This window comes from Bifidobacterium sp. CP2 (genome assembly GCF_018555635.1).
Taxonomy (GTDB): Bacteria; Actinomycetota; Actinomycetes; order Actinomycetales; family Bifidobacteriaceae; genus Bifidobacterium; species Bifidobacterium saguinibicoloris.
In genome coordinates this window covers 1-57,671 of the sequence record NZ_JAFEJX010000002.1, presented here as the reverse complement: position 1 = coordinate 57,671, position 57,671 = coordinate 1, and the positions used below count along the sequence as shown (strand labels likewise).

39 protein-coding genes and 1 other RNA gene (1 of these 40 running past the window's edge) are annotated in these 57,671 nt (G+C 66.2%); 9 read left to right on the top strand and 31 right to left on the bottom strand.

Features of this window, described 5'->3' with window-relative positions; translation table 11 throughout:
* The 6 genes from JS531_RS01670 to JS531_RS01645 all read right to left on the bottom strand — a co-directional run.
* Positions 1–532, bottom strand: the start of a protein-coding gene (locus JS531_RS01670) for a hypothetical protein (protein ID WP_214311785.1). It extends 2,333 nt beyond the left edge of the window; only the first 532 of its 2,865 coding nucleotides appear in the window; it begins with the start codon at positions 530–532; the stop codon falls past the left edge of the window.
* Positions 533–973: 441 nt separating this feature from the next.
* Positions 974–1,786: a hypothetical protein gene (locus JS531_RS01665; RefSeq protein ID WP_214311783.1), complete on the bottom strand. Its 813-nt coding sequence runs from the start codon at positions 1,784–1,786 to the stop codon at positions 974–976.
* A 113-nt stretch (positions 1,787–1,899) separates the two neighbouring features.
* The gene (locus tag JS531_RS01660) at positions 1,900–2,847 is read right to left on the bottom strand and encodes a carbohydrate ABC transporter permease (RefSeq protein ID WP_214311781.1); all 948 of its coding nucleotides are present in this window, start codon (positions 2,845–2,847) and stop codon (positions 1,900–1,902) included.
* Between the two features lies 1 nt (position 2,848).
* The gene (locus tag JS531_RS01655; protein WP_214311780.1) at positions 2,849–3,826 is read right to left on the bottom strand and encodes a sugar ABC transporter permease; all 978 of its coding nucleotides are present in this window, start codon (positions 3,824–3,826) and stop codon (positions 2,849–2,851) included.
* 9 nt (positions 3,827–3,835) lie between these two features.
* Positions 3,836–5,242, bottom strand: coding sequence for an ABC transporter substrate-binding protein (locus tag JS531_RS01650; RefSeq protein ID WP_214311778.1), 1,407 nt, complete (start codon positions 5,240–5,242; stop codon positions 3,836–3,838).
* A gap of 247 nt (positions 5,243–5,489) precedes the next feature.
* Positions 5,490–7,040, bottom strand: coding sequence for a glycoside hydrolase family 30 beta sandwich domain-containing protein (locus tag JS531_RS01645; RefSeq protein ID WP_214311775.1), 1,551 nt, complete (start codon positions 7,038–7,040; stop codon positions 5,490–5,492).
* Positions 7,041–7,327: 287 nt separating this feature from the next.
* Here JS531_RS01645 and JS531_RS01640 point away from each other — a divergent pair, with 287 nt between their 5' ends.
* Positions 7,328–8,773 carry an MFS transporter gene (locus tag JS531_RS01640; protein ID WP_214311773.1) on the top strand — a complete coding sequence of 482 codons (1,446 nt, stop codon included), beginning with the start codon at positions 7,328–7,330 and terminating at the stop codon, positions 8,771–8,773.
* A gap of 252 nt (positions 8,774–9,025) precedes the next feature.
* On the opposite strand, the gene nagA is transcribed toward JS531_RS01640, so the two are convergent.
* From nagA to JS531_RS01620, 4 genes are all read right to left on the bottom strand, one after another.
* Entirely contained in the window at positions 9,026–10,336 is a 1,311-nt protein-coding gene (nagA, locus tag JS531_RS01635) for an N-acetylglucosamine-6-phosphate deacetylase (RefSeq protein WP_214311771.1), read from the bottom strand.
* A gap of 137 nt (positions 10,337–10,473) precedes the next feature.
* Positions 10,474–11,286 (bottom strand): glucosamine-6-phosphate deaminase, encoded by an 813-nt coding sequence (gene nagB / locus JS531_RS01630; protein ID WP_214311762.1) that lies wholly within the window; start codon positions 11,284–11,286, stop codon positions 10,474–10,476.
* Between the two features lie 560 nt (positions 11,287–11,846).
* A complete protein-coding gene (locus JS531_RS01625) occupies positions 11,847–12,842 on the bottom strand; it encodes an AEC family transporter (RefSeq protein WP_214311760.1) in 996 nt (331 codons plus the stop codon).
* 295 nt (positions 12,843–13,137) lie between these two features.
* Complete coding sequence (locus JS531_RS01620; protein ID WP_214311753.1) at positions 13,138–14,697, bottom strand: glycoside hydrolase family 30 beta sandwich domain-containing protein; 1,560 nt, start codon at positions 14,695–14,697, stop codon at positions 13,138–13,140.
* 281 nt (positions 14,698–14,978) lie between these two features.
* On the opposite strand from JS531_RS01620, the gene JS531_RS01615 reads away from it, so the two are divergent.
* Positions 14,979–16,265, top strand: coding sequence for a substrate-binding domain-containing protein (locus JS531_RS01615; protein ID WP_214311751.1), 1,287 nt, complete (start codon positions 14,979–14,981; stop codon positions 16,263–16,265).
* 4 nt (positions 16,266–16,269) lie between these two features.
* On the opposite strand, the gene JS531_RS01610 is transcribed toward JS531_RS01615, so the two are convergent.
* Both JS531_RS01610 and JS531_RS01605 read right to left on the bottom strand, forming a co-directional pair.
* A complete protein-coding gene (locus JS531_RS01610) occupies positions 16,270–17,262 on the bottom strand; it encodes a hypothetical protein (RefSeq protein WP_214311748.1) in 993 nt (330 codons plus the stop codon).
* A 49-nt stretch (positions 17,263–17,311) separates the two neighbouring features.
* Positions 17,312–17,971, bottom strand: coding sequence for a histidine phosphatase family protein (locus JS531_RS01605; RefSeq protein WP_214311740.1), 660 nt, complete (start codon positions 17,969–17,971; stop codon positions 17,312–17,314).
* A 487-nt stretch (positions 17,972–18,458) separates the two neighbouring features.
* Between JS531_RS01605 and JS531_RS01600 the strand changes: the two genes are divergently transcribed.
* Positions 18,459–19,814, top strand: a complete 1,356-nt coding sequence (locus JS531_RS01600) for an MFS transporter (protein ID WP_217625616.1) — start codon at positions 18,459–18,461, stop codon at positions 19,812–19,814.
* A gap of 90 nt (positions 19,815–19,904) precedes the next feature.
* On the opposite strand, the gene JS531_RS01595 is transcribed toward JS531_RS01600, so the two are convergent.
* Positions 19,905–20,441, bottom strand: a complete 537-nt coding sequence (locus JS531_RS01595) for a GtrA family protein (RefSeq protein ID WP_214311732.1) — start codon at positions 20,439–20,441, stop codon at positions 19,905–19,907.
* A gap of 192 nt (positions 20,442–20,633) precedes the next feature.
* On the opposite strand from JS531_RS01595, the gene JS531_RS01590 reads away from it, so the two are divergent.
* Positions 20,634–22,124 (top strand): aldehyde dehydrogenase family protein, encoded by a 1,491-nt coding sequence (locus JS531_RS01590; protein ID WP_214311730.1) that lies wholly within the window; start codon positions 20,634–20,636, stop codon positions 22,122–22,124.
* 42 nt (positions 22,125–22,166) lie between these two features.
* Complete coding sequence (locus JS531_RS01585; RefSeq protein ID WP_214311728.1) at positions 22,167–22,517, top strand: phenylpyruvate tautomerase MIF-related protein; 351 nt, start codon at positions 22,167–22,169, stop codon at positions 22,515–22,517.
* A gap of 291 nt (positions 22,518–22,808) precedes the next feature.
* On the opposite strand, the gene JS531_RS01580 is transcribed toward JS531_RS01585, so the two are convergent.
* From JS531_RS01580 to ptsP, 10 genes are all read right to left on the bottom strand, one after another.
* Complete coding sequence (locus tag JS531_RS01580) at positions 22,809–24,326, bottom strand: formate--tetrahydrofolate ligase (RefSeq protein WP_214311726.1); 1,518 nt, start codon at positions 24,324–24,326, stop codon at positions 22,809–22,811.
* 155 nt (positions 24,327–24,481) lie between these two features.
* Positions 24,482–26,101, bottom strand: coding sequence for a C69 family dipeptidase (locus tag JS531_RS01575; RefSeq protein WP_214311724.1), 1,620 nt, complete (start codon positions 26,099–26,101; stop codon positions 24,482–24,484).
* Between the two features lie 57 nt (positions 26,102–26,158).
* Positions 26,159–26,713, bottom strand: coding sequence for a YbhB/YbcL family Raf kinase inhibitor-like protein (locus tag JS531_RS01570; RefSeq protein WP_214311711.1), 555 nt, complete (start codon positions 26,711–26,713; stop codon positions 26,159–26,161).
* A gap of 238 nt (positions 26,714–26,951) precedes the next feature.
* Positions 26,952–30,872, bottom strand: a complete 3,921-nt coding sequence (locus JS531_RS01565) for a fibronectin type III domain-containing protein (protein ID WP_214311710.1) — start codon at positions 30,870–30,872, stop codon at positions 26,952–26,954.
* A gap of 250 nt (positions 30,873–31,122) precedes the next feature.
* Positions 31,123–32,562 (bottom strand): 6-phospho-beta-glucosidase, encoded by a 1,440-nt coding sequence (locus tag JS531_RS01560; protein WP_214311709.1) that lies wholly within the window; start codon positions 32,560–32,562, stop codon positions 31,123–31,125.
* An 8-nt stretch (positions 32,563–32,570) separates the two neighbouring features.
* Positions 32,571–32,918, bottom strand: a complete 348-nt coding sequence (locus tag JS531_RS01555; protein WP_214311707.1) for a PTS lactose/cellobiose transporter subunit IIA — start codon at positions 32,916–32,918, stop codon at positions 32,571–32,573.
* 54 nt (positions 32,919–32,972) lie between these two features.
* On the bottom strand, positions 32,973–33,272 hold the full coding sequence (locus tag JS531_RS01550) for a PTS sugar transporter subunit IIB (protein ID WP_214311705.1): 300 nt from the start codon (positions 33,270–33,272) through the stop codon (positions 32,973–32,975).
* A gap of 196 nt (positions 33,273–33,468) precedes the next feature.
* Positions 33,469–34,833, bottom strand: a complete 1,365-nt coding sequence (locus JS531_RS01545) for a PTS sugar transporter subunit IIC (RefSeq protein ID WP_214311703.1) — start codon at positions 34,831–34,833, stop codon at positions 33,469–33,471.
* A 264-nt stretch (positions 34,834–35,097) separates the two neighbouring features.
* On the bottom strand, positions 35,098–35,805 hold the full coding sequence (locus JS531_RS01540; protein ID WP_214311702.1) for a GntR family transcriptional regulator: 708 nt from the start codon (positions 35,803–35,805) through the stop codon (positions 35,098–35,100).
* Positions 35,806–36,215: 410 nt separating this feature from the next.
* Complete coding sequence (gene ptsP, locus JS531_RS01535) at positions 36,216–37,871, bottom strand: phosphoenolpyruvate--protein phosphotransferase (RefSeq protein ID WP_214311700.1); 1,656 nt, start codon at positions 37,869–37,871, stop codon at positions 36,216–36,218.
* 270 nt (positions 37,872–38,141) lie between these two features.
* Between ptsP and JS531_RS01530 the strand changes: the two genes are divergently transcribed.
* Entirely contained in the window at positions 38,142–38,408 is a 267-nt protein-coding gene (locus JS531_RS01530) for an HPr family phosphocarrier protein (RefSeq protein WP_214311698.1), read from the top strand.
* 208 nt (positions 38,409–38,616) lie between these two features.
* Positions 38,617–39,627, top strand: a complete 1,011-nt coding sequence (locus tag JS531_RS01525; RefSeq protein WP_214311696.1) for a LacI family DNA-binding transcriptional regulator — start codon at positions 38,617–38,619, stop codon at positions 39,625–39,627.
* A 62-nt stretch (positions 39,628–39,689) separates the two neighbouring features.
* Here JS531_RS01525 and JS531_RS01520 read toward each other — a convergent pair whose 3' ends face one another.
* From JS531_RS01520 to ffs, 7 genes are all read right to left on the bottom strand, one after another.
* Positions 39,690–41,168: a zinc ribbon domain-containing protein gene (locus JS531_RS01520; protein WP_214311694.1), complete on the bottom strand. Its 1,479-nt coding sequence runs from the start codon at positions 41,166–41,168 to the stop codon at positions 39,690–39,692.
* A gap of 148 nt (positions 41,169–41,316) precedes the next feature.
* Positions 41,317–42,468 carry a DNA polymerase III subunit delta' gene (locus JS531_RS01515; protein ID WP_214311692.1) on the bottom strand — a complete coding sequence of 384 codons (1,152 nt, stop codon included), beginning with the start codon at positions 42,466–42,468 and terminating at the stop codon, positions 41,317–41,319.
* Positions 42,465–43,241: a dTMP kinase gene (gene tmk / locus JS531_RS01510; protein ID WP_214311690.1), complete on the bottom strand. Its 777-nt coding sequence runs from the start codon at positions 43,239–43,241 to the stop codon at positions 42,465–42,467. The genes JS531_RS01515 and tmk overlap by 4 nt, the downstream gene beginning before the upstream one ends.
* A 137-nt stretch (positions 43,242–43,378) precedes the next feature.
* A complete protein-coding gene (locus JS531_RS01505; protein WP_214311688.1) occupies positions 43,379–45,889 on the bottom strand; it encodes a Cna B-type domain-containing protein in 2,511 nt (836 codons plus the stop codon).
* Positions 45,890–46,057: 168 nt separating this feature from the next.
* Entirely contained in the window at positions 46,058–49,096 is a 3,039-nt protein-coding gene (gene topA / locus JS531_RS01500) for a type I DNA topoisomerase (protein ID WP_214311686.1), read from the bottom strand.
* Positions 49,097–49,137: 41 nt separating this feature from the next.
* On the bottom strand, positions 49,138–50,439 hold the full coding sequence (locus JS531_RS01495) for a phosphatase PAP2 family protein (protein ID WP_214311684.1): 1,302 nt from the start codon (positions 50,437–50,439) through the stop codon (positions 49,138–49,140).
* 72 nt (positions 50,440–50,511) lie between these two features.
* An RNA gene (gene ffs / locus JS531_RS01490) (signal recognition particle sRNA small type) lies at positions 50,512–50,608 on the bottom strand.
* A gap of 279 nt (positions 50,609–50,887) precedes the next feature.
* Between ffs and JS531_RS01485 the strand changes: the two genes are divergently transcribed.
* The gene (locus JS531_RS01485; RefSeq protein WP_240541992.1) at positions 50,888–53,134 is read left to right on the top strand and encodes a transglycosylase domain-containing protein; all 2,247 of its coding nucleotides are present in this window, start codon (positions 50,888–50,890) and stop codon (positions 53,132–53,134) included.
* A 260-nt stretch (positions 53,135–53,394) separates the two neighbouring features.
* Here the strand turns inward: JS531_RS01485 and leuA are convergent, their stop codons facing one another.
* Positions 53,395–55,314 (bottom strand): 2-isopropylmalate synthase, encoded by a 1,920-nt coding sequence (gene leuA, locus JS531_RS01480; protein WP_214311675.1) that lies wholly within the window; start codon positions 55,312–55,314, stop codon positions 53,395–53,397.
* 321 nt (positions 55,315–55,635) lie between these two features.
* Here leuA and JS531_RS01475 point away from each other — a divergent pair, with 321 nt between their 5' ends.
* On the top strand, positions 55,636–57,093 hold the full coding sequence (locus tag JS531_RS01475) for a metallophosphoesterase family protein (RefSeq protein ID WP_214311673.1): 1,458 nt from the start codon (positions 55,636–55,638) through the stop codon (positions 57,091–57,093).
* Positions 57,094–57,671: the final 578 nt, after the last annotated feature.

Genomic DNA, 57,671 nt, shown 5'->3' with positions numbered 1-57,671 from the left:
GGTTGACCGAATCGACCATGAAGCCGTATTCGCGGTAGGCGGCGAGGATGGTGTTCTTGTACCACTTGTAGACGTCGTCGTTGGAGTGGACCCAGGTGGGGGCCATCCAGCGCAGGATGCTCACATGCACGGACGGCTGGTAGCGGCGTGCGTCGGCGGCGAGCTGGAAGCCGGGTTCGCGGCGGACCTGCGGGTATTCGTCGCGTTCGCGCATGGTGGCGACGTTAGGGCCGGTGGAGTTGTTGCGATCGTTGCCCATCTCCACCTTGACGGTGTTCATGAGCGGACGGTCGCCGGCGAACAGGGTCTCGACGAGCTTCCAGTAGGCTTCGGGGCTTTCGGCCTTGTAGTCCATGAGGAGGCTGGAGGTGGCGTTGCCGCTCAACAGGCCGAAGCCCTTGTAGGTGAGTCCGTTGCGGTTGGTCGCCGCGGCGGCGACGTCGGCCGCGTCGATGGCGATACGGACGACGTCCGGCCACGCCTCGCCGCCGATGGTGGGTGCAGGCATGGGCTCGGGGGTCGAATCAGCCATGATTGGTTCTCTTTTCTGATTGATTAGTACAGTTTTGCTCAGAAACAATCATAAATGATGATGAGTGGTCACGCGGCCGAATCACCCAAGAAACTCCGCCGCGTCCGTTTCTATAGAATCGGACGCAAAGCGCATCCGCATCCGCCCGAAAACGTCCGTTTCTATAGAAACGGGCGTGACAGCGCCTCCCAAGCCTCTCTGAGCATCCGTTTCTATAGAATCGAGCGCAAACCAAGCGCCCAAGCACCGCGAAACGCCACATCCTACAGAATCGGACGCAACAGCGCCTCCCAAACCTCTCCGAACGCTCGATTCTATAGAATCGGACGCAAAGCGGGCGCCCAGGCACCACGAAACGCCACATCCTACAGAATCGGACGCAAAGCAGACCCGCACCCACCCGAAAACGCTCGATTCTATAGAATCGGACGCGAAAGCGGATCAGTCGTACAGAGCCACGAGCCGACGATCGTGCGCCTCACGGGCCATCGCCAAGGCGAGCGCACGGAACTGCCACCGCACACCGGCCCACAGCACGAACGCGACCACCCCCGTGGCGAGCACTGCCACCAGAATCGGACTGCGCATGGCACCCCACGCGTACACGGCGAGCACACACGCGTTGACGACGAGCATGACGAACCGGCGCACGCCGCACAGGTAGCCGTTGCGTAACAGGGAACGCCACTTCGCCTTCGGAAACTCCACGACGAGACCTAACGCCACCAACGCCGCCTCGACGGAGATGACGGCCACCACGAACAGCAGCGGCACGAACAACTGTCCCCACGCCACCTGCATGAGCAGCTGCGCGTCATACAACGCGAGGAACTCGACCACACCGAACGTCACCCCGACCGCGAGCGCACGAAGGCCGACACGACGGTACGCGGCGAAATACGGCCGGAACACGGCGACGGAGACGTCGGAGGGAACGTAGGGCGCGGCGATCCAGCCGGGCAGGTCACGGCCGGACTCGGCGAGCGCGTTCAGCGCGTCGCGCCGCGAAGCGGTGAGGAACACCGGATGGTCCCGGAACATCGCGAAGGAAGCGGCCACGCCCGGCGCGGACAGGGCCGCGGCGGCCAGAACCAGCGGATAGAACCGCCGCCCGGGCGCGAAGACGAACGCGAGCACGAGCGGCAGACACCCGATCAGTGTCAGCACGGACATGGCGAGCAGCAGATAGACCACGTTCGCCACGGTGAGGAACGCGTTCGCGGAAAAGCGAGGACGGGACCTTCGCGCCTCCATGATGACTCCTTTCGCATTGGACGCGGCACGCCCGCGCAGAGACGCACTTCAGCGGCACCGACCGGAGCGGCGCCACGGACGACCAGCGTCCGCCGGACCGTCCGCGCAACTCGTCAGCCCTTCATGCCCGAAGTGGCGATACCTTCGATGAACTGCTTCTGCCCGATGAGGAAGACCACGAGGATCGGCAGCACGGAGAGCACGGATCCGGTCATGATCATCGAGTAGTCGGCATCGTACTGGGAGATGAAGGTCTTGAGACCCAGCTGGATGGTGTACAGGTCGGGCGAACGCAGGTAGAGCAGCGGGCCCATGTAGTCGTTCCACGTGTTCGTGAACGTGATGATCGCGAGCGCGGCGATCGACGAGCCGGACAACGGCAGGATGATGCGACGGTAGATACCGAATTCGCTCAGGCCGTCGAGGCGCGCGGCCTCGGAGAGCGAGTCGGGGATCGTGTCGTAGAACTGCTTCATCATGAACACGCCGAACGCGCCGAACGCCTGCAGCAGGATGATGGACCAGCGGGTGTCGTTGAGCCCCACGATCGAAAGCATCTTGAACTGCGGGATCATGTACGCCTGCCACGGCACGGCCATCGTCGCCACGTAGACAAGGAAGAGGGTGTTGCGGCCGGGGAAGTTGATCTTCGAAAAGCCGTACGCGGCAAACGAGCCGGTGAACACCTGCAGGAACGTCACCACCACGGCGAAGAACACGGTGTTGCCGAGCCAGCCGAGCATGTCGGCGCGCTGCCAGATCTGCGCGTAGTGTTCGAAATGCCAGGTGTCCGGCAGCCATTTGACCGGGACCATGTAGATCTCGTTGTTGTTCTTCAGCGAGGCGAGCACCATCCACACGAACGGCAGCACCACGAACACGCTGATGACGATCATCACGGCGTAGCCGAGGATCATGGCGGCGATGCGTCCGGCGGAGGGCCGGTTGGTGTTGAAGGGGATGTCCGCGGCCTTGCACGACGAACCCGCGCCTGCGCCCGAAGCGCCCGACGCGCCCGCAGCCGAAGAGACGGAACCGGAGGAAGTCGGAACAGCGCTCATCTCACTTCTCCTTCGCGTTGTTGTACCAGAACTGCACGAGCGTGACGGCCAGGCAGATGAAGAACAGGGCCAGGGACACGGTGGACGCGTAGCCGAAGTCGGCGCGTTCGAACGCCACGCGGTACACGTACTGTGCGAGCACGAGCGTGGAGGTGCCGGGGCCGCCGTTGGTCATGACGAGGGTCAGGTCGAGGATCTTCAGGGATGTGATGGTCAGGGTCACGGTGACGAAGAACAGGGTGGGGCGCATGCACGGCACGGTGACGTGCCAGAAGCGCTGCCAGGCGTTCGCGCCGTCCATCTTCGCGGCCTCGTACAGTTCGGCGGGGATGGTCTGGAGTCCGGCGAGCAGCAGGATCATGAAGTATCCGACCTCACGCCAGGTGCCGACGATGATGACGGCGGGCATGGCCCACGTGGTGCTGGACAGCCATCCGGGCACGTTGTCGGCGCCCATGAAGAGCGCGAGGAACTGGTTGATGAGGCCAGCCTTCGGGTCGAACATCATGCTCCACACCTGCGCCACGGCGACGATCGCGGTGATGTACGGGAAGAACGCGACGGTGCGGAAGAACGCGCGGCCTTTGATCTTCGAGTTGAGCAGCACGGCGAGTCCGAACGCCAGCGCGAGGGTGAGCGGGATGTGCACCACCGCGTAGTAGAGCGTGTTGACGAGCGCGTCGAGGAAGTTCTCGTCGGTGAAGAGTCGGCGCCAGTTCCAGATGCCGTTGAATTGGGGTGTTCCCAGCGCGCTCCATTTGGTGAATGACGTGTAGAACAGGGTCACCACGGGGATGAGGATCAGCAGGAAGAAGCCGATGAAGTTCGGCGCGATGAAGATGAGTCCGTTGCGGATGTTGCGGTTGCGCAGCTTGTTGACGTGGCGCGAGTTGTCGCGTGCCGCGTCGGCCGCGCGCGCGACGTCGTCGACGGTGCGCTCCACGGTGCGCTCGGTTTCGGAGATGCGATGCTCACTCATGATGCTTCCTCACTTCCCCTGGTTCCCTTGGCTCTGGCTCTGGCCCGCGCCGCTGTCGCGCGGCAGCAGACCGGTGTTGGCGACGGCGTTCTCGGCTTTGGCGAGCGCGTCGTCGATGGTCTTCGTTTCGGACAGGATGGACGATTGTGCCATGTTGAGTTCGTCCTGGATGACCTGCGTGGCTTCGCCCACCGGGTTCTCCTGTTTGATGACGGACTTGCGGATCACGTCGCGCGACTGCTTGTCGCGCGGCAGGCCCTTCTTGGCGAAGAACGCATCGAGCGCCTTGTCGGAGGTGTAGGCGGGCACCGAGCCGGTCTTGGCGGTGACTTCGGCGCCTTGTTCACCGGCAGCCCATGCGACGAAGTCCTTGGCGGCCTTCTGCTTCGCGGACGGCGAGTTGGCGGAGACGGCGAAGCCGGTGGGGTCGCCGTAGGTGACCGGGTGCTTGACCGTCTTGGAGGTGAGCTGCGGCAGGGCGGCGACGCCCCAGTCGAACTTGTTCGCCTCGCCGCTCTTCTGCTGGTCGGCGAGCGGTCCCATGAACCAGGTGCCCATGGGCAGCAGGGCGGCCTTTTCGGTGCCGAACTGGGATTGGTATGTGGTCTTCGAGGCGGAGACGGTGTTGTAGGAGAGGGTGAGGTCCTCGTGCTGCATCTTCAGGAACAGCTTGTACATGGGCTTCAGGTACGAGTAGTCGCCGGAGAAGAACAGCGCGTTCTGTCCCGCGACGCCGCTGCCTTTGGACTGTTGCGCGAGCGCGATGGCCTGCGGGATCGCCTGGAACGACGCGTGGTGGTAAGTCGGGTAGGCGTCCTTGTAGCCGGCCGCAGGCAGTCTCTTCTTGAGCGTGCGGCAGACGGCGAGGTAGTCGTCCCACGTCCAGGTGCCGTCCGGCGCGTCGACGCCGGCCTTCTTCAGCATCGTCTTGTTGTAGTAGAGGACGGTGGCGTCGACGCGGTACGGCAGCGCGTAGGTCTTGCCTCCGATGACGTAGTCCTTGGCGACGGCGAGGTTGTCGTCGTTCTTGTAGCGCGCGGCGACGTCAGTGAGGTCCGCCAAGGCTCCCGGCGAGGCGTACGTGTAGTACATCTTGAGGTTCTTCATCGGGAAGACGTCCGGCGCCTTGCCGGCGGACAGGTCGGCGATGAGCTGCTTGTCGTAGTCGTCGGCGCTGTATTCCTTGACGTCGATGTGGACCTTCGGATGCGTCTTCTCGTATGCGCTGGCCAACGCCTGGAATTCCGGCCTGGTGGACAGGGTCCAGCCGGCCATGCTGATGGTGACGCTCCCATCGGGATTACGCCCATCGGCATCGGTCGTGCCGGACCCGCATGCGGCGAGCGACAGCCCCGCCGCGCACGCGGCCGTCACCGCGATGAGGCGTCGCAGCAGCGGCATTCCCTTCCTCGGCATGACGTGTGTGCTCCTTCCGGCGGTATGGCCGCCTTCCGGCAGCGTCGCCGCGCTTTTGTTTCGTTGTTGACTGCGATGTCGGGAATGGAACCGCTCTCCCCGATTCCATTATGCACCGCATGCCGGCGGCCGGGCGATGTCGCCCGGCCGCCGTGCCCCGGTTCCGACCGACGCATTCGGTCACTGGTTGCGACCGTCGGTTGCGTTCGTCGTCGCGCGGTCCGTGCGGACCGCGCCTTGTGACGGATCAGAACAGGGTCTCGTCGTGGTCGTCGGCGGGGTGGGGCGTGTAGGTGATCTTGAATTCGTCGTCGGCCGGCGCGTCGGTCGTGTTGAACGTGGCGGCGTTGGACTTGTGGAAGCTCACGGTGCCGTAGGCGGGAACGGTGACCTTCTGCCAGCGGGCGCCTTCGCCGTTGATTTCGACGGCGGCTTCGATGTCCTTGTCGGTGGGGTTGTAGAGGATGCCGGCGAGGTCGCCGTTGTCGGCGACGAAGGCGACGGAGCCGAGGCCGCCGTGGCGGCCGTCGCGCGTGTAGTTGGAGGAGGCGACGCGGTGGGAGCCGACCTTCACGTCCTGGCCGAAGTTGCGCAGCATGAAGTATTCGAGGTTGCGCTTGACCTTGCCGGTAGAGGAGTCGATGGTGATGACGCCGCGGCGGCCGGAGGTGCCGGCGTAGCTCGGGAAGCCCTGCTCGTCGAGCGCCATGTTCCACAGGTTGATGAGGCCCATGCCGTTGCGCACGAGCCAGGTGCCGATCTCGCCGAACATCACGTGGCTGGCCTCGTCGACGGTGTCGTCGAGCATGCAGCGGCGTTCGGTCATCGCGACCTTCCAGTTCGGGAACTGGCGGGCGCCGTTGTGGACCCATTCGGGCAGGCCGGAGTAGGTGTGGAAGGCGACGCCGGCGAAGGCGTTGGCCTGGGCGGGGGTCATGTATTCGCTGACCGGACGCTGGTAGAAGCGCAGGGAGTCGTCGCCGAAGTAGATCTCGACGTCCGGGAAGGTGCGGTCGAGGGCGGGGCGCAGGTATTCGGAGCCCCACTTGGCGAGCTCCTCCGGGGTCCACACGGTGATGGGCCACGGGCAGCCGTTGCTCGGCTCGTTCTGCATGGTCACGGAGGTGATGTGGATGCCGTACTTGGCGTAGGCGGCGATGAACTTGACGAAGTACTGCGCGTACACGTAGTCGATGGTGTCCTGGTAGCGGTAGCCGTTGCCGACGTATTCGCCGAGGCGCAGGCGGCCGGCGCCGGAGAGCACGCCGGAGGTCTTCATCCATGCCGGGGCGCTCCACGGGGAGGCCATGATCTTGACGGCCGGGTTGATCTTCACGATCTCCTGGAGGACGGGGATCACGTTCTTGAGGTCGCGGGTGGCGTCCGGGGCGCCGGGCTCGCCCTCGCCGATGGAGAAGTACTGCAGGGAGGCGTCGGCCGCGACGCCTTCGGGCAGGTCGTCGTAGGAGTAGTACTTCTGGCTGGAGAAGTCGCAGGAGCCGATGGAGATGCGCACGGAGGAGAAGCCGCCCTGCTCGGGGCTGAACATCTCCTCGAGGATGGCGTGGCGCTGCTCGGGGCTCATCGAGTTCATGAACAGGGAGGCGGAGGAGTCGGTGATGGCGGCGCCGACGCCCTCCCACATCTGGTAGCGGCGGGTCGGGTCGATGATCACCGGAACAGCCTCGCCGTGATCACTTTCGATCACCGGGGTGTCGATTTCGGCGCGACGGTCGGCCAGATCGCCGGTCGTGCGCGTCCAGCGCTCATGCGCGAACGGATTGAGAAAATCGGTCATGTCAACCACTCCTTTGTACCTACTGCCGCAAGCGTTTTCCCGAACCGGAAACCGTTTTCTTCAACGGCCATGCACATTGTTCGTACATGTTCAGTATACACACGACACGCCGCATCGCGCTTTTTCAATCCTTTTTTATCAGTTTTAATCATTCACTGATTATTTGTGATATATTGATGTCGTCAGCTTGGCGGACCAAGGAAGTTCGATCACGCACCGAAGCCGCCAGGCATCATCGCATCGCCCACGCGAATACTGCGAGAACAGAGAAACAAGAAAGGAACATCATGTCGGCTGCAACCGCTGATGCCACGACCGCGAAGATCGTGGAAAATCCGCCGTTCAAGAAGACCGAGCCTATGGCCTACGCCATGGGCGACATCGGCAACGGCTTCTACTTCCAGTTGGTCACCAACTACGCGATGATCTACATGACCGACGCCCTGGGCATCAGCCCCGCCATCGCCGGCATCATCATCTTCATCGGCAAGCTCATCTCCGCCTTCACCGATTTCGGCACCGGCGTGTGGGCCGACAACGCCCCGCTGCGCAAGGACGGCCGCTACCACTGGTTCGTGCGCACCCTGCGCTACCCGCTGATGGCCGTCATCGTGCTGACGTTCCTCCCGTTCGTCTCCAGCTGGTCCCTGGGCCTGCGCATCACGTACATCACCGTGATCTACATCCTCGGCGTGGCCTGCTACTCCGCCACCTCCGCCCCGTACGGCTCCTTCGCCTCCGTCTCCACCCCGGTCGTCAAGCACCGTGACGAGATGGCCGCGGGCCGTGGCTTCGGTTCGACCGCCGGCGGCATCATCGTGACCTTCATCCTGCCGCTCGTCATGTACACCACCGTCAAGGACTCCACCGGCGCCGACAAGAAGGTCCTCAACGGACCGGTCCTGATCTGGGTCGCCATCGTCTTCGCCATCCTGCTGTGGATCTGCTACGAGATCACCCTGCGCGGCACCGTCGAACGCATCCGCGTCGAGAAGGGCGCCAAGGAGCACGTCCCACTGTGGAAGTCCATCGCCTACATGTTCTCCAACCGCGCGATGGTCGCCCTGATGCTCGCCGCCCTGCTGCTCATCTTCGCCCAGATGTTCGCCGGCGCCGTGAACGCCTACCTGTACAAGGACTACTTCGAGAACACCGCCGCCCTCGCCATCCTGGCCGTCCAGAACGTGCCGGTCCTCATCGTGGCCCCGTTCGTCCCGGCCATCTGCGACAAGTTCGGCAAGAAGCTCGTCTGCGGCGTGCTGCTGGTCTTCACCACCGTGGTCTACGTCGTGATGTTCTTCCTGCACATCACCAACCCGTACGTGTTCGTGGTCTTCTCCATCGTCGCCATCTTCGGCAACGGCGTGTTCGGCCTGATGGTCTGGTCCTTCATCACCGACATCATCGACGACATCCAGGTCAAGACCCACACCCGTGAGGACGGCACCGTGTACACCGGCTACATGTTCGCCCGCAAGATCGGCCAGGCCCTCTCCGGCCTGCTCCCGGGCATCGTGCTCGCCGCCACCGGTTACGTGACCGCCGACGCCGGCGAGGCCGTGCGCCAGTCCACCGAGACCCTGAACAACATCTACGGCGTCGCCACGCTGGCCCCGGCCATCGGCAACGGCCTGATCGCCCTCATCCTGCTGTTCTTCTACCCGCTGTCCGGCGAGATTTCCAAGAAGAACGCCGCGATCCTCGACGAGCGCCGCGCCAAGGGTGAGATGTGATGTTCACCGCGTTCGCCACTGATCCGCAACATCTGATCACCATCATCGTCGTGGCGGTCGTGGTGACCGTCGCCAGCTACGCGGTGAATTACTTCGCCAAGCGTCGCTGACCATCCCCGAGGGGCATGGGCCGTACGGTCCATGCCCCTCGGCATATATACACGAAGCCCCTTTCCGCGGTGCATCGCGGAAAGGGGCTTCGTCGTCCCGTCGTCCCGTCGTCCGGTCACGTCGGAACGTCGGCTCCGGTCGTCAGCGCAGGGCGCGTCCGGCGCACCAGACGTGTTCGACGGACCAGTCGGCGGCATCGAGCAGGTTGAGGTCGGCGGCGTATCCGGGGGCGATGAGGCCGATCGGCGCGCCGGTCACCGTGTTGGGCCTGTCGAATCCGAAGGCGCGTGCCGGGGTGAGCGTTGCGGCCTCGACGGCGGCGACCGGACTGAAGCCGAGTTCGTTGACCGCGCGCTGCACCGCGACCTCCAACGTCAACGTAGAGCCGGCGATGGCGCCGTTGGACACGAGTCGCGCGTGGCCGTCGATGACGTTCACGTCGAGTTCGCCGAGCTTGTACGCGCCGTCGGGGCAGTCGGTGGCGGCCATCGCGTCGGTGACGAACGCGATGCGGTGGGGTGCGAGACCGAAGCCGAGCTTGACCATCGGGTTCTGCACGTGGAAGCCGTCGTTGATGAGCTCGATGGTGACGCGCGGGTCCTCGACGGCGGCCGGGATGGGGCCGGGTTCGCGGTGGTGCAGTCCGTTCATCGCGTTGAACATGTGGGTCATGATGCCCGCGCCCGCGTTGAAGCCGGCCTGGGCGGTCTCGTAGTCGGCGTCGCAGTGGCCGACCGCGGGCACCACGCCGGCGGCCGCGAACTGCTTGATGGCGCCGATGCCATGCTCCAGTTCGGGGGCGATGGTGATCTGGCGGATGCAGCCGAGGTGCTGCGCGGCGGGGTCGGCGCCCGAGGCGTCGAGCATCTCGTCCACGAGTTCGGGCACCGGGTCCTTGAGGCAGTTCGGGTCGTGCGCGCCCTTGCGTTTCAGGGCGAGGAACGGGCCTTCGAGGTGGCAGCCGAGGATGTCCGGGCGGGTGGCCATCTTCTCGCGCACGGTGCGGATGTTGCGGCAGATCACGTCCATCGGGTTGGTGATGAGCGAGAGCACCTGCCGGGTGGTGCCGTGGACCGCATGGCCGGCCCGGGCCACGTCGATGCCGTCCGGACCGTCGTCGAAGCTCTTCTCCCAGGCGCCGTGCGAGTGGATGTCCACGTAGCCGGGGACGAGGATGCGGCCGGCCGCGTCGATGACCGCGCCGTCCGAGCCGGCTGGAGCGGCCGGATCGATGCCGACCGTGCGGCAGGCGTGCTCGAACGCCTCCTCGCCGGTGCCGTCCGCGGCCGCCGCGCCCGTGGCCACGATCACGCCGCGCGCGTCCGAGACCACCCAGTAGCCCGATTGTTCGCCGCGGGCGTCCACCTTGCGCGCCCCGCGGATCGCGACCGGCTTGACCTCGCCTTCCAACGCCGCGGTCACGTGCGCGACGATCTCACTTCTGTCCGTCATGGTTCCTCATGCTCCTTTGCCTGAACACCGGTGCGACCGGCGTGGATCCTTCGATGTGCACAACCAGTATTGCCCCGGTGGGTGGCTCCTCCGGGAACCATCCACCGGGGCAACCGGCCGTGCATGGGTTCTTCGTATCAGATGCCCTGCCAGGCCGGCTTGTGGGCGTAGGCATAGCGGTAGTAGTCCTTGTGGCGCAGGCGGCTCGCGGCCTCCTCGTCGATGATGATCGTGGCGTGCGGGTGCAGCTGCAACGCGGAGGCCGGGCAGAACGCGGACACGCCGCCCTCGACGGTCTCCTCGATGGCCTCGGCCTTGCCCGAGCCGAACGCGAGCAGCACGAGATGACGGGCCTTCAAGACCGTGCCGATGCCCTGCGTGATGCAGTGGGTCGGCACCTGGTTGATGTCGTCGTCGAAGAAGCGCGCGTTGTCGATGCGGGTCTGCTCGGCCAGGGTCTTCACGCGCGTGCCGGAGGCGAGCGAGGAGCCGGGCTCGTTGAAGCCGATGTGGCCGTCGGTGCCGATGCCGAGGATCTGCACGTCGATGCCGCCCGCGGCCTCGATCGCCGCGTCATACGCGGGACCGGCGGCGGCGATCTTGTCGCCGTCCTCAAGAGGCGCGCCGTTCAGCACGTCGCCAGGCACGTGGACCTTCTCGGGGTCGAGGCCGAGCGGTTCGACCACGGTGCGGTGGATGGTGGAATGGTAGGACTCCGGGTGGGTCAGCGGCAGGCCCAGGTACTCGTCCAATGCGAAGCCGCGCACCTGGGAGACGTCGATGTGCTCCTCGTGCACAATCTTGGCGAGCGCCTGGTAGGCGGCCAGCGGGCTCGAGCCGGTGGCCAGGCCCAGCACCGCATCCGGCTTGGCCTTGATGAGATCCGCCACGCAGCGGCCGTAGATCTCGCCGGCCTCCGCTTCGTTCTTGACGATGATCACTTCTGCCATGGATGTCCTTCCTTCGTCATTGAAATCGGCGTTCCGCGGACGGACATCGTCGCCCGGCCGCAACCGCATACTGCTTCCCCACTATGGTAAGCCAGCGCCGTCTTTTATGCAAACAGTCTTTACATTAAAGAACGCTTCGTCGCGAAGGATTGAGACACCCCGACGGACCCGACACCCCTCCGTCGTCGTCCTCCCGTCGTCCTCTCATCGCACCACTTCGCCCAGCGGCCGAAAATCGCGACGACACGCCGCACAGCGCGACTATCGGCCGCTGAGCACTCACTGGAGGCCGAATGTCGCGTTAGCGCATCCCCTGCCGCGGCAATCGGCCGCTAGGAATCCGTCAACGGCCGATAGTCGCGGAAGCAGGGTGGCTGCCGCGATTATCGGCCGCTAGCCGTCACCCAAAGGCCGATAGTCGCGGCGGTATACTCTCCGACGCGATTATCGGCCGCCGAAAACCTGTCGGAGGCCGATAGTCGCGGTGACGCGTTTCCCGGCGCGACTATCGGCCTCCCGGAACGACCCGCGGTGGCCCCACCCCTTCCCGGGCCGCGGCGCTACAGCAGCATGTTGGCCACGGCCATGGCCCCAACGCCGGCGAATCCCATCACGGTCAGGCAGAAACCGGACAGGCGGGCGTTGCCGAGGACCTTGTCGGTGAAGATGGCGGAGAAGATGCCGGCCGGGGCGAAGCAGATGAACACGACGGCCTTGCGGGTCATGTCGTCGAACGGCAGCAGATGCCATGCGGCGAACGCGAACAGCAGGCCGAAGCCGAACCGGCAGGCCACGATCATCAGCGCGTCGGCCACATCGCAGCGGGAGCCGGGCATATCCATCATCATGCCGATCATCAGCATCGAGACCACGGTGTTGCCGCCGGAGATCGGCGCGAGGAAATCGGCTACGGCCATCGGGGGCTTGACGCCCGCGATCATGAGAACGGTCATGACCATATAGACGTCGAACGGCACGGAGGTCACGAAGTTGCGCACGATGGTGCGCAGGAAGGCGCGGCGGGCGAGCCGGCGCGCGTCGCGGTCGGTGGGCGGCGCCTCGTGCGGCACGACCGTGACGGACGGATCGGAGCCGACCTGCCCGGCGAGCGGGCGCGACGAATCGATGTGGAGCAGCGCGGCGGTGGTCACATAGTTGCCGGCGGACATCATGATGGAGTTGCCGACGTCGAACATGATGGCCGGCAGGGCCGCGGCCGGCCCGATGAACGTGGTGAGGATCGGCAGCGTGAAGTTGCCGACGTTGAAGCCGGCTCCGTTGAGCATGAGGAACGCGCGGCGGGCCACCGGCATGCGCCTGGAGACGACGAACATCGTGACGAGCGGGATCGTGGCGCATACAAGCCCGAACACGGAGATCCACAGGAGGCCCAGATCATGGTGCCCAGTGGCGAACGAGGAGACGATGGCGGCGGGCAGGGTGATGTCGAGCACCACCTTCTGCAGCACGCGGTACTCCCCCGCGCCGAACAGGCCGATGCGCTTGAGCGCGTATCCGATGAGGATGATGGTCAGTATCTTCGCGACGGCCAGCACGGATCCTCCTTGCGAACGGGAACTTGCGAACGGAAATGAGCGAACGGAACCGGAATATGGCGAAACACGTTGGGGGCGGCCCGAAACGGAACCGCCCCCAACGTGACATAACCAAAGGAGTACAGGGAACAAAGAGACGCGAGGGATTCAGGCGGACAGGCCGGCGAAGAGGGCCGACCAGTCCTGGGACTCGTCGTCACGCTCAAGTTGTTCGGCGTTCATCGGCACCTCCTTCGCCATCCTGCATGGGCCTTCCCCCGGTAATTCCGGCCGGCGGGAACCGGCCGGAAGGGCATCACTCGTCGACGCCCCAGACGCGGACCTTGCCCGGAGCCACATCGCCGAGCAGGTGGGTCGGCGCCGGGTTGAGGTCGAACTTGCCGTCCTCCGGAACGGTGGACTCGTTGAGCGGGCCGTTGCCCTTGTGGACGGTCACGGTGCCCCAGGCCGGGACGGTGACCTTCTGCCAGCGGTTGCCCTCGCCGTTGATGGTGAAGGCGGCCTCGAGCGGCTTGCCGGTCGGGTTGTAGATGTGGGCGGCCACGTCGCCATTCGGGGCGAGGAAGGCCACGGAGCCAAGACCGCCGGACCAGCCGTCGGGGGTGTAGTTGGAGGAGCGGACCACCACGGAGCCGGGCTCGACGTCCTGGCCGAAGGCGCGGAGCATGAAGTATTCGAGGTTGCGGATGACCTCGCCGGTCTCGTGCTGGATGGTCACGACGCCGCGGCGGCCGGTGGCGCCGACCTGGTTCGGCAGGCCGCGCTCGTCGAGGGCGAGGTTCCACAGAGCGATGAAGGATTCGCCGGTGCGGACCAGCCAGTTGCCGATGATGCCGGACATGATGTGGGCGGCGTCCTCCGGGGTCTCCTCGATCATGCAGCGGCGCTCGGTCATGCCGAACAGCCAGTGGCTGTAGGAGCGGTTGGCGTTGAAGACGTTGGTGTACGGGCCTTCGTAGGTGTGGAAGGTCAGACCATCGACGGCGGCGGCCTCGTCCGGGGTGACGATGTCGCGAACCTTCCACTGCAGGTTGTGCATGGAGTCGTCGTTGATGAAGATGCGCATCTCAGGGTAGGTGTCGTTGAACGCCGGACGCAGGAAGTTGGCGGCGAACTCGGCCTGTTGCTTGAGGGTCCACATCATGGCCGGCCACTTCGGGGCGTTGGACGGCTCGTTCTGGACGGTGACGCCCCAGATCGGGATGCCGATCTTCTCCATTTCCTGGACGTACTTGACGAAGTAGCGGGCGTAGGTGCCTTCGAAGGAGTCGTGCATCGGGTCGAAGCCGTTGCCGGTCCACTCGTTGAAGCGCAGGTGACCGCCCTGGCACAGGTGGCCGGTGTTCTTCATCCACGCCGGGGCGGACCACGGGGAGGCGATGATCTTGATGGCCGGGTTGATCTTCAGGATCTCGAGCAGCACCGGGATGATGTGCTTGAAGTCCTTGGTGGCGTCCGGGGCGCCGGGCTCGCCGGTGCCGAGGGAGAACTTGGTGAGCAGGTTGTCATGCTCGCCGAAGGGCAGGTCGTCGTAGGTGTAGTACGGCTGTGCGGCCGGCTCGCAGGAGCCGAGCGGGATGCGGATGACGGAGAAGCCGCCCTTGTCCGGGTTGAAGCAGTCGTCGAGGAACTCGTGGCGCTGCTTGGCGTCCATGGAGTTCCAGATCAGGGAGGCGGCCGCATCGGTGATGGCGGCGCCGGCGCCGAGCCACGGCTGCTTGCGGTCGGCCAGGTCGACGACGATCTTGGCGGCGTCGCCCGGGTCGTTGACGACCTCGGGGGCGGGCAGGGTCTCGCGGCGCTGGGAGAGGTCGCCGGAGGTGACGGTCCAGAATTCGTTGCTGTACTTGCTCATTTCGGTCCTTAGGTGTGGTGCCTATTACATCCTTCCGGTCCCGGCACGTCTCCGTACCGTTCCCGTGAACGATTCACACTATAGCACTTTCAATCATTTTTAATCAAGTCCAATCATGCTTGTTCAGCGTGTCGCCCAGCAAACCCACCACGCCACACCCCCTTACGTCGTTTTCGAGCCCACCACCTACCATTAGTGTCACTAATGATCATGAATGCGCACAGCATCGCATCAACCGGTCATCAGCAGGACAATGCAGTAGTAAGCGACAGAGCAGTACCATGGCAGACACCGCATCGAACACCAACGAAACCAGCATGACGAACGCCACCAGCACGGCCAACGTGACGAACATGACGGACGCGACCGGAACGACGGCCGGAACGACGGCCACGGCCCAACCCGCCGGCAAGCGCGACCTCCTCCCCGCGGAACGGCAGGACGCCATCCTGAGCCTGCTCACCCGCCAAAGCGTGGCCACCGTGCCCGAACTCGCCACGATGCTCAACACCACCGAGATCACCATCCGACGCGACCTCACCGTGCTCAGCAAGGCCGGGCTGCTCAAACGCGTGCGCGGCGGCGCCATGTCCATCGGCAGCTCCGAGGAGCATGCCGCGCCCGCGGCCAACCCCATCCTCTCCGGTGCGCTGACCGAACGCACCCTCACGGGAGGCGTCGCCGTCAAACCCGTCCTCCACTCCCCCGAACTCGGCGGCGACCAGCCGGCCATCGGCGTGATGCTGCCCGAGCCCAGCTTCTTCTGGCCCGGCGTCATCGACAACATGCGCACCATCGCCTCCCGGATGGGCCTGCGCATCATCACCCGCGAAAGCACCTACGACACCGACGTGCGCGAGGACGACATCCTCACCGACCTCACCCAGGACCCCACGGTCTGCGGGCTCATCGTCGCCCCCAACTCGCATCCCGAGACCGGCAAACGCACCTGGGACTGGATCGCGCACGCCGATATCCCCACCGTCGTCATCGAACGCGACCTGCCGCTGCTCACCGCCGACTACGTGGACACCGTGCGCACCAACCACCCCTACGGCGTGCGCAAGGCCGCCACGCACTTCATCCGCCATGGGCACCGGTTCGTCGGCGCCGCATTCACCGACACCCCCACCTCCGACATGATCCAGGAAGGCTGGCGCGACGTGGTGGAGGAGACCGACCTCATCCAATGCCCGTTCATCTTCGACGGCATCCAGCCGTACGACACCAAGGGCGTCAACGGCATCGTCGACAAGATCCTGCTCTCCGGCGTCACCGGCATGCTCGTCCACTCCGACTATCTGGCCATCGCCATCGCACAGACGCTCGAACGCCGCGGACGTCACGTGCCCGAGGACGTGTCGCTGATCTCCGTGGACGGCTTCGCCACGCCGAGCTCACGCCCGCTCACCGTGCTGCGCTCCTCGGACAAGGACCTCGCCGAGGCGGCCATCAGCACGCTGATCCACCGCATCCAGAACCCGGACTCCGCCACCAGGCACACGCTCGTCGACCCGAACCTCATCGACCGCGGCTCCGTGGTGGATGTGCCGGCGCAGCAGGCGTGACGCCCTACAGCTCCACGGTTTCCTTGTTCGGATCGTCCTTGACGTGCGCGAACTTGGCGGCAAGCGCCTCCTTGTTGCGCTTCTCGTCCTCCTCCTTGGCCTTCTTCTTGGCCAGGGCGGGGTCCCACAGCACGTCCTCGCGGTGCTTCGCCCATTCGGCGGCCGCGAGCGGCGCGATGTAGGCGGCGACGGCGTCGACGGTCGTCCCCTCGGATACGCCGGCGGGGTCGGCGGCCTTCGCGCGCACGTCGAGCAGTCCGCGGATCTGATCGTCGCCCAGGAAGATGCGCGGCACGGCGATTTGTTCGCGCAGCTCGTTGACGACGAGCAGCAGCGGCAGCGCGGCGCGGACGGCGTCGTTGGAGGACGGCGCATCTCCGTCCGCCACCGCGTCGAGCAGCGCATCGCACACGATGAGCGCGACGGCGAACCGGTGGGCCAGCGCCTCCGCCAGCGCGTCGGACGGCCGGAACGCGTCATCGGCAGGGGCGGAACCGTCGGCGGACAACCCTTCGCCGGACGGCACGGCGTACGCGCCTTCGTCGAACGCGCCGTCGTTCACGGCGGCCTCGACGGATTCCAGCACCTCATGCACGCGCACGGAAGCGGCGTCGTTCCACGCGACGCCAAGCGACTCGGCAGCCTCGTCGACGAGCGTCGCGTCGCCGGACTCGGAGAATCCCGACATCGCGTCGTACGCGTCGTTGGCGGCGAGCAGCGCGTCGACGATCCGCTGCGGACGGCCGGGAATCGAGTCCGCGCCCTCGTACACGTATTCGGCGTCCGGCACGGTCACGTCCTCGCCGGTGACGATGCGCGCGAACGCGCGCGTGACGCGCACCTGCAGGTTCTCGGCGTATTTCGCGTCGTTGTCCATGTGCATGGCCTCGGTCAGCGGCCACAGCGCGACGAGCCGCGCGCCCGCGACGGCGGCCTCGCGTACGGACGGCAGCGCAGCCACGCGCGCCACGACGTCATCGTTCAGTTCGAAGGTCATTCCCCAAGCTCCTTTGCGTCGGCTTTCGACACCTGATTCTAGTGTGCGCTCACTCGACGTCGGCGGCGGGGTCGACATACGTGATGGACATCACACGGCCGGTGTCGCTGTCGAACGTGATCGACGTGATGGAGGCGAGCGCCGTCTTGCGCAGGAACATCCAGTGTTCGGCGTGTCCGGTCTCGAGCAGGTGCCGGAACGACCAGATCGGCGATTCGTGGCTCACCACGATGATCTGTTCGCCGGCGTGCTCCCTGACCTTCTCGCGTGCGAAGTCGCCCACGCGCGCGGCGATGTGCGCGTACGACTCGCCCCAGCTGGGACGCCACAGGTTGCGCACCAGCCTCCAGTTGCCGTTGCGCCACAACGCGCCTTCGCCGTGTCCGATGCGTTTGCCGCGGAACTCGTTGCCCGCTTCGATGACGCGTTCGTCCGTGACGAGTTCCAGCGGCTTCTCGCCTCGCGCCTCGCGCACCGGGTTCAGCGCGTCGAGGATGGCGCCGGCGGTTTCGCGCGTGCGGTCGAGCGGCGACGAGTAGACGGCCGACACGGTGTTCATCTGGGGACTGTCTGCGATGTACCGTCCGGTCGCCTCGGCCATGCGGCGGCCCCTGTCCGACAGATGGAAGTCGGGAAGGCGTTCGTAGAGCAGGTGGTCCGGGTTGTAGACCTTGCCGTGACGGACGAAATGGATGGTGGTGGCGGTCATCGCCTGCCTCCTTCTGCGGGGACTGTCTGGGGTTCGCGGCCGTCGCACCGAAGGGTGCGTGACGATGCCGTGAACGGAACGCATATGCACTCCAATCTACCGCGTGTCGGCGGACACTCTCACGTAGAGTGGCCGCGACGCAAAAACGCGGGACGCACCGAACCGTCATCGAGGCCGGTGGCGTGCCGCGCGACCTTTGCGCGACCAACAGGACAGCACATCAGTATCGATGAGGGCTCCGTAGGCAACGCCACGCCTGCGGGGGACATCCAATCGGGAGCGGAAAGGAGCAGATGCCGTCATGTCCGAACGCAATACCATCAACGACACGAACACGACCACGGAGGAGATCCGCGGCACACGGACCGAACCGGGCGAACGGACCGGGCGAACCGGACAGGCCGGAAGCGCGCCGCGCGCCGGCATCGCCGCCGCCCTCGGGGACATCGGACGCAAGGTGTTCGGCGGCTACGCCGAACTGCTGCGCATGCCGCACACCGCACGCTATTCAATCGGCGGGGTCATCGCCTGCATGCCGTTCCCGATGGTCGGCATGACCATCACGATCTCCGTGCAGCACTACTACGGCAACTATTCGCTCGCCGGCATGCTCACCGCCATCCAGGCCATCGCGCTGGCGCTCTCCACGCCGCTGCTCGGCAAGCTCACCGACAAGTTCGGCCAGCGTCAGGTCTCGATCCCCACGATCATCGTGTGGATCGTCTCCGCGGTGGCGCTCACCACGGCCATCACGAACCGTGCGCCGGAATGGGTGCTGTACGCGCTGACGCCGCTGCTCGCCGCCATCCCGCCGTGGGGTGCGATGAGCCGCGCCCGTTGGACGCGCCTGCTCAAGGGCGACCGCGAAGCCACGAACCGCGCGCTGAGCTTGTGCGGCGTGCTCGACGAGTGCATGTGGGTGGTGGGCAACCCGCTCGCCTCCACGCTCGCCGTGATCTCCGGCCTGCTGGCGTTCTCGTTCACCGGCGTATGCGTGGTGGTCGGCGCGCTCATGTTCTTGACGGAGCTCACGACCGAACCGCCCTCGCAGACCGATCTGGCGCGCGCCGAAGGCATCAGCCGCAAGGAATACCGCGCCCGCGAGGCCGCCAAGGCCGAGGCGCTGCAGGCGGAGACCACCGCCGAGGAGACGCGGCGCCGCCTCACCGAACAGGGCGTGACCGACGAGACCGTGATCACGCGTGCAATCGAACGCGCGGTGGCCGAGGCCCGCACCGGCAAGGGCAAGGCCTCCATCTGGGGTCCGGGCCTCATCGCCGTGTGCGTCACCTGGTTCGGTCTAGGCGCGTTCCAATCCGCCGCCGGCATCTCGATCATCGCGTTCGCGACCGAGGCGAACATGAAGCAATACACCGGTTTCGTGTTCGCGTGCTTCTCGTTCAGCTCGCTGTGCGGCGCGCTCGTGTACGGCGCGAAGAACTGGACGATCCCCCTGTGGAAGCGGTTCTACTTCTGCCTCGCGGTGGTGAACATCGGCATCGGTTCGTTCATGTTCGCGAAGCACCTGTGGGTCATCATGATCATCTATCTGGTGATCGGCGTCTGCCAGGCGCCCACGTGGATCAACGGCAACCAGCTGATGCTGCACCTGGTGCCGCCCTCGCGCCTCACCGAAGGCATGGCGTGGATGGGCGCGATGAACTCGATCGGCTCCTCCGCCGGCTCGGCGATCGCCGGACAGTTCATCGACCGCATGGGCTCGCACGGAGGTTTCATGGTCGTGACCGCGTTGGCGATCGGATCGCTCGCGATCGCGCTCGTGGGTCTGAAGCAGATCAAGACCTCCACCGAACAGCCGACGCTCACCGAGGTCAGCGTGTGACGACGGGACGGCCATGGACCGTCTTTTCGAAATGTGAAACCCCACCCGGTGTACCGTGGTGGGGTTTCGTGACTCCGGCTGGAGCTGAGCCTACTTCGGCCAGCCCTTGGGGGTGTGCTCGATGGACCAGACGCCCAGCTTGTGCGAGAAGCTGTTCTGCCACTTCTCCTCGAGCTGCTCGGGGGTGAGGCGGTTCTCCGCGGACTTGAGACGGTTCATCGCGTTCGTATGGGTGTCGTCGAGCAGCCACTTGCGGATGAGGAAGTTCCACACCATCACCACGGCGGTGGCGACGAGCTTGCCGATGTTCATGCGCAGCAGGTACTCGGCGTGCTGGCTGACGAACGCGTCATGGTTCATGCCGTAGGTGGAGATCCAGATGATCGCGTCGTTCATGAACAGGCCGATCACCGCGCCCACGACGAAGATGACAATCTCCATCCAGCGGGCCATGTCGTCACGATGCTTGAACACGAACTTCATGCTCGCCAGATAGTTGAAGATCAGCGAGATGATGAACGAGATGGTGGCGGCGATCACGTTGTGCATGTGGAACACGCCGACCAGGATGTTGAGGATGCCCCAGTCGATGATGAAGGCAATCACGCCGACGATGCCGAATTTCATAAGCTGTGCGATCAGTTTTCTCACAAAGGGCCATTCAACACCATCCATCTGACCGGTGCACCCGTTCCCCACCGGTCAGCCAACAATCTCCCCATTCGGGAACCGCCCGCCAACGCGCCTATCATGGCTATGACACCGGCTATGACGCATGGGGTGTCATGCGAAAGCGAACAGCGAAAGGCGGAGGACGGCATGGACCACATCAGAATGTATATCGATGGACAGTGGACCGATTCCCCGTCCGGAAAGACGGCGCAGATCATCAACCCCGCCGACGGCCGCCCGGCGGCGACGATGACGCTCGGCACCGCCGAGGATGCGGACAGGGCCGTCGCCGCCGCCGAACGGGCGTTCAGGCCCGGCTCGTCATGGCGGGAACTCGCCACGGACGAACGCGCGGAACTGATGCTCAAGGCCGCCGACCTGATCGAGGAGCGTGCGGACGAACTGGCCACGGCCGAGACCAACAGCGTGGGACGCGTATACCGGGAGACCAGATACGACGACGTGTATGCGGCCAGCGGCGCGTTCCGCTATTACGCCGGACTCGTCCACGAACTGCAGGGCAGGTCCTCCACCGCGAACGGCGACATGATGACCGTGACCGTCCGCGAGCCGCTGGGCGTGTGCGCAGTGCTGGCGCCATGGAACTATTCGATGGGCACCACGGCCGCCGGGATGGCCCCCGCGCTGGCGGCCGGCAATACGGTGGTGGTCAAACCATCGTCGCTCTCCCCCGTCGCCACGGCGATGATGGTCCAGGCCATGGCCGATGCCGGATTCCCCGCAGGCAGCGTCAACCTGGTGCTCGGCTCCGGCTCCGAGGTCGGCACCGCCATCGCCCGTAACGAGCACGTGGCCAAGATCACCTTCACCGGCGGCACCGAGACCGGCAGGGACATCATCGCGAAGTCCGCGACCAGCGTCAAACGCTATGCGATGGAGCTGGGAGGCAAATCGCCGTTCATCATCTTCGACGACGCGGATCTGGACGTCGCCGTCGACCGGCTCATGTTCGGCGTCTTCCTCAGCCAGGGGCAGGTGTGCGTCGCGGGTTCGAGACTGCTGGTCCAGGACACCGCCTACCGACGGGTGATGGACCTGCTTGAGGAACGCGTTCCCGCGATCCGCATCGGCATGCCGATGGATCCGGACACCGAGTTCGGTCCGATGGTCTCCAAGCGGCACATGGAACGGGTGCTGGACTACATCCGCATCGGCCGGGAGGAAGGCGCCAAGGTACTCATCGGCGGCCACCGGATCACCGAGGGCGAGTTCGCGCAGGGATATTTCGTCGAACCGACCGTGTTCGTGGACTGCACTCCGGACATGCGCATCGTGCAGGAGGAGATCTTCGGCCCGGTGCTCACCGTGCAGACCTTCACGGATGAGGCCGAAGCCATCCGACTCGCCAACGACACCCGCTACGGTCTCGCCGGCGGCGTGTTCACCTCGGACATGGGCCGGGCGCTGCGCGTGTGCACCGGCGTGGACACGGGCATCATGTGGGTCAACACGTATATGGACGACACCCAAGGCATGTCGGTCAGCCCCCACGGGCAGAGCGGCACGACCGTGGACGGCGGTCTCGACGGGTTGAAGGAGTACACCGTGCTCAAGCAGATCAATCTGAAGTTCACCCCGTCCAAGGCGGGCTGGTTCGGCGGCGTATCCGGGAACTAGACTGGGGCCGTACATCGTACCATATTCCGTCAAGGAGGAATCATGCCCGTCATCCACACCCATGTCTCCGTCAAGACCACCAAGGAGCAGCGCGAGGCCCTGAAGACCGCGTACGGCAAGGCGATCGCCGCCGTGCCCGGCAAGTCCGAAGGCTGGCTCATGTGCCCGTTCGAGGACGACATGCCGATCTACTTCGGCGGCTCCGACGACCAGCCGGCCGCCTACGTGGAGGTCAACGTGTTCGGCCGCGGCGCCATCCCCGGCTCCGCGTGGGAGAAGCTCACCAAGAGCATCATGGCCGCGCTGAACGGCGAGCTCGGCATCCCCGAGGACCGCACGTACATCCGCTACACCGCCACCTCCGACTGGGGATGGAACGGCGGCAACTTCTGAGTTGCCACCGTTCCTTCGCCGGGATTGCACCGAGCCCGGCACAAGGATTCCCGGAAGAAAACCCATCGTCCGGGAATCCTCGCACTGACGACATCCCAGCGCAATGAATCCCGGAGAACGGCCATTCATCCGGGTTTTCTTGCACTGACGACATCCCAGCACAAGAAAACCCGGACGCAGGCCACATCATCCGGAAATCCTCGCACTACACGGAAGGGCCCGTCTCCGTGAACCACGGTTCACGGAGACGGGCCCTTCCGCTATCTCGATCCAGCCGAAACCGTACCTGGATCAGACGATCTTCGGCATCGGGGTGGTGAGCGACGTGGTGAGGTTCACGTGGACCAGACCGGCGCCGGCGTGCACTTCGACCTTCTTCAGGGTGACGGTGCGCTCGTCCTCGGGGGCGCGGTCGTTGTCGGTCATCGTCGCCGGGGACTTGACGGCGACCAGCGCGAGGTCGGCGAGGGAGAAGCCGGCGGACTCGCACAGCTTCACGGCCTCGTCGCGGGAGGCGAGGAAGCCGTCCTTGAACTTGACGCGGTCGGCCGGAACGCCGTACGCATGCTCGGCGACCCACTTCACGTTCTCGATGACGGACATGCCCTTGTGGCTGTGCGGGCGGGCCGGCATCGAACCGTTGGTGAGCACGTCGACGAACGCGTCGAGCTGCGGGGCGAGCGCCTCGCCGCCGTCGCGGTACAGGTTGCCGATGATCGGGTCGCGGAACTCGAGCTTGGCGGCGGTCTCCTTGAGGGACGGAATCTGGTCGTCCTCGCCGTCCCACAGGTTGACGAGCGGGAACGTCGGGATGTCGAGGCCTTCGAGACGGTTCACGTGGAACGGGTAGCGCCACGCGAGGTCCGGATCGTCACGCCAGGTGGACGCACGGGTCACAACGATCGCGGCGGACGGCCACTGGGCGTCGAACTCGCGGCAGGCGATGTCGAGCCACTTCTGCGCGCCGGCGTCGGTGCCGTAGCCGGCTTCGACGATGACGACGTCGTGCAGCGCGCACGCCATCTCGACGGAGACGAGCGTCGGGATGCCGATGGACACGTTGGCGAACGGGCCGCCATGCACGTAGACCGGGGAGCCGTTGACGGTCTCCGTCTTCGCGGGCTTGACCGCGTCGGCGAGGATGCCGGTGATGCGCCACAGGTCGACGAACTCGCCGAAGGTGACGGCCTTGCCGTCCTTCGTGCCGGCAATCATCTTCGCGACGCGCTGGCCGATCTCGTCCATCGAACGGGACAGCACGACGATCTGCATGAGCTCGCAGGTCGGGGTGAGCACGACCTTCTCCTTGACGTCGCCCTTGCCGTAGTCGACGGCGATGGAACGCAGGGAGCGGGACGGCACTTCGGAGACGCGCGGCACGAGGATGTCGTCGAGCTTGCCCTCGTCGACGGCCTTCTCGGCGAAGGAGACGAGCAGGTTCTGGGCCGCCTCGATGGCGCCCATCTCACCGCACAGACCCCAGTCGATGAGCTCCGGGTGGGTCAGGGAGGCCTTGCCGCCGCCGGACGCGCCGCCCTTGGAACCGGCGGCGGTGATGCCCATGCTCGGCTGGCGCAGCACGGCGGCCGCGTCGATGCCGCGCTTGTTGAGCGCGTCGATGAGGGCGATGGTGGTGGTGGTCTTGCCTTCGCCGCGCGAGGCCTTGAGCGGGGTGTCCGCGGTGACGAGCACGACCTTGCCGTGCTTGCGCGGGGCGTCCGGGTTCTTCTTGAGGTAGTCGAGGTAGCCGAACGCGTCGATCTTCTGGACCAGGCCGTACTGGCTGGTGAAGTCTTCGATGGTGGTCATGGGTTGAGCGCCTTTCCTTTCCAGCGTTCCGACGGTCCGCCCGCGGCATGATGGCCGCGGGAAGACCGCCGATTCCTTCACAGATGTATATCCGACGCACGTAAACGCGATGCTACGCGTGGGATGCGCCGGCGGGAGCGATCCGGCGGGACCGATCAGAAGTCGGACATGTGGAAGCCGTTCTTCATGGCCATGCTGCGGGTGAACAGCACGGAGTCGAGCAGCTTGTCCGTTTCGACGCGCAGCTGGTCGGCCATGGTCTGGTTGGCGGCGGCCAGGATGCCGCGCACCTCGTCGTTGCGCACGGCTTCGATGATCTCGTCGGGCTCGAGCGGCTGCACGTCACCGTCCACGTTGTCCGCCTCGAATTCGGCTTCGGCGGCGGACTCGGCCTCCTCCTCGGCGTCGGTCAGTCCGAGCCGCGCGACCTGCTCGTCGGTGGCGGCGACGAGACGGTGGCCCAGCGCGCCGGTCTTCTGCTGGTAGCGTTCGACGGCGTTCGCGGTATCGGCGAACGCGCCGTCGCACAGGGCGGCGATTACGCGGTTCGCCCAGTAGAAGTTCTCGGTGGTGACGCGCGTGGTGGTGTCGGCGAGGTAGTCGGGCGTGGAGTCCACGTTCGGATAGAACGGGACGAGCGTGTTGAACGGGTTGGAGCCGTATGCCATCCACTGGATGGCGCGGTTGGCCTGCGGACGGTACGGGCGGATCTGCATGACGGCGAGCTGGCTCTGGCGGTTGATGCCGATCGGACGGTACATGTGGCGCGTGCGCTCGTCGCCGCGCTTGCCGTACGGATCGTACGGGGTGCCCTGGTAGTGGCCGGAGAGCACGTATTTGATGTCCTCGATGGTCACCTTGCGTTCGGGCTGACGGGCCCACGGGATGTCGTTGTTCTCCGGGCCGTGGTCGGCGTCGGGGCCGTCCCACACCTCGTCGTACGGGTTGAGGAAGCGCTGCATCCACCATGCGCGCGGCGTGTTGTACACGTGGTCGGAGTCGGAGTGGGAGCCGAACGCGTCGCGCGGGTTGAACGGCGTGGTGCTTTCGACGGCGAGGTCGAGGTGGTTCTCCTCGATGAACTCGGCGAGGTCCTCGGAGCACATGTGGTCCTCCTGCTCGCCGAGCGCGTCCTCGAGGTCGAACTCGTCGATGCCGAGCTGGTTCGGCATGGTCACGTACGCCTCGTCCGGCACGCGCTTGGCGATCCAGTGGTGGCCGCCGACGGTCTCGAGCCACCAGATCTCGTCGGCGTCGGAGAAGGCGACGCCGTTCATCTCGTACGTGCCGTACTCCTCGAGGAGCGCGCCGAGACGTGCGACACCTTCGCGCGCGGTCTTCACGTACGGCAGGACGATGGTGAGGAAGTCCTCCTCGCCGATGCCGCCGACCACTTCCGGCTCGTAGCCGGCCTCGCCTTCACGGCCTTTGGCGGGGACGAGTTCGACGAACGGGTCGGCACCGAGCACGCGTTCGTTGGTGGTGAGGGTTTCGGTGGCGCTCATCGCGACGTTCGCCTCGTTGACGCCCGCCTCGCCCCAGATGCCTTCCTTGCGGTCCGCGTTCGGCACGGACGTGTACTGCAGCGGATTGTCCGGCAGGTCGATTTCGACGTGGGAGAGGACGGAGCGGTAGTGTCGCGGCTGGTCTTCGGGTTTGATGACGAGGAACTGCTTCGGGTTGAACTCGCCGTTGGCGGAGTCCTCGTTGCGGGCGATGATGGTGGAGCCGTCGTAGCTCGCGTCCTTGCCGACCAGAATGGTGGTGCAGGCCATGGTTGTCTGGTTGTCCTTTCGTTGGTGGTGTCGTTGACGGTTATGCGGTTGGCGCGGTCACGCCTTGCCGGTGAGGAAGATGCCGGCCTGGTCCGGCGTCTCGCCGCATTCGCGCAGCTTGTGGAGCAGCTCGTTCATCCAGAAGCCCTGGTTGAGTCCGGGCAGCGGCTCCTTGGTGGCGTAGACGTGCAGGTAGTAGTCGTGGTCCTTGTCCGGCGGCTGCGGACCGTTGTACCGCATGGTGACGGCCGGGTCGTTCTCGCGGCCCACGAACTTGGAGGCGCTGGAGTTGCGGCCCTGCACGGCCTCAGGGATCATCGAGGCCATCTGGCGGGAGAAGTCCGGCGGAATCTGCAGGGCGTGGGAATCGTTGAAGTCGAACATCAGCGCATCGATGGGCAGGTTCGCAACGGTCCAGTGGATCCATTCAAATCCGCAGACGGGGATGGAGTCCGGGTCGGTGAACGTCCAGTGCAGGTAGCGGGCGTCCGGGGAGACCTCGTCGATGTAGAAGGGGAAGGAGATGACGGGCACGCCGCCCGTGCGGTATTCGGGCGCCGCAGCCTTGGCGAAATCGTCCGGAACCACGGTGAAATCAGCTGAGATCTTCATATCCCCCAGTGTATCGCGCGGAAACGCGACGGAGGATGCACACGGACGACGGGATGACGGAACGACGACGCGTCCGTCCGCCCGCGAACGTGCGGACGGACGGACAAGGAAACGCCGGAAGCGATGGGGAGGACCGCCATCGGACGGTCCTCCCCATCGTGACGCGCCGTGACGCGCCGTCACGCACGCCGCCGCGTGACGTCACACGTGACGTCACGCGTGACGGCGACGGCTCGGCTCATCGCCTGTCACGCCTCGCCTTCAACGTGACGGCGGCGATGACCACGCACAGCAGCATGACCACGGCGGGGACGGCGAGCGCCGCTCCGGTGTTCGCCATCGTCCTGACGGGCTTCACTGCGCCGTCGGCCTTGGCCGCCGGCTTCTTCTCGGCGTCGTCGGACGGCTTCTCCGACGGTCCCGTCGGTTGGTTCGGTCCCGTCGGCTGGTTCGGTTCGGACGGGTTGCCCGGTTCGGACGGTTCCGTCGTCACCTTCTCCAGCGTGCCGGAGAGCGCCTTGATGGCCTTCTCGACGGTCTTGGCGTCGGAGGACTTGGCGTCGTACTTGAGGTAGTCGGTGTCGGTGAGGTTCCCGTAGACCGTGTTCGCTTCGGCAAGAGCCTGTTCGAACGCCTTGCGGCTGGCTTCGGTGTAGGTCATCGCGTAGCCGTCGGCCTTGGTCTTCGCCTCGGCGGCGTCGATCGTGGTCTTCAGGTCGCCCAACTTGGACAGGTCGACCTCCTCGCCCAGCTGGCGGACGGTCTCGGACGTGTCGGTGCCGATGAACTTGCCGAAGTTGGACTTGTTGTCCTTGCCGCTGTCGTCGGTGTCGGTCAATCCAGGGTTCTTGCCGTACACGGCGGTGCCGAGGGTGGCATCGCCGGACTTGCCGTCGACGGTCCTGCCGGCGGAATCCGCGGTGCCGTTGCCCTGGTAGCGCAGGAGGAATTTGCGCGACCAGCTCGTGATGTTCGGGCCGCTGCCCACCGGCGCGCCCACGCCATTGATGATGGTGTTGAACGTGCGGACGGCCTTGGCGTTGTCATCCTTGTTCTTCAGATCGGCGAACGACTGGGTGGTGACGTTCTCGATGATCACGCCCTTGGCGTTCGGCACTTCGACGGCGTTGTCCATCTCCATGGCCGTGGTGCCGGCGCCGGTGTGCTGGTTGGGATCGGTGGGATCGCCGCCGTCCTGGTTGCCGTTCGCCGTCTCGGGACCGGTGTAGATGAACACGTTGTAGATGCCGAGACCCACGGCGTAGTGTTTCTTCACACCGTTGGCGACCTTGTAGGCGGCGTAGCCCTTCACGGTGCCGTTGTGGCTCATCCACTGGTCCTGGGAGACCGGGTCGTAGCACTTCTCGTTCTGGTAGAAGAACGTCTTGCCGTTCTCGCCGTTCCAAAGCGTGTCGTACTCCTCGTGGTGCTCGTTGAATAGGCCGTATGCGATGACGTCGTCACCGTTCACGACCATGCCGTTCTTGGAGTAGTTCCACTTGTTCTCGCCGCTGGGCCAGCCGACGCCGGCACCATGGTCGGCGCGCCAGATCCAGAAGTGATCGGTAATCGTGTTCTTGGTGTTGATTACGATGCCGTAATCGGCGGAGGTGGTGCCGCCGGTGGTGCCGCCGATGCGATAGAAGATATCCTGCAGCTCGATCGGGTCGTCTGCATCGCCCGCGTTGTTCTTCGTGTCGCCGACCTTCACCAGGTACTTCGAGTGCGTGCCGGCGTCGAAGATCAGACCCGCGATGCGCACGCCCTTCTTCGCCTTGTCGCCGATCTTGAGGGCGGCGTCCTCGTTGTCCGGGATGATGGTCGCCATGCCGGTACCGAGGACGACGACGCCGTTGCGGTCGATGTCGATCGGGGTCTCGGCATGGTAGATGCCGGGCGTGAGGTAGATGTTCCTGCCGGCGTCGATCTGCTTGTTGATCTCGGCGGCGGTGTCGGTCGGCTTGGCGATGTAGAACTCGGAGAGCGGGATGCTCGTGCCCTTGCCCATGCCGTCGTTCGCCTTGCCCTTGCCCCAGCTGACGCCCTTGGCGTTCTCGCGGTAGCCGGGCACGAACACCTGGTATTCGCCGTTGTCGTCAAGGTAGAGGAACGGCTTCTCGGCGATCTTCTCGGTGGAGTCGATGGCGGTCGTGACCTGCTGGTTGTTCCCGTCGCCGGCGATGCCCCAGTTGCTGGTGCCCTTGGTGCCGACGAGTTCGGTGCCGGTCTTGCCGTCGGAGCCGGGCACGTTGCTCGCGGTCACGCCCTGCAGGAAGTTGTTGAGCGTGGTGCCGTACGCCGCGCCCTTGAGCTCGGAGTTGCGGGTGTAGAACTGCTGGCCGGATGCGGTGCCGGCGGTGTTGCCGCCGTCATCGCCCTCGAGCTTGGAGTCGGCGGTGTAGCCGCCGGACGCCCAGCCGTAGTTCCAGTCGTAGGCGACGGCGCGGTCGGTCCACACGCGGCGCATCGGCGCGGCCTGGGCGACGCCCCAGTTCATGTAGTCGGGGCGCCAGGACTGGTTCAGCTCGGCGGGTCGCGAATCGCCCGGCGCGAACGTGGCGTTGCCGGACTTGCCGTTCTCGGTGCCGGTGTTCTTCACGCCGAGGTTCTCGATGGAACGCCAGAAGTTGCAGGTGGCGTTGCCCTGCTGGGCGGAGGCGCCGGCGTTCGCGGCGAGATAGGAGGACGTGGAGACGTTGTTGAGCATCGTGTCGGTCGGGATCTTGCCCAAGCCGTTCAACGAGGTGTAGAAGCCCACGTTGATGTTGGAAATCACGTTGCCGTCCTGCACATAGCTGCCGGGCTTGAAGTAGACCTGCCAGTGGTCGCTCCTGAACTGGGCGTCGGCGGCGATGTCGTTCTGCTTGGTGAACAGGTCGGCGAGGACCTTGTCGACCTTGCCCATGTCGTCGGTGGGGGCGAACACGAGCGTGTGGTCGCCGAAGAGCTCACGGTCGAGGGAGGCGGTGGTCTCGGGCAGGTCGGAGACGTCGCCGTCCTCGTTCACGGTGACGACCTTGTAGTAGTTGGCGTACTTACCACCCTCGTCGAGTTTTCCGTCGGTGTAGGTGGTGCCGGTCACGGGCTTGTCGCCGGTGACGCTCACGAAGTCCTTGTCCGCGGCGTAGGCGGACTTGGCGTGCAGCACCTTGTAGCCTTTGGCGCCGTCGACCTTGTCCCAGGTGAGGGTGATGGCCTTGCCGCCGTCGGCCTCGGCGGCCTTCACGTTCGTCGGCGCGGCCAGACGCACGCCCTTGGCGGTCGTCAGCGCGACGGCGTCGGTCGCGGAGGAGGCCGCGTCCGCGCCGTTGAGGCTCCTGACGGTGATGTTGTATGAGGTTCCGGCGGCGAGGTTCCGGAGCGTCGCCTGGGTGGCGGTGGTCTTGAGCGTGACGGTCGCCTTGCCCGCGTCGGTCGGCGTGGCGTCGATCTCGTAGTCCGTGACGAAGGAGTCCCTGGCGGCGGTGAAGCTCACGTCGGCGGTGGCGTTGGTGACGTTGGATACGGTCACGTCGGTCGGCGCGGCGGGCGTCGCGCTCGTGTGGACGATGAAGTGCCCGGCGGCGGCGTCCACGGCGTCGGTGGAGTCGGTCACAACCAGGTTCGTGCCGTCGGACTTGAGGAGTTCGTTGGTGTCGGTGTCCTGGAAGGCGACGGTGCCGTCGCCTGCGGGCACGAGTTTGATGGATTCCCAGCCGCCGTAGCCGCCGTCGTCCTTCACGCAGACCTTGCCGTTGTTCTCCGCGGCGATGCTGGTCCAATCGGTGTTGTTGCGGACGTGGCCGCCCTTGAGCCGGGCGTTGCTCCTCCTGCCTTTGACCGTGACCGTGCGGGCGCCGTTCTGGTCGTCCCAGCCGACGATGCTCCACAGCGTGGAGTCGTCGGACGCGTCGGTGAACGTGACGGGCGTGTTCGCCGTTCCGGGATCGGTGACGTATTCGCCGGAACCGACGTAGGCGTCTCCGTCCTTTTTCGCGAGTTCGATTCTGATGTCGTTGCCGAGACCGGTGTCGACGGTCGTCACGGCTTTCGCGCCCGTCTCCGCCGCCTGGGCCGTGTCGACGGCCGTCAGGCCGCACAGCAGCGTGGCGCATGCGACGAGCGCGCCGGCCGCGGCGCGCCATCGGGCCGGAGCCCCTCCCCCGTTGGTGGTTCTCATGGTATTCCTTTCTTCCTTCCTCACCCGTCCTCCTTGGCCGGGTGCATGAACACACAAGTGCATCGATGCATGGGTGCATAAGCATATGAATGAGATCGCGGACGATATGCTCGGCCTCTGGGGCCTTTGACGTCCGCTTCCGTATGCGTAACGCAACGCATACGGCGAAAAAAAGAAGGCCCGCCGCATGACTCGACGGGCCTTCGAGAGCCGTCCCGCGGAAAAGGGATTGAAACCGCGGGGGGGGGAGCTACAGCTTCTCGCCGTTGCTGGCGATCACGTCACGATACCAGTAGAACGACTTCTTGCGCGTCCGCCGGTACGAGCCGTTGCCCTCGTCGTCGGCGTCGACGTAGATCATGCCGTAGCGTTTCTTCATCTCGCCGGTACCGAACGAAATCACATCGATGCAGCCCCAGACGGTGTAGCCGATGACCGGCACGCCATCCAGGTCGATCGCCTTGCCGACCTGTTCGATGTGCGACTTCAGGTACGCGATGCGCGCGTCGTCGGCCACGTAGCCGTCGGCGTCGGGCGTCTCGTACATGCCGATGCCGTTCTCGACGACGAAGATCGGCTTGCCGTAGCGCTCGTACAGCGAGCACAGCACGTAGCGCAGGCCGACCGGATCGATCTGCCAGCCCCAGTCGGTGGCCTTGATGTACGGGTTGCGCACCTGGCCCGGCAGGCCGTGTCCGTCGAACTCGTCCACCTTCTCCGCGGAGACGGCGGCGCTCATGTAGTAGCTGATCGAGATGAAGTCGACCGTGCCCGCCTGGATGATGTCGGTGTCGCCCGGCTCCATCTTGATGTCGAAGCCTTCGCGGTCCCAACGGTTCAGCAGGTACTCGGGGTACGTGCCGTGCACGTACACGTCGCCGAAGAGGTAACGGTCGCGCATCAGGATCTCGGCGTGCATCACGTCGTTCGGGTTGCAGGTGGCCGGGTAGATCGGCACCATTGCGAGCATGCAGCCGATCCGGAACGCCGGGTTGATCTGATGGCCGCGCTGCACGACGAGCGCCGAGGCAACGAACTCGTTGTGGATGGCCTGCCAGATCCTCTGCTCGACGGTGTGCTTGTCGGCATGAGGGTCGGGGATGATGCCGGAATCCGTGTACGGGAAGATCTCGGTATGCATCTCCATCTGGTTGTTGATCTCGTTGAAGGTCAGCCAGTAGGTCACCAGGTCCTTGTAGCGCTCCATGACGGTCGAGGCGAACCGGAAGAAGTAGTCGATGACCTTGCGGTTCGAGAAACCGCCCATCTTCGCCAGGTGCAGCGGCATCTCGAAGTGCGAGAGCGTGACGACCGGTTCCATGCCCTTGGCACGGTAGTCCTTGAACAGCTCCTCGTAGAACTTCAGTCCTTCCTCGTTGGGCTGCTCCTCATCGCCGTTGGGGAAGATGCGCGACCAGGAGATCGAGGTGCGGAAGCACTTGAAGCCCATCTCCTGGAACAGCGCGTCGTCCTCACGGAACGTGTGGTAGTAGTCGATGCCGCGGTGGTTCGGGTAGTTGAGGCCCGGCACCACGCCGTCGGCGGTGATTTCACGCTTGACACCGTGGGCCCCGCCGGTCAGGACGTCGCAGATGCTGGGTCCGCGGCCGTCCTCGTTCCATGCACCTTCGAGCTGGTGCGCGGCGACCGCCCCGCCCCAGAGAAAGTCGTCGGGGAATCTCATCGTCATCCCCCGGTCTATTCGGCCTTGGCGCCGGATTCGTTGGCGTCGAGACGCTTGTACAGGTCGATCATCTCGACGACCATCGCACGGAACACCTCGGCGGCCATCATCTGGTCTTCGACGTGGGTGAGCAGCAGTCCCATCTTCACCGGGTTGCCGGCCGCCTCACGCTGCACGAGGCCGGAGTGCACGGCGTGGCCTTCGCGGTAGCTCTTGTCGCCTTCCTCGATGGAGGCATTCGCCCCCTCGAAGTCGCCTTCCTTGGCCTTGCCGAGCGCCTCCATGTAATCGGACTTGGCGGTGCCCGCCGCGGTGATCAGCTGGAAGCAGGTGGTTTCCAGATCGAATTCTTCGTCTGCCATTTCGTTACGCTTTCCTGTCTGTCGTTGGTTGCTTCGCTTGTCCCGTCGGCGCGATCACTTGCCGGCGAGCTTGAAGGCGAAGTCGAGGACCTTGTCGCCGCGGGCCATGCCGTAGTCCTGGGGCGCGATGACCTCGACCGGCTTGGTCGGGAATTCCTTCTTGACGTCCTTGAGCATGTAGCGGACCTGCGGGCCGAGCAGGATCACGTCGGCGTCCTGCGCGTTGGCTTCGAGGGTGGAGACCGGCATGGCGGAGATGTCGTTCTCGAGGCCCCGCTTGGAGGAGGCGTCCTGCATCTTCCTGACGAGGATGCTGGTGGACATGCCGTCGCTGCAGCACAATACGATCTTCATGATGTTCTCCTTTGAATATTGGTGATTCGGGATGATGACGTTGATGTTGTTGTTGATGTGAAGAGGAGGGGGCCGGTCGCCCGTCATATGCGGTTCTCGCGGACCGGCCGGTATCGGGGATCCCCGATGTTCGTACGGATGCCGGCCGTGGATCGTCCGGCCGGGGAGACCGGCCGGACGATCCACGGTCCGCCGGTCACTCGGCGGACTCGGCCTCGGCTTCCTGCTCGAGGTAGATCTTGTCCTGCATCTTGACGAACGGGTAGTAGATGGCCACGGCCATCGCGGCGATGATGACCTGCAGCAGCGCGCACTTCCAGCCGCCGAGGATGAAGCCGGAGATGATCGGCGGGGTGGTCCACGGCACCTGGACGGCGCCGAAGGGCTGGATGAAGCCGATGGACAGGCATCCGTACATGATGATCATCGCGCAGAGCGGGGTGAGCACGAACGGGATCAGCATGATCGGGTTGAACACGATCGGCAGGCCGAAGATGACAGGCTCGTTGATGCCGAAGATGCCCGGCACGATGGAGAGCTTGGAGACCTCACGCAGCTGCTTCGACTTGGCGAAGAGCAGTGCGGCGACGAGCAGGCCGACGGTCAGGCCGACGCCGGAGAACTTGACGAAGCAGTCGATGACCTGCGGAGTCAGGTAGTGGCCGCCGTTCGCCTTGCTCGGGTAGATGCCCTTGTCGAGGAGGCTCTGGTTGACGAGCGTGTTGGCGGTGAGCAGAGGGGTGACGACGCCGGAGACCACGTTGGCGCCGTGGATGCCGCACCAGAACAGCAGGGAGATCAAGATGGCGATGATAATCGCGCCGGCCCAGGTGTCGGTGAGGGACTGCAGCGGGATCTGGAGCACCTTGAAGATGAGCTCGGTGAGGGAGACGCCGCCGAAGACCTTGCACAGGTGGTACAGGATGGAGGAGCCGGTGATGACGATGAGGCCCGGGATGAGGGCGGAGAAGGCGTTGGTCACGCCCTGCGGGACGGACTCGGGCATCTTGATCTTCACGTCGTGCTTGATGCAGGCGGTGTAGACCCAGCCGACGATGAGGCCCATGATGATGGCGGAGATGATGCCGTTGGAACCGGTCCAGTTCTGGACGAACACGCCGGAGACGGCAACGTCCTTGGCGTTCTTGGTGGCGTCGGTGGCGATGTCGATGGTCTTCGGGTCGATGGAGATGTTCATCGACGACGGAGAGACGATGAAGAACGCGACCAAGGAGAGCAGGCCGGCGGAGATGCCGTCGCACTTCTCGTTGCGGGCGTACGCGTAGCCGATGCCGACCGCCACGATGATGGCGAGGATGTTGAAGGTTGCGATGCTGACCTGGTTGAGCGCGATGTTCCACTGGTCACCGAACGTCTTCGCCATGAAGTCGGCGTAGCCGCTGAACGGCAGGTTCGCGATCAGAAGGAACAGCGAACCAATCAGCGTGGCCGGCATCGTGAGGATGAAGCCGTCCTTCAGCGCCACCAGCGCCTTGAGACTGGCGAATTTCATGAAGCCATTCAGCATCGCGTCGCCGATGTCCTTCATTTTCTCCTTCATTGGATGTCCTTTCTTCCGGGCGGACTACCACATCCGCCCATTCCCGTTGGCGTCATTCAAAGACCATCAAGATGACACAACCATCCGTGTTGTCTACATCTTTAGTAGTTATTTAAACAACGATGATTTAAGTATACATCTTCTTGATATCTTGTCAACTCGGAAACGGCGACGCCGGGAAACGCCACGCAAACCGCGGGCCGCCAACGAAAACGGCGGTCCCGGAACACACCGGAACCGCCGTTCGACACCCAGGGCAGGCCGTCAGCGCATCGAGGCCATCGCATAGAACTTCGCGTTCTTGTAGTGATAGAGGTTCTTCGAGGCGTTGAACAGCTTGCCGTTCGTCAGGAACGCGTCGTCCTCGATACAGATGGCGGGATCGCCCTCGTTCAGTTCGAGCAGGCGGGCGGCGTCGGCGCCCAGCCAATCCATATGGATCACCTTGTCCACGAAGCCGAAGTTCAGTCCGAGATCGTCGTGCACGTAGGAGTACAACGACCCCTTCGCGATGTCCTCGTTGAGGAACGGCACGTATTCCTTGAGATACCAAGCGGTCTCATAGCACAGCGGCTCGCCCTCCACACGGCGCAGACGCACCACGCGCCACACCGGCGAGCCCACCGCGCAGCGCATGCGCTTCGACAGCGCCTCGTCGGTCCTGTCCAACGCCACCTCGCACACCACCGACGTGACGTTGTCCTTGCCGAAATCGGCCGAAATGCCGTACGAGGTGCCGATCGGCATATAGCCGCTGTCACGGCCCTCGCGCACGAACACGCCGTTGCCGCGCACGGGGAAGACCTCCCCCGCCTCAGCGAGCACCGCGATGGCGCCGCGCACGAAGTATCTGGACAGCCCATACTCCTCCATGAGCTGGTCCTCAGTGGGCAGTTTGCCCGTCTCGGAGAATTCCCCGTTGGCGATGCGCTTCTGGAGCTTCAATGCAAGGTCACGCTGCTTGGAAGCCATGACACCCCTCCTGTCCAACACACACGGCGGACCGGGCGGCATTCGGGCGCGACGAATGCACCACAGGTCGACATGCGACATCAATCGTCGATATTGCATATCATCGACTTATTCACATAACCTGACCACTATATCACGCCGCACGCCGCCGCAATGGAAAAAGCCCGGCCCCGGGCGGCGGGGAGTGCTCGTCCCGCCGCCCGGGGCCGGGCGGAGAAGGTGGCCCGGCGAAGGGGGTTCCGGGCCACTGGGGTGATGACGCGGCGTCACCCGGAGAAGGGAAAGCCGGGGATTCGTCGCCGCGCCAAGTCTTGTGTCACACGTGCGGTCGGGCCGTGGAACGGCCGCGAACCGCGGGAATCGGATGCCTGCCGGTCGGGGAAGCGAGCGCCCAACCGGCAGGATGGGAATCAGTCGCCCCAGGCCGGCTTGTAGAAGTCGCCGTTGAGGGCGGCCTCGGCCTTGGCCTTGGCCTCCTCGAAGGTGACCTCGGCCAGCGCGGCGCGCACGTCGTCCAGAGCCACCGGGGTCATGGACAGGGAGTTCACGCCGATGCCGGTGAGCACGACGGCCAGATCCGGATCGGCCGCGGCCTCGCCGCACACGCCGACCGGCATGCCGTGGGCGTTGCCCGCGTCCGCGATGAGCTTGATGGCACGCAGCACCGCCGGGTGCCACGCGGTCTGGTAGTTGGACACGGAGCCGAGGATGCGGTCCGCGGCCATCGTGTACTGGGTGAGGTCGTTGGTGCCGATGGAGACGAAGTCCGCCACCTCGGCGACCTTGTCGGCCATGAGGGCGATGGACGGGACTTCGGCCATGACGCCGACCTTCTTCAGGCCGAAGCTCTTGCCGAGCTTGACGAAGTAGGCGGCCTCGTGTTCGTCGGCGACCATCGGGGCCATGACCCACAGGTCGGCGTCGGTCTGGGCGTCGGCGGCGGCGAGGGCCTTGAGCTGGCCTTCGAGGACCTCCTTGTGGACGCGCAGGGTGCGCAGGCCGCGCAGACCGAGGGCCGGGTTCGGCTCGTCCTCAGGGGTGAGGAACGGCAGCGGCTTGTCGGCGCCGGCGTCAAGCATGCGGATGACGACCTTCTTGCCCGGGAACTGGGCGAGCAGCTCGGTGTACGCCTTGGTCTGCTCCTCGACGCTCGGCGGCTCGGCGTTGCCGATGAACAGGAACTCGGAACGGAACAGGCCCACGCCCTCCGCGCCGTATTCGATGGCGGTCTTGCCGTCGGCCGGCTTGCCCAGATTGGCGAGCAGCGGCACGTGGTGGCCGTCCTTGGTGCCGCCGGCCTGACCGCGCAGCTCCTTGGCGCGGGCGGCCTTGGCCTTGGCGTGCTCGGCCTCCTCGACCTGCGCGTCGGTCGGGTCGACGACGACCTCGCCCTTGGCGGCGTTGACGATCACGGTGTCGCCGGTCTTGAGGTCCTCGGCGCCGGCGGCGGACACGACGGCCACGATGCCGCGGGCACGCGCCAGGATGGCGGTGTGGGAGGTCGGGCCACCCTGCGAAGTGACGATGGCGAGGGTCTTCTCGAGATCCAGACCGGAGGTGTCCGCGGGGGACAGATCCTCGGCCACGAGCACGAACGGCTCGTCGGAGTCCGGCACGCCCGGGGCAGGCACGCCGCGCAGCTCGGCGATGACGCGCTGGCCCACATCGTGCAGGTCCGCGGCGCGCTCGGCCTGGTAGCCGCCGATCATCTTGAACATCTCCTCGACCTGGGCGAAGCCCTCGAGCACGGCGCGTTCGCCGGTCTTGCCGCCGTTGACGAGGTTCTGGATGGAGGTCGCCAGGGACGGGTCGGAGGCGAACATAGCGATGGCCTCGAGGATCGGGGCGGCCTGCTTGGCGCCCTCGTCGCCGTTCTTGGCCTCTTCGGCGCGGCGGTTCAGCTCGGCGTTGACGGTGGCCAGGGCCTTGGAGACGCGCTCGTTCTCCACGACGGCGCTGATGGATGCGTCACGACGGACGTCCGCGGGTTCCTCCAGCGGCGGAGCCATGCGGATGACCTTGCCGACCGCGACTCCACGTCCGATTCCGCTTCCGGTGATAACCATGTTGAGCACTCCTTTATGTCTTGACTTCGTTGCCGGCTTCCCGCGGTCCATCCCGCGGCGGTCACCCTCGCGCACCACGCGTCCTTGACGCCTCGGTAACGCATGCAGGTAATCCATTTACCGACAGTGACAGTATACACAGAAAGACCCGCCGCACAACGCCGGTAATCGATTTCCGCGTGTCGTGTTTTCCTGTGCTATAGTACCTATCAGCACAGGTCAGTGACTGACGTGCGCCCCAACAATTGCTATCGACAAAGGAGTGCTCCTATGGCAACCGCAACCCGTTCCACCGTGATCAACGATCCCGTCGGCATCCACGCCCGTCCGGCCGCGGAGTTCGCCCAGGCCGTCACCGCCTCCGGCTGCACCGTGACCATCGCCAAGGAAGGCGGCTCCCCCGTCCCGGCCGGCTCCATCCTGTCCATCATGGGCCTGGGCATCAAGCAGGGCGACACCGTGAACCTGACCGTCGACGGCGACAACGCCGAGACCGTGGCCGACTCCCTGGTCGAGACCCTCACCAAGGCCGAGTGACCCACCGGGGCGCATACCGCCCCGCACCTACAGACTTCGATGCGCGCGAAAGCGCAATCGCGACGCACCGAACCCCCTATTCCTAACGGTTTCGCCGCCCTGCACTACCATGTTGCGCCGGGCGGCGAAATTGTTTTCGCACCTCGTATGCCGCATGACACCACCGCATATGAACCCACGCACATACGCATAAAGGACTTGAACGCACATGGCCAGCCGGGCGTCGAAATCCCCCAGTTCCATCCTCGAGGTCGCCAATCGGGCGCAGGTCTCGACGGCCACGGTCTCGCGCGTGCTCTCCGGACGACGCACCAAGGACGACGAAATCGCGCAACGCGTGCGCAAAGCCGCCGCGGACCTCGACTACTCGGTGAACTATGCGGCCAGCGCCCTCCGCTCCGACGTGACGAACACCATCGGTCTGGTCATCCCCAGCGCATCGGACAACTTCTGCGCCGGACTCCTCGACGCGCTGGAACCCGTCGTCGACAGCGACAGCCGCCAGCTTCTCCTCGGCATCGCCGCCGACGAGACCACCCAGGTCGACCGCATCGAATCGTTGTGCTCGCGCAAGGTGGACGGCCTCATCACCGTCACCTCGGCCGGTGCCGACCTGTCCGAGACGTTCGACAAGTACGCCGACTCCATTCCCATCGTGCAGGTGGGCGGACGCCAGCGTTCCTTCCGCACCAACATGGTGTCCATCGACGAGAACACGGCCATGGAGGCCATCATCCGACATCTGGCCGAGCAGGGCGTCGAATCGGTAGCGTATCTGGCCGGCAAGGAGGTCTCGTTCGAATCGGCCGAACTGTTCGCCATGTTCCACACGCAGGTGCGCGCCGCCGGCCTCACCACGCAGAGCGAGTGGAACCGGTTCGGCGACCGCACGGTGACGCGCGGCTTCGACTGCACCATCCGCCTGTTCGGCGAGCGCGGCCATCCGGATGCAATCGTCTGCGCGGACGACACCATCGCGTTCGGCGTGATGATGGCCCTCCACGCGCTCGGCATGAACGTGCCGGAGGACATCAAGGTGGTGGGCTACAACGACTCCCCCATCGCCTCGGCGTCGCTGCCCACCATGACCTCGGTGCGCCCGCCATACGCGCGCATCGTGTCCGAGGCGTTGCGCCTCATCGAGGCGGGCCCCGGCCATCCGAGCCACGTCTCCCTGCCGCCGCAGCTCATCGTGCGCGTCTCCAGCACGAAGCGCTGACCGGCCACACAGGAGGACAGTCGGCCGACCGTCGCAGGACGAACGAGGACAATCGCAGCGGGTCAGCGTCGCGCCGGCGGCACGGACGTCGGATAGGCCGCAGCCGGTACGGACGTCGGATAGGCCGCAGCCGGTACGGACGTCGGATAGGCAGCCGGTGACGCGGACGACGCCGCGGACGGATACGCGGACGAAGCCCCGACGAACGGCCCCGCGGGGACACCGGACGGCACGGACGGCGCAGGAGCCCCGCCCGGCACAGACGCACCCCGCGACGCCTTGGATACGCCGACCAGCATGACGATGACGACGACGAGGACGACGAGGAAGAACGCCACCCCCAGCCAAGCGCCGACGCCGCTGAACGGCAGCACCTGCCTGGAGTACTCATCGGCGGTGATTCGCCCCTGCCGCAGGCGGTACAACAGCTGTTGCCCCGCGATGGCCGTCCAGACGCTCGCCACCTGCAGCGCGGCTCCGATCACCAACCCCGCCAGCGGGGCGATATGCCAGCCCGTGCCGGTGGCACGGCGGAGCCTGCCGCCCAGCACCATCATCGGCAGGAACACGCCGATCAGCAGCATCAGCGCGTTCAGCAGGGAGTACAGATTCGAGCCCACCAGCCACGCCTCCGACTCCAGACCGTGCGCCACGCCGTCGAACACATCCGCGAGCAGGGTCACGATGGAGACCACGAAGACGATGAGCACCCCGGCACGCGTGTCGTCGCGTCCGCCGATCCCCGCGCCGGCACGGTCGGCCTTCGCACGGGAGGACGCGACGAGCAGCAGGACCGTCATGACGCACAGTCCCACGCCGAGCAGGATGGTTGCCGCCACATACGTCGGATCGGGCATCGCCGACCTGAGCGCCGCGCACACCATATACAGCACCGTGACCACGAACGCCGGCACCAGACCGTTGCCGCGCACACGCCGGCCATCGGCCGTCAGCGACAGCAGCAGCGCCAACGCCATGTACAACGTCAGCCCGGCACCCAGGCCGTTGACGACCGAGGAGAACACCATGCCGCCCACGCTCGGCGAGCCGGGGAACAGCGCGAAACCAAGAAGCGTCAACGGCGTGTACAGCATGCCGAACACCGCGCCCACCAGCATCAGCACCAGCGGCACGCGCGCGGCGCGCAGAGCGGAGACGTCCGGCGCCACAACAGCGGCACCGACACCCGCCCCGCCGGCCTGCGTCCCACCGGACCGACGCGATTGCGGCGGCTGCGGCATCATCGCGCCATACCCGGCCGCAGGGGTCTGCGGAACCGTCGGAGCCTGCTGCGGAACCGGCGGAACCATCGGAACCTGAGCCGCCTGCGGAACCTGAGCCGCACCCCAGATCGGCACCTGCGGCGCCTGAGCCGGCGACGTTCCCCGCACGGGCGTCGGAGCGCCCGGCACACCCATCATCCCCGGCGCACCCGGAACGCCCGGCACACCCGGTGCCGCCTGCGGCAACGGGCTCCCGCATGAACCACAGAACAGCACGTCATCGGCGCATTGCGCACCGCATCGCGTACAGACCTTCATATCCACCCCTTCCACTGGTGAATGCCGGTACCGTCCGCATGGCCGTCACCCCAACACTGCGCCGACCAACCACTACGGCGGGAGACGGCGGACCCCACGGACCTTCCGCCTCCATGCTACGCCGCCCGCGTCACCGCCCGCGCCCGCCTCACGGAATCAGCGCGCAGAACAACGCCTCGAACACGAGCGTCGGGTTGCCGTTGCCCATGAGGCGCCTGCGGGCGCGCGCCACCTCGTCGAGCCGCGCGAGCGCGCCTTCGCGGGAGAGCCTCGCCGCGAGCTCGGTGATGGCTGCCCGGTTCTCCAGGTTGATGAGGCCCACCGCGTCCTCCGCACCGTTCTGCAGGACGGTCACGTCCCGGTAGACGGAGGCGATGGAGTTGAGCGCGCGGTCCAGCACGTCGCGGCTGCGTCGGGTGGAGCGGCGTTTGAGCTCGTCCTTCTTGCCGATGGCGTTGTAGGCGCCGCGCAGTTTCGGCGGGATGCGGTCGTTGGGCCCGAGCCCGTTGATGCGGCGGAAGTCGGCTTCGGCGCGCGCGGCCTGTCCGGCGACGTCCACTTCGGCCTGCGCCTTGGCATTGCCGATGAGTCTGCCGGCGAGAATCACCGCGTCGGAGGCCTTGGCGAGTTCGAGTACGCCCACCACGAGTTCGTCGCGGTCGGTCATGACGCGTTCGTCGGTGGCGTACAGTTTGGCGATGCCGATGTGTCCTTCGGCGAGCCGCGCCGCCCGTTTCGCGATCTTCGGCTCGGCGCCCACGCCCGTCTCCAGGTACCGGGCCACCGCGTCGGCGCCGGGCACGGCGAGGTTGACGATGCGCGTGCGCGAGCGGATGGTGGGCAGCACGTCCTGCGCGCTGGGGGCGCACAGCAGCCAGATGCAGTGTTCGGCCGGCTCCTCGATCTCCTTGAGCAGCACGTTGGTGGTGCGTTCGAGCATGCGGTCGACGTCCTCGATGATGATGATCCGCCATGGCGCGGTGCTGGGCATCTGTTCGGAGACGCCGATGAGCTCGCGCACCTCGTCGATGCCGATGGTCACCTTGTCCGTGGCGAGGATGCTCACGTCCGGATGCGTGCCGGCGAGCACCTGCCGCGTGACCTTGGTGGGTTCGTCGCCCATGCCGTGGTCCGGGCTCTCGAGCGCGGCGGCGAACGCCTTGGCGAGGTTGGAGCGGCCCGATCCGGGAGGGCCGCAGATGAGCCACGATTGCGCGATCTGCTTCGGGTCGCCGAGGGTGATGGCCTTGAGTTGTTCCACGACCGGCTGCTGGCCGATGATGCCGTCCCATACGCTCATGCGGTCGCCTCGTTTCCGTCGTGGGTTCCGTCGTGGGTTCCGTCGGACGCGGCGCCCGACGCGTCCGCACCGTCGCCACCGTCATCGCAGTCATCGTCGCCGTGCAGCAGCGCGTCGACGTCCCTGCGGATGGCGGCCCACACGTCGTCGATGGTGCGGCCGGCGTCGATGACGCGGAAGCGTTCCGGTTCGACCGCGGCGAGCGCGAGGAACGCCTCGCGCGTGCGGCGTTGGAAGTCGTCGCCGGCCGATTCCATGCGGTCCTCATCGTGGGTGAGCCGCGTGTGCGACTGCGTCGGGTCCATGTCGAGCAGGTAGGTGCGGTCCGGCAGCAGGCCGTTCGTACCCCACATGCTTAAGGAACGGATCTCGTCCGCCGTGAGTTCGCGGCCGCCCGCCTGATAGGCGAGGGAGGAGTCGAGATAGCGGTCGGTGATGACCGCTTCGCCGCGGTCCAATGCCGGCCGGATGATTTCGGCGACGTGCTGGGCGCGGTCGGCGGCGAACAGGAGCGCTTCGGCGCGCGGCGCGATGTCGGCGCCCTGCGCGGCGTTCCCCGTGCCGTCACCGCCGTCCGTCGCCGTCTCTCCGTCCGCCACGCCGACGCCGTGCAGCAGCAGACGGCGGATGGCCCGGCCGAGCGCGGTGCCGCCGGGTTCGCGGGTGGTGACGACGGTGCGCCCCTGCGATTCGAGGTAGGCGCGCAGCCGTTCGACCTGCGTGGTCTTGCCCACGCCGTCGACGCCTTCGAAGGAGATGAACAGTCCGGTCATGTGCCCCACTGTATCCGCTGCCGGCGATGGGACCGCACGATGGACCCGCGTGACCGGCCCGCATACGGCGATGGCCGTGGCGTCGGGGCGATGCATCGCTCCGACGCCACGGCCATCATGCCGGTTCCGTCGTGCCGTCAGCGGCGCACGCGCGTCGCCGCGAGCGCGGCGCCGGCGAGCAGCAGGCCAAGGGCCGCCGCCGCGACGATGGCCACGGCCGAGCCGGTCTTGGAGAGCTGCTTCGGCTGGTTCGGCTTGCCGTTGCCGCCCGTTTCGCCGGGTTTGTTCGGCTCGGAGGGCTTCACGTAGGTGTTGGTCAGCGTGAAGGTGAAGTCGCCGTCGACGTCGGTGGACTGGCTCACCGAGGCGGTGTAGTCCTTGACCGTGCCGACCTCCTTGACCTCGTACTTGGCGAGCGACTTGCCGTCCGCCTGGACGGGGTCGTCGCCGGCGATCTTCTGCAGGTCGGTCCACGTGAAGGTCCAGCCGTTGTCGGCGTTGAGGGTGGCCTCGTCGATCTGTTCGCCGTCCTCGTAGAGGGCAACCTTGACCGACTGCGGGCGTGCGCCGGCCTTGTCGCCGTCGTCCTTCCACACCTTGGTGGCGGTGACGTCGATCTTCGGGAATTCCACCGGGTATTCGCCGAAGACGACGGCGCCGTTGGCGCCGATGCCGCCGCCGCGTTCGGCCGTATTGTCGGAGATGACGAGCTTGGCCTTGGATTGGGCCACCTGCTTGCCGGTGTCCGTGGTGACGGCCTGGAGGGCCAGGTCGTCCTTGGACTGCACGATGCCGCCGCGCTTGGCCTTGGCCTGTTCGGCCGGGGTCATGGCGTCGTAGCGCTTGGTGGAGGCGTCGGGTTCGCCCAGCCAGTAGGCGGAGTCCTTGTGCTGCTTGATGGCGCCGTCCTGGTACCAGCCGGTGAGCCAGTTGCCGAGCAGACGGTTGCTCAGGTACACGCCTTCGTTGAAGGTTTTGGAGACGGAGGCGACGTCGGCGCCGGCGGCGGTGTCGTAGCCGGTGGAGCCGCCGGAGGAGGCGGTGTTGTCGAACACGGCGCCGCCGTTGCGCACGGCGCTCTTGAGGTCGCCGGTGGGGCACAGCCAGATGCCGCCGCCGAGCACGGTGGCGGTGTTCTTGGTGACGAGGGCGTCCGTAAGGGTGAGCACGTACGGTTCGGTGCTCACGTACACGCCGCCGCCCTGTTCGGCGAAGTTGCCGGAGATGGTGCCGCCGGTCAGCGTGACCGTGTCGGTGGCGATGTACACGCCGCCGCCGGTGCCGCTCGCCCATCCCTTGACGCTGACGGCCTTGTTGCCGGCGATGACACCGCCCTTCATGGTGAAGCTCTCGCCTTCGAAGCCCTTCTGGTATTCGGGGTAGCCCTTAAGCCACTGGTTGTAGGCGGCCGGGTCCTTGTCCCTGTTGGGTCGGCTGGTGGCGTAGTCGTCGCTGGTGGCGATGCCGCCGCCCATCGGGCCAATGTTGCCGGTGATCTTCGCCTCGCCGCTCATGTCGAGCTTGACGGGCGCGGAGCCGCGGCTGAACAGGGAGATGCCGCCGGAGTATGCGGCACCCTTGTTGTCCGCGATGGAACCGCCGGTGAAGGTCATCGTGACGGTGGATTTCGCGCTGTTGCTCAGCGGATAGCCCACGAGCACGGCGCCGGCGAGGGAGCCGGTGTTGCCGGTGATGGCGCCGCCGGTCATGGTGAACGTGGAGGCGCCGTCCGGATAGATCCACACCGGGGCGTGGAATCCGGCGTTGTTCGGGTCCTTCCAGGTGTCGCCCGTCAGCGAGCCTTCGCCGCTGGTGAGGTCGTTCCTGGAGATCTCGCCGCCGGAGAGGTCGAACTTGGCGCCGCCGGAGACGAACACGGTGGCGCTGCCGAGGGACATGCCCTCCTTGTTGCCGGTGATGGCGCCGCCGGTCATGGTGAAGGAGGCGTCCGCGCCTTGGGCGAGGACCACGCCGCCGGCGTTCGCGACGCCCTGCATGTACGCGGTGCCCATGGTGTCGGCGCCGGTGATCGTGCCCTGCTTGAGCGTGAAGGCGCCGTTGGTGCGGATGATGCGGTACTGCGGCTGCGCTCCGGTGCCGTCGAGGGTGAGGTGCGCGCCGTCGAAGGTCAGGGACGCGCCCTGTTCGACGGTGATGACGCCGCTGCCGTATGCGGGCAGGTCCTTGTAGGTGATGGCGCGTGCGGTGCCGTCGTCGGTGAGCGTGATCCGCTTGCCGGCGGGGATGTCGAGCGGCTGGTCGAGCGCCACGTCGGCGGTGAGCGTGAGCGTGGCGGGCGTGCCGTCCTTGGCGGCGGCGATCTCCGCGGCCAGATCGGCGGCGGACGTCACTTTGCCGTCCACCGGCTCGTCCGCCGCGGCGGCCGGGGCGTCGGCCTCATCGGACTGCGCCCGGGGTGCCGCCTGGGCGCGCGGCGTGGCAGCGGCCTGCGGGCCGTTCGCACCGTATTCCGCCGTGAACCGGCTGACGAGCCGTTGCGCGTCGATGACGGATATCGCGGTATCGGAACCGGCCGCGGTATTGTCCGCGGCGCTGGCGCCGGCGGTCAAAGGCGCCAGCATGGCCACCGCGGAGACGAATCCCACGCAGGCGGCGGCCAGACGCCTGCGGAACATCGTTTCGGACATTGAAAATCTTCCTCCCGTCCGCGATGTGCGCGCGACCCGCATTCGGGTACACTTCGGGCATCATCGCGTCTAGGAGGAGACGCTATCTATCCACGCATGGTTGAGCATGACCCCTACCCCGAACCATGCCATCGGGGGCGTGTTCCACGAGGAACGAGGGGCCGGCCGCTACTTCCTCTTCGGCTTGGCGGGGACTACGGCGGGCCGGACGAAGCCTTCGTTCGCGGTGAGCCAGTCGACGTCCGCCTTCACGGTGGAGGCGGTGGAGCCGATCTTCTCCGCGATGCGCGTGTTGGCCCAACCCTGTTCGGCGAGCTTCCTGACTTCGGCGCGGCGTTCGGCGCGCTTCGCCTCGACGGGGTTCGTCTTTGCCGTGGCCTTGGCGCCGCCCTTGCCCTTCGCCGCCGAACCCTTGGCTCCCGAACGCCCGCCGCGGCCACGCTTCGTGGCCGGGCCCATCGCCCGCTTCTCGGCGAGGATGCGGAACGCGTCGGCCGGTTCGATGGTGGCCGGATCGTATTGACGCGGCAGGGTGCGGTTGGTCTCGCCGTCGGTCAGGTACATGCCGAAGCGGCCTTCCTTGATGACGACGGGCTTGCCGGATTCCGGATCGTTGCCCAGCGTGCGGATCGGCGGCTTGGCGGCGCCGCGGCCACGGCCGCGGAACTGCGGCTGCGCGAACAGGTCCTTCGCTTGGTCGATGGTGACGGTGAAGATCTCGTCCTCGGAGCCCAGCGACCGGGTCTCGGTGGAGCCGTCCGCCTTCGTCTTGGTGAGGTACGGGCCGTAGCGGCCGTTGTTCGCGGCCACGTGGGAGACGGAGATCTCGCCGGTCTCGGCGTTCGTCTCCTCGTAGGAGCCGACTTCGCGCGGCAGGCTCAGCAGTCTGAGCGCGTCCTCGAGGGTGAGCGACTCCGGCTTCATCGTCTTGAACAGGCTCGCCATCTTGGGGCGCGGTCCGTCCGCCTTCTTCGAGCCGCGCTTCGCGGTCTTCGCGGGCTTGGTCTCGGCCGCCGCGGCGGGCGCGACGGCGTCCGCCGGCGGGACGAGCGCCACGTAGGGGCCGAACCGTCCGTTACGCACTTCGACGGTGCCGCCGGTGACGGGGTCCTTGCCGAGTTCGCGCGGGCCGCCGGAATGGTTCTCGATGAGGTCGCGGGCCACGGCCACGGTGAGTTCGTCGGGGGCGATGGTGTCCGGCAGGGAGGCGCGCTTCGGGTTGCCTTCCGCGTCCGTGTGCGCCATGTCCTCGAGGTAGGGGCCGTAGCGGCCGACGCGCACGTGCAGGCCGTCGCCGATGTCGATGGTGTTGATGGCGCGCGCGTCGATCTCACCGAGCTGCGCGACCTGCTGCTGCAGGCCCTCGTGCGCCTCGTCGGCGTTGTGCGCGGCGTCCGCGCCGGAACCGAAGTAGAAGCGGGTGAGCCAGTCGCGGCCGGTCTCGCGGCCGTGGGCGATCTGGTCGAGGCCGTTCTCCATGTCCGCGGTGAACTGGTAGTCGACGAGTTTGGGGAACTTGGTCTCCAGCAGCTTGGTCACGGCGAACGCCAGCCAGGAGGGGATGAGCGCGCGGCCGCGTTCGTACACGTAGCCGCGGTCGATGATCGTGGAGATGATCGAGGCGTACGTGGACGGACGTCCGATCTCCTTCGCCTCCAGGGTCTTGACGAGCGAGGCCTCGGTGTATCGGGCCGGCGGCTGCGTCTCATGGCCGTCCGCATGCACGTCGGTGGCGTCGAGCCGCTGGCCGGTGGCCATCGGCGGCAGGGACGCGTTGTCGTCGCCCTTGACCGCATCGCCCTTCGCGCCGTCCTTCGGCGACGCCGTGCGATGGCCTTCGCCGGTGGCCTTCATGAAGCCGGGGAATTCGATGACGGTGCCGGACGCCTGGAAGATGGCCTCGCCGGACGCGCCGGTCGGCGCGGACAGCTTCACCGTGGCGGTGGAGCCGGTGGCGTCGGCCATCTGGGAGGCGAGGGTGCGCTGCCAGATGAGCGTGTACAGCTTCAGCTGGTCGCCCGGCACCTTGGCGGCGAGTTCGTCCGGATCGCGGAAGCGTGCGCCGGCCGGACGGATGCATTCGTGCGCCTCCTGCGCGCCGGCGGTCTTCGTGGCGTACTGCTTGGGGGCGTCGGAAAGGAACGCCTTGCCGAAATGGTATTCGACGGACTGGCGCGCGGCCGCGATGGCCTCCTGGGAGAGCGTGACCGAATCGGTACGCATGTACGTGATGTAGCCGTTCTCGTACAGGCCCTGCGCGGCGCGCATCGTGGCGCGGGAGCTCATGCCGAGACGGTTGCCGGCGGTCTGCTGCAGCGTGGACGTGGTGAACGGCGGCAGCGGGCGGCGGCGGTACGGCTTCGACTCCATCGAGATCACGGTGAACGCGGCCGTGCGCAGCGCCGCGGCGATGGCCGTGGCGTTCGCCTCGTCCAGACGGCACACGTTGCCGGCGAATCCGTCGGGCGTGAGCTTGCCGTCGGAGCCGAAATCCTTGGAGCCGGCGAGACGCCTGCCGGCGAGCGACGTCATGCGCGCGTCGAAGGCGACGGACGCGCCTTCCGCGCCGGGCGCCTCGAGCGTGGCGGCCACATCCCAGTAGGGGGCGCGCACGAACGCCATGCGCTCGCGTTCGCGTTCGACGATGAGGCGCGTGGCGACCGACTGCACACGTCCCGCGGACAGGCCCGGCCCGACCTTGCGCCACAGCACCGGCGACAGCTCGTAGCCGTAGAGACGGTCGAGGATGCGGCGGGTCTCCTGCGCGTCGACCATGTCGGCGTCGACGTCGCGCGTCTGCATGAGGGACTGCTGGATGGCGTTCTTGGTGATCTCGTGGAACACCATGCGCTTGACCGGCACCTTGGGCTTGAGGGTCTCGACGAGATGCCATGCGATGGCCTCGCCCTCGCGATCCTCATCGGTGGCGAGGTAGAGCTCGCTGGCGTTCTTCAACGCGGATTTGAGCTCGGAGACGGTTTTCCGCTTGTCGCCGTCGACGATGTAGTAGGGCTTGAACCCGTTGTCCACGTCCACGCCGAACTTGCCGTACCGGGCCTTGTCCGCCGCGGGCACCTGACTGGGTTGGGCGAGATCGCGGATGTGACCCACCGATGCCATCACGGTGTAGCCGTCCCCCAGGTATCCGCCGATCTTGCGGGCCTTGGTGGGAGACTCCACGATCACGAGCTTGGTGCCGTTTGCCATGACCTCTCCTTACCTGCTCCTTTATACGTGCTGTATCTTACTCACGACTGTCGGCCGGCGGCGCGGCGGGCTCCCCTCGCCGGCGGCGCGGGCGGCGCGCCCACCAGCCCCAGACGGGTGAGCGGCGCGGCGGTCAGCTGGCGCAGCGCGGCGACCAATCCCACGGTGAGAAGCGTCACACCGGTCAGCAGGATCACGCTCCCCCACACGGCGCCGGTCTTCGCCCATTGCGCGCCCATCGTCAGGCCGGGCGTGACCTGCCAGATCACGTACGAGGCGTACAGGCACGCCATGGCGCCGGCGGTGACGGTCACGGAGGACAGCACCTGCACGCCGGCGGAGGAACGGCGCTGCCCGGGCCGGTCCATGCCGGACGTACGCGTGAACGCGAGCGCGAGCATCGCGACGCCGCCGATCAGCAGCACCGCCATCGCGGCGTCGGACGGACGATGCCACTGCCCGTACACGACGGACAGGGCCGCGAACCAGGTCCACGCCATCGCCAGCAGGGACGCAGCCCAACGCCATCCGCGCGAGACCGCGCACACCAGGGCGAGCGCGGCGGCCACCGCCAGCACCACGTGGCCGGACGGCGCGGACGAACCGTCGGTGATGTCCGTATGGATGATGAACGGGCGGGGCAGCACATGCTTCAACTCGGCGAGCCCCGCGCACAGCACGCCGAACACGGCCAACTGGCCGAGCAGCCACCACCGGCGGCGCACGCCCGCCACCACGGCCGCGGCCACCGCCAGCACGGCGGAACCGGCGGCCACCACCGCATGCGTGCCCGCGGCGAGCCAGCCGAAGCCGGAGGAGGCGACGGCGCGGAAGGACGTCTCGGCCATGTCGTCGAGCGACTGGCCGGTCTCCGTGTACACCGCGAACCACCACACGCCGAACGCGGCCGCCACGAACAGCAGGCCGAACACCACGCAGAGCACACGGCTCGAGATGCGGGGGCGGACGGCCAGCAGGGCATCCTCGTCGGCGCGCGCGGCACGGCGGGAACGGGGGCCGGCCGCGGAACCATCCCCGTCGTCGGGGAACAGGGCGGACGGCCCGGACGGCTCGGAACCGGCGTCAAACGTCGGACGGACGCCCAACGCGGCGGCCATGTCGCCGGCGTTGTCATAGTCGGCCACGTCCTCCAACGAGGACGGCGCGGAGCCGCCGGCCGGAACGGCGCCGGGACGCGGCGCCGGCGGGACCGGAGGAACCGGTGCCGGAACACCTGGCGCGAACGGCGCCACGGGAGGCAACGGCTCGAAATCATCGACCAGATTCGCGGGGGCGTGAGGGTCGCGGATCCTAGGTGCGGAAGGCTGCTGTTCGTCGCTCATGCACCCCAGAGTAGCCCACACGCATCGACCGGACGCCCGCGCAGGGGCCGACGCCGTCATCGGAGAGGAAGAATAAGAAAACCTCCACACACCCGCAAGAGGCCGCTTACCCTTGCTGCATTCCTGCCCTGGGGGGATTGGGCGACGTAGCGCCGCGTGGAGGCTCAGACCACTATACACCATGCTTCGACCGCCGGGTGTCGGACGGGCGGGCAAGGCCGGCGGAACGCACCGCGGGTTTGTGAGGATTCCACGCAAAAAGCGCACGCGTTCACGTTCACACGGCCGAAAACAGGCCCCTTGTTCAGGGCATGTGGTTACGGTGGAGGGCATGGTTTCACATTCTCGTCGCGCACGAAGGAACGCCAAGGGAACGGCGGAGCGCAAGCCGGCGGCCCGGCACTACCGCGGAGGCAACCACCGCGTCAAGGGCGGCCGCGGACCGAAGATGAAGGGACGCAGCAGGCATCTCGTCCTCAAATGGGTGCTCGGCATCCTCGCCGCGCTGCTCGCCTGCGGCGTCGGCGCATTCGCATACCTGTACATCACCACCGAGGTCCCCTCCCCCGAGAAGATCGCGCTCGCGGAGAACACCACCGTCTACTTCTCCGACGGCACCACGCAGATGGGCACATTCTCCGAACAGAACAGGGACATCATCAGCTGCTCGGCGCTGCCGGACTACGTGGGCAACGCCATCGTCGCCTCCGAGAACCGCACGTTCTACACGGACCGCGGCATCGACCTGCGCGGCATCGGACGCGCCCTGCTCAACAACGTCACCAAAGGCACGCGCCAAGGCGGCTCCACCATCACCCAGCAGTATGCGGAACGCTACTATCTGGGCGAAACCACCTCATACCTGGGCAAGCTGCACGAGGCCATCCTCGCGTTGAAGATCGCGCAGTCGCAGGACAAGAGCCAAGTGCTGTGCAACTACATGAACACCATCTACCTGGGCCGCGGCGCGTACGGCATCCAGGCCGCCGCCAAGGCGTACTTCGGCAAGGACGCGAAGGACCTCACGCTCGACGAGGCGGCCACGCTCGCCGGCATCATCCCCTCCCCCTCCTCCTGGGATCCGGCGCAGAACAAGTCCATGGCGCAGGAACGCTTCGCCCGCGTCATCAAGATCATGCGCGAGGACGGCTACATCACCGCCAAGCAGGCCTCCGAGGCCGCCATGCCGGACACCGTGGAATACAGCCAGCAGGACATCTACAAGGGCACCAACGGCTACCTGCTCACCATGGTGCGCAACGAACTGGTGAACCGCAAGGCGTTCACCAAGGATGAGCTCGACACGGGCGGCTACAAGATCGTCACCACCATCGACAAAAGCAAGCAGGACCTCATGCAGCAGGTGGTGAGCCCCGCCTCCAACGGCATGCAGGGCACGGTGCCCGACGGCATGCAGTTCGGCGCGATGAGCGCCAACCCCAAGGACGGCTCGATCATCGCCCTGTACGCGGGCGACGACTTCCTCACCAAGCAGCTCAACAACGCCACGCAGGCCCAGTACGAGGTCGGCTCCACCATGAAGGCGTTCGCGCTCCTCGCCACCGTGCAGGACGGCGTGAGCCTCGACACCGTGTTCAACGGCAACTCGCACCGCACGTTCCCCGGCATCAGCGGCACCGTGAACAACGTGGACGGCGAGAACCTCGGCTACATCAACCTGTACCGGGCCACCGCCATGTCGTCCAACACCGTGTTCATGGACCTGCAGACCAAGCTCGGCACCAAGAAGATCGCCCAGACCGCGCGCACCGCGGGCGTGCAGAGCACCGCATTGGACGGCTCCGAACCGTACACGGTGCTCGGCAACAACGCGCTCACCGTGGAGGACATGACGTGGGCGTACGCCACGCTCGCCAACCAAGGCAACAAGCCCACGCTGCACATCGTGGCCAGCGTCAAGGACGGCAAGGGCGAGGAGCTGTACAAGGCGCCCACCGGCACGGAACGCGTGTTCGAGGCAAACGACGTGAACCTCGTGACGAAGGCGCTCACCGGCGTGGTGCAGTCCGGCACCGCCACCGAGGCGCGCGCCATCAAGCACAACGTGGCCGGCAAGTCCGGCACGTCGAACAACGGGTATGCGGCGAGCTTCGTCGGCTACACGCCGTCCGTGGTCTCCGCGTTCGCCATGTGGTATCCGGACGCGAACGGCAACCCGCAGGAGATCCCGGCGTTCGGCCGGTGGACCGGCCGCTCCGACTACCCGATCCACCTGTTCACCGAATACATGAAGCAGGCGTTGAACGGCACCACGAACGAAACGTTCCCCACCGCGAAGGACGACGGCAAGGTGGGCGGCCCCGACGGCACGTGGGGGCTCGGCTACGGTTCGAAGAGCGGTTCCGCCTCCTCGTCCGGCAGGACGAACGAAGGCGATTCGTCGTCCGAAGCCGGCTCCGGTTCGGGCAGCGGTTCCGGGTCCGGGTCCGGCGCGTCCGGTTCCGGCGGTTCGGGCTCCGGTTCGGGCAGCGGTTCCGGCACGGGCACGGGCGGATCCGGCAATGGCTCCGGTTCGGGTTCCGGCAGCGGTTCCGGCTCCGGCACGTCCGGTTCGGGCGAGAGCGGCGGCTTCGATTCCGGTTCCGGCGAGAACGGCGGTTCCGGCTCGAACGGTTCGGAGGGTTCCGGCTCCGGGACGGGCAACGGCACCTCCACCGAGAGCGAATCCAAGTGAAGTCCAAATGATCTGAATGCGGGTCGGCGCCCGCGGCGCGACGGCCTTCCGGCCTTTCGTTCCGCGGGCGTCGTCGTATGTGATCGCGTGTCTTCGTATGTCCTGCGTATGTCCGGATACGCAAGCATACGGTCGATGGCGTTGGGTGGGCCGGCGCACGCCGGCCCACCCGATACGCGAGATACGCGAAAGGCCTGCCGTCGCCTCCCGAATCGCATCGGGAGGTGACGGCAGGCCTTCGTCGTGGCCTGGCCGACGGCTCAGCGACGGCCGGCGTTGGAACGGTTGATGGCGGAGATGATCGCCTTCAGGGCGCTCGTGGTGATGGAGGAGTCGATGCCGACGCCCCAGATGATCTGGGATTCGGCGTCCTCGCCCACCTGGCATTCCACGTAGGAGGCGGCCATCGCGTCCGTGCCGACGGACATGGTGTGCTCCACGTAGTCCATGACGGACGCCTCGATGCCGAGGTTCGCAATCGCGTTGAGGAACGCGGCGATCGGACCGTTGCCCACGCCGGAGACCTCGCGGATGTGTTCCTCGTCCTTGCCGACGTTCACGCCGCGGTCGAGCACGCGCGCCTTGAGCACGGTGTCGGAGCCGTCCTCGCCGGAAGAGACCGCCACCTTGAGCAGCTTGAGGCGGCCCCACGGGGCGAGCGTCTCGTCATGCGTGTCGCCGACGATCACGCCGGCGGCGGTCATGCCGGACTGCTCGACCGGCAGGTACTCGTCCTTGAAGAGGCGCCAGATGTCCTCGTCCTTGACTTCCTTCTTCGTGTCGTCCGCGTACTTCTGGACGATCTTGTCGAACTCCACCTGCAGGCGCTTCGGCAGGTCGAGGTTGTGGTTCGTCTTGAGCAGGTAGGCCATGCCGCCCTTGCCGGACTGGGAGTTGACGCGGATGATCGCCTCGTACGTGCGGCCGATGTCCTTCGGGTCGATCGGCAGGTAGGGCACGAGCCAGACGAAGTCGTCGAGGTTCGCGCCGGCGCGGTCGGCGGCCACCTGACGGGCCTCGAGGCCCTTCTTGATGGCGTCCTGGTGCGAGCCGGAGAACGCGGTGAACACGAAGTTGCCCGCGTACGGGTGACGCTCGGAGATCTTGATCTGGTTGCAGTATTCGACGGTCTTGCGAATCTCCGGCACGTTGGACAGGTCGAGCTGCGGGTCCACGCCCTGCGTGAGCAGGTTGAGGCCCAGCGTGACGAGGTCCACGTTGCCGGTGCGCTCGCCGTTGCCCAGCAGGCAGCCTTCGACGCGGTCGGCGCCGGCCAGCACGGCCAGCTCGGTGGCGGCCACGCCCATGCCCTCGTCGTTGTGCGGGTGCAGGGAGAGCACCACGGCGTCACGGTCGTCGAGGTTGTTGGAGACGTACTCCACCTCGTCGGCGAACACGTTCGGCGTGGTCATCTCCACCGTGGCCGGCAGGTTGATGATCATCGGATGCTCGGGCGTCGGCTTGATGACGCCGATCACCGCGTTGCACACCTCCACCGCGTACTCCGGCTCGGTGCCGGTGAACGATTCGGGGCTGTACTCGTAGTACAGGTCGATGCCCTTGGCCTCGCCCTCGAGATGCTTGCACAGTTCGGCCGCGTCCGTGGCGAGCTTCTTGATCTCCTCCTTGTTCTTGCGGAACACGACCTCGCGCTGCAGCACGGAGACGGAGTTGTAGAAGTGCACGATGGCGCGCTTGGCGCCCTTGAGCGCCTCGTAGGTGCGGCGGATGAGATGCTCGCGGCACTGGGTGAGCACCACGATGGTCACGTCGTCCGGGATGAGCTCACGTTCGATGAGCATGCGAATGAAGTCGAAATCGGTCTCCGAAGCGGACGGGAAGCCCACCTCGATCTCCTTGAAGCCCATGGAGACGAGCAGATTCCAGAAGCGCAGCTTGCGCTCGGAGTCCATCGGGTTGACGAGCGCCTGGTTGCCGTCACGCAGATCCACGGAGCACCAGCGCGGCGCGCGCTGCAGCTTCTTGCCCGGCCACGTGCGCTGCGGGTAGTCGAACGGCACCTGCTTGTCGTACGCCACGTACTTGTTGTACGGCATCGAGCTCGGCTTCTGCGGCTCGCCGATGAAGCGCGCGGGAGGCAGCAGCGGGTCGTTGTTCCCTCCGTTGGACGCAGCGGCCACAGCCGCGAGATCGAATACCGATGATTGATCCTGACCCATCGTTCCTCCTTTGCTTGGCATCTGGCCGCTCCCACGGCCACCGATTCATGGCGCGCGCCCCTCCCCGGGCCGGACGGCCGCGGGCGACTGCGCGTTTACGCGCATGTAACATGCGCAACTTCCCATCCTACCTACGTCGCATCCCAACGCCTCGCCGGTCTCACTATCCATCGCACGACACCATCGGCGGGGAACGGACGGACCAGACGCGACGCACGGCATCGCACGCCATCGCACGTCGCCGGACGCCATCGGGCGAAACCGAAGGCATCGCCGCACACACTCGACCGAAGGACCCCACGCACGGCTACCATGGAAGCCATGACGCTGCGTTTCCGTGACGACGGCACGTTCCGCGTGCTGCAGATGGCCGACATCCAGGACAAACCCGAAGTCGACCGGGACACCATACGCCTCATCCGCGAGGCCATACGGGCCGCAAAACCCGACCTGGTCGTGCTCACCGGTGACCAGATCCGAGGCTACGACCCCGCCTACATAGACACGTTCCTACGCCGCCGCGGCGAACAGCCGGGCGCGCGCGTGCGCCTCGTCACCGAAATCGAGGCGAAACTGCAAGGCGTGAGGCGACGCATCGCCGAACGCCACAACCTCCACGTGCCGCCCACCGCGGACATCGTCACCATCGACGACCTCATGGACGAGACGCGCGCCAAAGTACGCCGCACGTTCGCCGAATTCCTCGGACCCGTCGTCGAAGCGGGCGTGCCGTTCGCCGCCACCTACGGCAACCACGACTTCCAATGCGGCATCCTCGCCGACGAACAGGACGACATCTACCGCGAATTCCCCGGATGCCTCAACCCGGCCGCGGACGGCGCCGACGGCGACGGCAACGGGACCACGGACGCCACCGGACGCGGAGGCGGCACCCCGCTCGCACTCGAACCCGGCACGTTCGCACTGCCCGTCGAAGCCTCGGACGGTTCGGGACGCATCGCCATGAGCGTGATGATGGTCAACTCCGGCGACTACGCCGATAAGGACACCCCCGCCGAACGCGACGCGCAATACCCGCTGTACGCGACGAACCCGCGTCGGCTCGACCTGGCCGATTCCGACGGCTACGGCACGCCCTCCCCCGAGGCGATCGCATGGCTGGGCGACGTGCAGCGCGCACTCGGCGAGCGCAACGGCGACGGCAGGCCCGTGCCGGCCATCGCGTTCCAGCACATCCCGCCGCAGGAGTTCTACGACGTGCTCAGGGAAGTACCCGCATGGACGCCGAACGCCGTCGAAGGATCACGCACGTTCGCCGGACGCTGCTACGTGCTGGACGAAACGAAATGCCGTCCCGGCTCACGCTTGGGAGAAGCGATCGGCTGCGCCGACGAGAACGTGGGCGAAGTGGATGCGATGCGTGAAGCCGGCGGCTATTTCGCGCTGTTCTGCGGACACGACCACAAGAACGCGTTCGTCGGGCATGAGGACGGCATCGACCTGGGCTACGCACCCACCTGCGGATTCGAATGCTACGGGCCGAAATCGCGGCTGCGCGGCATTCGCCTGTTCGAATTCCATGAGGATGCGCCGGCCGCATACGAGACGCGCATGCTCACCTGGGGCGAGCTCGTAGGCCGATACTCCGGCAACGAGCTGCGCGTCTGGTTCGAGGACCATTGCGTGACCGGCGCGGTGAGTCTGCGCGACCAGCTGCGCCGGCCCGCGACCTTCGCCACCGTCGTGGCGCTCGCCGGAGCCTTGGGGTATGCGCTCAGCGCGCCCGTGCGGCGGGTATTGCGGCGCTCGCGGCGTTGATGCTGGCGCTGACTCTGGCGACGACACTGGCGACACGGTGCGACACGGTTGCCGTGGTGCGCTGACAGCGTTGACGTAGGTCCCGGAACGACAGAAAACCCACTCTCAGTGCTCCGGGCCACACTTGGGCGTGCCGAAGTGCCCCCGGAGCGCTGAGAACCCCTGTTTTTGACGTTCCGGACCAACAGGCCCTGGGCCGGAACGTACGGACAGCCCCATCCTGCGTTCCGGTGCCGCAAATACTGGACCCGGAACGCGGAATCAGGCCACATCCCACACTCCGGACCAACAGACCATGGGCCGGAACACACCACAGACCCGGAATCACACTCCGGGGCCACACCACAGCGCGCTGCAGCACACCACAGCGGCCCCGGAGCGCTGAGAACCCCTGTTTTTGACGTTCCGGACCAACAGGCCCTGGGCCGGAACGTACGGACAGCCCCATCCAGCGTTCCGGTGCCGCAAATACTGGACCCGGAACGCGGAATCAGGCCACATCCCACACTCCGGACCAACAGACCATGGGCCGGAACACACCACAGACCCGGAATCACACTCCGGGGCCACACCACAGC

What these genes read in the sequence shown, in the direction of transcription:
- JS531_RS01570 (WP_214311711.1), bottom strand. Translation starts at nt 26,713, where the DNA reads ATGAAGATCTCAGCTGATTTCACCGTGGTTCCGGACGATTTCGCCAAG.
- JS531_RS01605 (WP_214311740.1), bottom strand. Translation starts at nt 17,971, where the DNA reads ATGACCGCCACCACCATCCATTTCGTCCGTCACGGCAAGGTCTACAAC.
- JS531_RS01530 (WP_214311698.1), top strand. Translation starts at nt 38,142, where the DNA reads ATGGCAACCGCAACCCGTTCCACCGTGATCAACGATCCCGTCGGCATC.
- leuA (WP_214311675.1), bottom strand. Translation starts at nt 55,314, where the DNA reads ATGGGTCAGGATCAATCATCGGTATTCGATCTCGCGGCTGTGGCCGCT.
- JS531_RS01515 (WP_214311692.1), bottom strand. Translation starts at nt 42,468, where the DNA reads ATGAGCGTATGGGACGGCATCATCGGCCAGCAGCCGGTCGTGGAACAA.
- JS531_RS01565 (WP_214311710.1), bottom strand. Translation starts at nt 30,872, where the DNA reads ATGAGAACCACCAACGGGGGAGGGGCTCCGGCCCGATGGCGCGCCGCG.
- JS531_RS01475 (WP_214311673.1), top strand. Translation starts at nt 55,636, where the DNA reads ATGACGCTGCGTTTCCGTGACGACGGCACGTTCCGCGTGCTGCAGATG.
- nagA (WP_214311771.1), bottom strand. Translation starts at nt 10,336, where the DNA reads ATGACGGACAGAAGTGAGATCGTCGCGCACGTGACCGCGGCGTTGGAA.
- JS531_RS01550 (WP_214311705.1), bottom strand. Translation starts at nt 33,272, where the DNA reads ATGAAGATCGTATTGTGCTGCAGCGACGGCATGTCCACCAGCATCCTC.
- JS531_RS01620 (WP_214311753.1), bottom strand. Translation starts at nt 14,697, where the DNA reads ATGAGCAAGTACAGCAACGAATTCTGGACCGTCACCTCCGGCGACCTC.
- JS531_RS01600 (WP_217625616.1), top strand. Translation starts at nt 18,459, where the DNA reads ATGCCGCACACCGCACGCTATTCAATCGGCGGGGTCATCGCCTGCATG.
- JS531_RS01665 (WP_214311783.1), bottom strand. Translation starts at nt 1,786, where the DNA reads ATGGAGGCGCGAAGGTCCCGTCCTCGCTTTTCCGCGAACGCGTTCCTC.
- JS531_RS01485 (WP_240541992.1), top strand. Translation starts at nt 50,888, where the DNA reads ATGAAGGGACGCAGCAGGCATCTCGTCCTCAAATGGGTGCTCGGCATC.
- nagB (WP_214311762.1), bottom strand. Translation starts at nt 11,286, where the DNA reads ATGGCAGAAGTGATCATCGTCAAGAACGAAGCGGAGGCCGGCGAGATC.
- tmk (WP_214311690.1), bottom strand. Translation starts at nt 43,241, where the DNA reads ATGACCGGACTGTTCATCTCCTTCGAAGGCGTCGACGGCGTGGGCAAG.
- JS531_RS01585 (WP_214311728.1), top strand. Translation starts at nt 22,167, where the DNA reads ATGCCCGTCATCCACACCCATGTCTCCGTCAAGACCACCAAGGAGCAG.
- JS531_RS01660 (WP_214311781.1), bottom strand. Translation starts at nt 2,847, where the DNA reads ATGAGCGCTGTTCCGACTTCCTCCGGTTCCGTCTCTTCGGCTGCGGGC.
- JS531_RS01610 (WP_214311748.1), bottom strand. Translation starts at nt 17,262, where the DNA reads ATGACCTTCGAACTGAACGATGACGTCGTGGCGCGCGTGGCTGCGCTG.
- JS531_RS01655 (WP_214311780.1), bottom strand. Translation starts at nt 3,826, where the DNA reads ATGAGTGAGCATCGCATCTCCGAAACCGAGCGCACCGTGGAGCGCACC.
- JS531_RS01595 (WP_214311732.1), bottom strand. Translation starts at nt 20,441, where the DNA reads ATGAAATTCGGCATCGTCGGCGTGATTGCCTTCATCATCGACTGGGGC.
- JS531_RS01520 (WP_214311694.1), bottom strand. Translation starts at nt 41,168, where the DNA reads ATGAAGGTCTGTACGCGATGCGGTGCGCAATGCGCCGATGACGTGCTG.
- JS531_RS01545 (WP_214311703.1), bottom strand. Translation starts at nt 34,833, where the DNA reads ATGAAGGAGAAAATGAAGGACATCGGCGACGCGATGCTGAATGGCTTC.
- JS531_RS01615 (WP_214311751.1), top strand. Translation starts at nt 14,979, where the DNA reads ATGGCAGACACCGCATCGAACACCAACGAAACCAGCATGACGAACGCC.
- JS531_RS01540 (WP_214311702.1), bottom strand. Translation starts at nt 35,805, where the DNA reads ATGGCTTCCAAGCAGCGTGACCTTGCATTGAAGCTCCAGAAGCGCATC.
- JS531_RS01590 (WP_214311730.1), top strand. Translation starts at nt 20,634, where the DNA reads ATGGACCACATCAGAATGTATATCGATGGACAGTGGACCGATTCCCCG.
- JS531_RS01560 (WP_214311709.1), bottom strand. Translation starts at nt 32,562, where the DNA reads ATGACGATGAGATTCCCCGACGACTTTCTCTGGGGCGGGGCGGTCGCC.
- JS531_RS01525 (WP_214311696.1), top strand. Translation starts at nt 38,617, where the DNA reads ATGGCCAGCCGGGCGTCGAAATCCCCCAGTTCCATCCTCGAGGTCGCC.
- JS531_RS01645 (WP_214311775.1), bottom strand. Translation starts at nt 7,040, where the DNA reads ATGACCGATTTTCTCAATCCGTTCGCGCATGAGCGCTGGACGCGCACG.
- ptsP (WP_214311700.1), bottom strand. Translation starts at nt 37,871, where the DNA reads ATGGTTATCACCGGAAGCGGAATCGGACGTGGAGTCGCGGTCGGCAAG.
- JS531_RS01575 (WP_214311724.1), bottom strand. Translation starts at nt 26,101, where the DNA reads ATGGCCTGCACCACCATTCTGGTCGGCAAGGACGCGAGCTACGACGGC.
- JS531_RS01580 (WP_214311726.1), bottom strand. Translation starts at nt 24,326, where the DNA reads ATGACCACCATCGAAGACTTCACCAGCCAGTACGGCCTGGTCCAGAAG.
- JS531_RS01555 (WP_214311707.1), bottom strand. Translation starts at nt 32,918, where the DNA reads ATGGCAGACGAAGAATTCGATCTGGAAACCACCTGCTTCCAGCTGATC.
- topA (WP_214311686.1), bottom strand. Translation starts at nt 49,096, where the DNA reads ATGGCAAACGGCACCAAGCTCGTGATCGTGGAGTCTCCCACCAAGGCC.
- JS531_RS01505 (WP_214311688.1), bottom strand. Translation starts at nt 45,889, where the DNA reads ATGTCCGAAACGATGTTCCGCAGGCGTCTGGCCGCCGCCTGCGTGGGA.
- JS531_RS01495 (WP_214311684.1), bottom strand. Translation starts at nt 50,439, where the DNA reads ATGAGCGACGAACAGCAGCCTTCCGCACCTAGGATCCGCGACCCTCAC.
- JS531_RS01650 (WP_214311778.1), bottom strand. Translation starts at nt 5,242, where the DNA reads ATGCCGAGGAAGGGAATGCCGCTGCTGCGACGCCTCATCGCGGTGACG.
- JS531_RS01640 (WP_214311773.1), top strand. Translation starts at nt 7,328, where the DNA reads ATGTCGGCTGCAACCGCTGATGCCACGACCGCGAAGATCGTGGAAAAT.